Source organism: Paraglaciecola mesophila KMM 241 (assembly GCF_000315015.1).
Classification (GTDB): domain Bacteria; phylum Pseudomonadota; class Gammaproteobacteria; order Enterobacterales; family Alteromonadaceae; genus Paraglaciecola; species Paraglaciecola mesophila.
The window spans coordinates 1-57,671 of record NZ_BAEP01000041.1; the positions used below are offsets into that span (position 1 = coordinate 1).

The 57,671-nt window shown below is 44.9% G+C and carries 41 protein-coding genes and 1 other RNA gene (1 of these 42 running past the window's edge); 25 read left to right on the forward strand and 17 right to left on the reverse strand.

Annotated elements, in window-relative coordinates:
* The first annotated feature begins 501 nt into the window (after positions 1 to 501).
* Positions 502 to 921, forward strand: a complete 420-nt coding sequence (locus tag GMES_RS09330) for a hypothetical protein (protein WP_006992407.1) — start codon at positions 502 to 504, stop codon at positions 919 to 921.
* A gap of 87 nt (positions 922 to 1,008) precedes the next feature.
* On the opposite strand, the gene ssrA is transcribed toward GMES_RS09330, so the two are convergent.
* Positions 1,009 to 1,365: a transfer-messenger RNA gene (gene ssrA, locus GMES_RS22230) on the reverse strand.
* An 83-nt stretch (positions 1,366 to 1,448) separates the two neighbouring features.
* Positions 1,449 to 1,850: a MerR family transcriptional regulator gene (locus tag GMES_RS09335; RefSeq protein ID WP_006992408.1), complete on the reverse strand. Its 402-nt coding sequence runs from the start codon at positions 1,848 to 1,850 to the stop codon at positions 1,449 to 1,451.
* Positions 1,851 to 1,991: 141 nt separating this feature from the next.
* Between GMES_RS09335 and GMES_RS09340 the strand changes: the two genes are divergently transcribed.
* Positions 1,992 to 3,284 carry an NADH:flavin oxidoreductase/NADH oxidase family protein gene (locus tag GMES_RS09340; RefSeq protein ID WP_006992409.1) on the forward strand — a complete coding sequence of 431 codons (1,293 nt, stop codon included), beginning with the start codon at positions 1,992 to 1,994 and terminating at the stop codon, positions 3,282 to 3,284.
* A 56-nt stretch (positions 3,285 to 3,340) separates the two neighbouring features.
* Here GMES_RS09340 and smpB read toward each other — a convergent pair whose 3' ends face one another.
* Positions 3,341 to 3,817 (reverse strand): SsrA-binding protein SmpB, encoded by a 477-nt coding sequence (gene smpB / locus GMES_RS09345; RefSeq protein WP_006992410.1) that lies wholly within the window; start codon positions 3,815 to 3,817, stop codon positions 3,341 to 3,343.
* 125 nt (positions 3,818 to 3,942) lie between these two features.
* On the opposite strand from smpB, the gene GMES_RS09350 reads away from it, so the two are divergent.
* Entirely contained in the window at positions 3,943 to 4,374 is a 432-nt protein-coding gene (locus GMES_RS09350) for a type II toxin-antitoxin system RatA family toxin (RefSeq protein ID WP_006992411.1), read from the forward strand.
* Complete coding sequence (locus tag GMES_RS09355) at positions 4,371 to 4,697, forward strand: RnfH family protein (RefSeq protein ID WP_006992412.1); 327 nt, start codon at positions 4,371 to 4,373, stop codon at positions 4,695 to 4,697. The genes GMES_RS09350 and GMES_RS09355 overlap by 4 nt, the downstream gene beginning before the upstream one ends.
* Before the next feature lie 81 nt (positions 4,698 to 4,778).
* Here the strand turns inward: GMES_RS09355 and GMES_RS09360 are convergent, their stop codons facing one another.
* Positions 4,779 to 5,462: a DUF2461 domain-containing protein gene (locus GMES_RS09360; protein WP_006992413.1), complete on the reverse strand. Its 684-nt coding sequence runs from the start codon at positions 5,460 to 5,462 to the stop codon at positions 4,779 to 4,781.
* A gap of 177 nt (positions 5,463 to 5,639) precedes the next feature.
* Positions 5,640 to 6,452, reverse strand: coding sequence for a phosphoenolpyruvate synthetase regulatory kinase/phosphorylase PpsR (gene ppsR / locus GMES_RS09365; RefSeq protein ID WP_006992414.1), 813 nt, complete (start codon positions 6,450 to 6,452; stop codon positions 5,640 to 5,642).
* Between the two features lie 211 nt (positions 6,453 to 6,663).
* On the opposite strand from ppsR, the gene ppsA reads away from it, so the two are divergent.
* Positions 6,664 to 9,039, forward strand: a complete 2,376-nt coding sequence (gene ppsA, locus GMES_RS09370) for a phosphoenolpyruvate synthase (protein WP_006992415.1) — start codon at positions 6,664 to 6,666, stop codon at positions 9,037 to 9,039.
* Between the two features lie 170 nt (positions 9,040 to 9,209).
* On the opposite strand, the gene GMES_RS09375 is transcribed toward ppsA, so the two are convergent.
* Complete coding sequence (locus tag GMES_RS09375; protein WP_006992416.1) at positions 9,210 to 9,428, reverse strand: PGPGW domain-containing protein; 219 nt, start codon at positions 9,426 to 9,428, stop codon at positions 9,210 to 9,212.
* A gap of 263 nt (positions 9,429 to 9,691) precedes the next feature.
* Here GMES_RS09375 and ydiJ point away from each other — a divergent pair, with 263 nt between their 5' ends.
* The gene (gene ydiJ, locus GMES_RS09380) at positions 9,692 to 12,733 is read left to right on the forward strand and encodes a D-2-hydroxyglutarate dehydrogenase YdiJ (protein ID WP_006992417.1); all 3,042 of its coding nucleotides are present in this window, start codon (positions 9,692 to 9,694) and stop codon (positions 12,731 to 12,733) included.
* 235 nt (positions 12,734 to 12,968) lie between these two features.
* Here ydiJ and GMES_RS09385 read toward each other — a convergent pair whose 3' ends face one another.
* Positions 12,969 to 14,372, reverse strand: a complete 1,404-nt coding sequence (locus GMES_RS09385; RefSeq protein WP_006992418.1) for an MBL fold metallo-hydrolase RNA specificity domain-containing protein — start codon at positions 14,370 to 14,372, stop codon at positions 12,969 to 12,971.
* A 262-nt stretch (positions 14,373 to 14,634) separates the two neighbouring features.
* Here GMES_RS09385 and GMES_RS09390 point away from each other — a divergent pair, with 262 nt between their 5' ends.
* Together GMES_RS09390 and GMES_RS09395 are read left to right on the forward strand one after the other, a co-directional pair.
* Positions 14,635 to 16,473, forward strand: coding sequence for a GNAT family N-acetyltransferase (locus tag GMES_RS09390; RefSeq protein ID WP_006992419.1), 1,839 nt, complete (start codon positions 14,635 to 14,637; stop codon positions 16,471 to 16,473).
* Positions 16,473 to 17,390: a histone deacetylase family protein gene (locus GMES_RS09395; protein ID WP_006992420.1), complete on the forward strand. Its 918-nt coding sequence runs from the start codon at positions 16,473 to 16,475 to the stop codon at positions 17,388 to 17,390. Before GMES_RS09390 ends, GMES_RS09395 begins: the two co-directional genes overlap by 1 nt.
* 148 nt (positions 17,391 to 17,538) lie before the next feature.
* Here GMES_RS09395 and GMES_RS09400 read toward each other — a convergent pair whose 3' ends face one another.
* Complete coding sequence (locus GMES_RS09400; RefSeq protein ID WP_006992421.1) at positions 17,539 to 19,521, reverse strand: PAS domain-containing hybrid sensor histidine kinase/response regulator; 1,983 nt, start codon at positions 19,519 to 19,521, stop codon at positions 17,539 to 17,541.
* A 391-nt stretch (positions 19,522 to 19,912) separates the two neighbouring features.
* Here GMES_RS09400 and GMES_RS09405 point away from each other — a divergent pair, with 391 nt between their 5' ends.
* Positions 19,913 to 20,371, forward strand: a complete 459-nt coding sequence (locus GMES_RS09405) for a DUF6789 family protein (protein WP_226990279.1) — start codon at positions 19,913 to 19,915, stop codon at positions 20,369 to 20,371.
* Positions 20,372 to 20,661: 290 nt separating this feature from the next.
* Here GMES_RS09405 and GMES_RS22675 read toward each other — a convergent pair whose 3' ends face one another.
* Entirely contained in the window at positions 20,662 to 20,838 is a 177-nt protein-coding gene (locus tag GMES_RS22675) for a hypothetical protein (RefSeq protein ID WP_006992424.1), read from the reverse strand.
* Positions 20,839 to 21,071: 233 nt separating this feature from the next.
* Here GMES_RS22675 and GMES_RS09410 point away from each other — a divergent pair, with 233 nt between their 5' ends.
* From GMES_RS09410 to recD, 6 genes are all read left to right on the forward strand, one after another.
* Entirely contained in the window at positions 21,072 to 22,073 is a 1,002-nt protein-coding gene (locus GMES_RS09410) for a zinc-binding alcohol dehydrogenase family protein (RefSeq protein WP_006992425.1), read from the forward strand.
* Positions 22,074 to 22,235: 162 nt separating this feature from the next.
* Positions 22,236 to 23,396, forward strand: a complete 1,161-nt coding sequence (locus GMES_RS09415) for an L-dopachrome tautomerase-related protein (protein ID WP_006992426.1) — start codon at positions 22,236 to 22,238, stop codon at positions 23,394 to 23,396.
* 271 nt (positions 23,397 to 23,667) lie between these two features.
* Complete coding sequence (locus tag GMES_RS09420) at positions 23,668 to 24,324, forward strand: peroxiredoxin-like family protein (protein WP_006992427.1); 657 nt, start codon at positions 23,668 to 23,670, stop codon at positions 24,322 to 24,324.
* Positions 24,325 to 24,568: 244 nt separating this feature from the next.
* On the forward strand, positions 24,569 to 28,069 hold the full coding sequence (recC, locus tag GMES_RS09425; protein WP_039987063.1) for an exodeoxyribonuclease V subunit gamma: 3,501 nt from the start codon (positions 24,569 to 24,571) through the stop codon (positions 28,067 to 28,069).
* Positions 28,066 to 32,040, forward strand: a complete 3,975-nt coding sequence (locus GMES_RS09430) for a UvrD-helicase domain-containing protein (RefSeq protein WP_006992429.1) — start codon at positions 28,066 to 28,068, stop codon at positions 32,038 to 32,040. The genes recC and GMES_RS09430 overlap by 4 nt, the downstream gene beginning before the upstream one ends.
* Complete coding sequence (recD, locus tag GMES_RS09435; RefSeq protein WP_006992430.1) at positions 32,034 to 34,262, forward strand: exodeoxyribonuclease V subunit alpha; 2,229 nt, start codon at positions 32,034 to 32,036, stop codon at positions 34,260 to 34,262. Before GMES_RS09430 ends, recD begins: the two co-directional genes overlap by 7 nt.
* Here the strand turns inward: recD and GMES_RS09440 are convergent.
* Entirely contained in the window at positions 34,251 to 39,050 is a 4,800-nt protein-coding gene (locus tag GMES_RS09440; protein ID WP_006992431.1) for a cache domain-containing protein, read from the reverse strand. The genes recD and GMES_RS09440 overlap by 12 nt on opposite strands.
* Positions 39,051 to 39,214: 164 nt before the next feature.
* Here GMES_RS09440 and GMES_RS09445 point away from each other — a divergent pair, with 164 nt between their 5' ends.
* From GMES_RS09445 to GMES_RS09455, 3 genes are all read left to right on the forward strand, one after another.
* On the forward strand, positions 39,215 to 39,607 hold the full coding sequence (locus GMES_RS09445) for a DUF2750 domain-containing protein (RefSeq protein WP_006992432.1): 393 nt from the start codon (positions 39,215 to 39,217) through the stop codon (positions 39,605 to 39,607).
* A complete protein-coding gene (locus GMES_RS09450; protein WP_006992433.1) occupies positions 39,607 to 40,221 on the forward strand; it encodes a DUF6942 family protein in 615 nt (204 codons plus the stop codon). The genes GMES_RS09445 and GMES_RS09450 overlap by 1 nt, the downstream gene beginning before the upstream one ends.
* Positions 40,222 to 40,353: 132 nt before the next feature.
* On the forward strand, positions 40,354 to 42,057 hold the full coding sequence (locus GMES_RS09455) for a SufS family cysteine desulfurase (protein ID WP_039987068.1): 1,704 nt from the start codon (positions 40,354 to 40,356) through the stop codon (positions 42,055 to 42,057).
* A 68-nt stretch (positions 42,058 to 42,125) separates the two neighbouring features.
* Here the strand turns inward: GMES_RS09455 and GMES_RS09460 are convergent, their stop codons facing one another.
* Complete coding sequence (locus tag GMES_RS09460; protein ID WP_006992435.1) at positions 42,126 to 42,665, reverse strand: isochorismatase family protein; 540 nt, start codon at positions 42,663 to 42,665, stop codon at positions 42,126 to 42,128.
* Between the two features lie 250 nt (positions 42,666 to 42,915).
* Between GMES_RS09460 and GMES_RS09465 the strand changes: the two genes are divergently transcribed.
* A complete protein-coding gene (locus GMES_RS09465) occupies positions 42,916 to 43,950 on the forward strand; it encodes a purine-nucleoside phosphorylase (protein ID WP_006992437.1) in 1,035 nt (344 codons plus the stop codon).
* A gap of 67 nt (positions 43,951 to 44,017) precedes the next feature.
* On the opposite strand, the gene GMES_RS09470 is transcribed toward GMES_RS09465, so the two are convergent.
* A complete protein-coding gene (locus GMES_RS09470; protein WP_039987071.1) occupies positions 44,018 to 44,242 on the reverse strand; it encodes a DUF3565 domain-containing protein in 225 nt (74 codons plus the stop codon).
* 245 nt (positions 44,243 to 44,487) lie between these two features.
* On the opposite strand from GMES_RS09470, the gene GMES_RS09475 reads away from it, so the two are divergent.
* A complete protein-coding gene (locus tag GMES_RS09475; RefSeq protein ID WP_006992438.1) occupies positions 44,488 to 45,120 on the forward strand; it encodes a hypothetical protein in 633 nt (210 codons plus the stop codon).
* A complete protein-coding gene (locus tag GMES_RS09480) occupies positions 45,120 to 45,839 on the forward strand; it encodes a DUF3307 domain-containing protein (protein ID WP_006992439.1) in 720 nt (239 codons plus the stop codon). The genes GMES_RS09475 and GMES_RS09480 overlap by 1 nt, the downstream gene beginning before the upstream one ends.
* 42 nt (positions 45,840 to 45,881) lie before the next feature.
* Here GMES_RS09480 and GMES_RS09485 read toward each other — a convergent pair whose 3' ends face one another.
* The 4 genes from GMES_RS09485 to GMES_RS09500 form a co-directional block, all read right to left on the reverse strand.
* Positions 45,882 to 46,181, reverse strand: coding sequence for a hypothetical protein (locus GMES_RS09485; protein WP_006992440.1), 300 nt, complete (start codon positions 46,179 to 46,181; stop codon positions 45,882 to 45,884).
* 92 nt (positions 46,182 to 46,273) lie between these two features.
* The gene (locus tag GMES_RS09490) at positions 46,274 to 47,659 is read right to left on the reverse strand and encodes a GGDEF domain-containing protein (RefSeq protein ID WP_052013402.1); all 1,386 of its coding nucleotides are present in this window, start codon (positions 47,657 to 47,659) and stop codon (positions 46,274 to 46,276) included.
* A 173-nt stretch (positions 47,660 to 47,832) separates the two neighbouring features.
* The gene (locus tag GMES_RS09495; protein ID WP_033187617.1) at positions 47,833 to 49,092 is read right to left on the reverse strand and encodes a glycosyltransferase; all 1,260 of its coding nucleotides are present in this window, start codon (positions 49,090 to 49,092) and stop codon (positions 47,833 to 47,835) included.
* Between the two features lie 4 nt (positions 49,093 to 49,096).
* Positions 49,097 to 50,371, reverse strand: a complete 1,275-nt coding sequence (locus GMES_RS09500) for a GGDEF domain-containing protein (protein WP_033187545.1) — start codon at positions 50,369 to 50,371, stop codon at positions 49,097 to 49,099.
* A gap of 87 nt (positions 50,372 to 50,458) precedes the next feature.
* On the opposite strand from GMES_RS09500, the gene GMES_RS09505 reads away from it, so the two are divergent.
* Entirely contained in the window at positions 50,459 to 51,526 is a 1,068-nt protein-coding gene (locus GMES_RS09505; protein WP_006992444.1) for a 2-dehydropantoate 2-reductase, read from the forward strand.
* A gap of 18 nt (positions 51,527 to 51,544) precedes the next feature.
* Here GMES_RS09505 and cysZ read toward each other — a convergent pair whose 3' ends face one another.
* Positions 51,545 to 52,279: a sulfate transporter CysZ gene (cysZ, locus tag GMES_RS09510; protein WP_006992445.1), complete on the reverse strand. Its 735-nt coding sequence runs from the start codon at positions 52,277 to 52,279 to the stop codon at positions 51,545 to 51,547.
* Positions 52,280 to 52,528: 249 nt separating this feature from the next.
* Between cysZ and smc the strand changes: the two genes are divergently transcribed.
* The 3 genes in view from smc to ligA are tightly spaced (at most 50 nt apart) and all read left to right on the forward strand, a layout consistent with a single transcriptional unit that may run on beyond the window.
* On the forward strand, positions 52,529 to 56,023 hold the full coding sequence (smc, locus tag GMES_RS09515; RefSeq protein WP_006992446.1) for a chromosome segregation protein SMC: 3,495 nt from the start codon (positions 52,529 to 52,531) through the stop codon (positions 56,021 to 56,023).
* Positions 56,024 to 56,048: 25 nt separating this feature from the next.
* The gene (gene zipA / locus GMES_RS09520) at positions 56,049 to 57,365 is read left to right on the forward strand and encodes a cell division protein ZipA (RefSeq protein ID WP_006992447.1); all 1,317 of its coding nucleotides are present in this window, start codon (positions 56,049 to 56,051) and stop codon (positions 57,363 to 57,365) included.
* A gap of 50 nt (positions 57,366 to 57,415) precedes the next feature.
* Positions 57,416 to 57,671, forward strand: the beginning of a protein-coding gene (gene ligA / locus GMES_RS09525) for an NAD-dependent DNA ligase LigA (RefSeq protein WP_006992448.1). Its footprint extends 1,778 nt past the window's final position; the window shows 256 of its 2,034 coding nt (coding positions 1-256); it begins with the start codon at positions 57,416 to 57,418; its stop codon lies off the right edge, out of view.

Sequence of the window (57,671 nt, forward strand, 5' to 3'; positions counted from 1 at the left end):
ATAAGCAACTAGCTTCACGCTCAGCATAAACGAGACACTGAAGTCATTTCTATTTTAAGTCATCTAATCTTAAGCTCAATCCTAATCCTTAGGAAACTCAGTTTGACACTACGAATAAGAAACTTTGCTTGCAGGTGTTTATAAGCTGATAGTCGAAAAAAGGCTCTATGGCGCTCAGGCTAGCAGCTAATCTAATGTCGCTATTGTTTAGTAGCCCATGTTGGCTGATTGAGAGTTAGCGCATTGAATAAACCCAACAGGGGGGATCTTTTGACTAACCATGTAGCAGTGAATACGGTTTTCGTCTTGAATTCAGGGTAAAAAATTACGATGTAATGTCCTGCCGACTAGCTTGAAAAGAGGGAGTTATAATTGGCTATATCGCTTAAAGGCTCTTAAGCTGGGATACATCTTTGATTAATAAAATAATAATGATCATTATAGTTGGGTTAGGATTATGCTATTTGCGATAACACGGTGTAACCACTATTGAGGTGGAAAATGATTGAACACGGCAGCTTTGAACTTGAAATAACAGGAAATGTATTGATCCTGAGGGCGTTCGACTCTTGGAATTACCAAACTGCCAGTCGATGGGTTGAGGAAACCAAAGAGCTTGCTAGTCACCTAAAAAGTAATCCTTGGTTGTGTATCTGTGACCTTACACAATGGGAGCTAGCTACCCCTGATATTCACTATGCTGTTTTAGACTTGAATCTATGGTTAGATGAAAATAACTTGAGATATCTAGCCATCGTTCATAACAGCGCACTTCAAAAAGCGGTACTCCAAAAATCTCATGAAGTATTTAGGAATGTAGAAGTTGAATATTTTAGCAACCTAGATGAAGGTTATGCTTGGTTAGAGAGTGTTTCTAGTTCTTTAGATTCCAAAAATAGTAAGGCGAGTAATCACCTGTGAATCTACGATAAATTTATTTATGTGGACAAATAGTGGACATCAATAAATAGAAAAGCCCCTAACTTATTGAAAGTTAGGGGCTAAATGTGGTGGAGCTGGCGGGAGTTGAACCCGCGTCCAAAAAACGTTAACCGTCGGTACTACATGCTTATTCTGTCTTTTATTTAACTATTTTGAACTCCGGCAGACAGGATTTCTCATAGCGGGCCTAATACTGTTTCGCGGTTCACCCTTAGACAAGGTTCCCTCGCTATTCTGCTGGGATGACCTTCCGAACCTCTACTAGCAGAAAGAGTATGAGTGGAAGGGCTTAGCCGGTTATTAAGCGGCTAGAGCGTAGTTTTCGTCGTTTGCGACTATTTAAATGCGGCTTTTTAAGAGGCAAACCGCTCCTCTGCATGCACCTAAAGCCTCAAGAATCTTGTCGAATCCAAAATCAGCCCCAAATGTTGTTGGTTGCAAACTACCAACAGTGCGCAGTATACCACAGTCATGGGGGAAATCACTAATATGCGTAGTTAAAGCAGCTAATAATTCGCTTCATCTAATAGATTGGTTAAGGTTTGTGCAGGTAAGCATTGGCCTTCTGCCCAGTTTTCATTCAATAGAGTGATTAGGCTGTTTAGGCGGTCCGCTTTGCGTTGTATTTGCTCTAACAAAGCGGCTGCTTCTTGGCGTTTACCTTCGAGTCGCTCAAGGATTAAGTCGTGATCAAAACCATCTTCTGCTGTGGCGGCAGATGGCATTTCATCTAATGAAAAACCAAGACTTTGAGAGAACCTAATCAGCTGTATTTGCCGTAGGCTGTCGGAATTGTACTGACGATAACCATTGCTGCTTCTGGCACTTTTCAGTAGCCCTTTGCTTTCATAGAAGCGGATGGTGCTGGGCGCAACACCGCTGTGCTGGGCGAGTTCGCCTATTTTCATTAGGTTTCCTTCGAAGATATTAATCAAGAGGTGAGAGGTGAAAGAGAAATAGCCTGATAATGAAACTACCTATAATGCTATTGACCTTAAAGCTGACTTTAAGGTTATAGTGAATTCAATGTCAATTTAATCAGTCGTTTTATGTCAGCTAAATCCAATGCGTTAACCAATGCTCAACAAAGTAGCGCCAAAGCGCCCGCCAACTGCGTATTTTCTTCTTTTCGTTTCCCAAGTGGGTTGAAGGTAAAAAATCGCCTAGTCAAAGCAGCTATGGAAGAAAACCTAGCCACGATTGAACAGGTACCGTCCCAAACCTTACTCACCATGTATCGTAAATGGGCTGATGGGGGAGTGGGCCTCATTTTGACAGGCAATGTGATGGTAGATCATTTAGCCATGACTGGCCCAGGTGGATTGGCGCTAGAAAAAAGCAGCGACATAACCACGTTCACTCAGCTTGCCAACGAGTCGAAAATCAATGGTTGCAAAGTCGTGATGCAAATTAATCACCCAGGCAGGCAAGTGTTTAGCAAAATGGGCGGCAAGGTGTTATCCGCATCAGATGTGGCCCTTGATATGGGTAAGCATTCACATTTATTTGGTCAGCCAAAAGCCATGAATGAAGCGCAAATACAGGATGTGATTAAGCGGTTTGTACAAACGGCCCAACGTGCTGAAGAAGCAGGCTTTGATGGCGTGCAAATTCACGCAGCCCATGGTTATTTATTGGCCCAGTTTTTATCGCCTTTGACGAATAAACGCAATGATAACTGGGGTGGTAGCATCGAAAACCGCGCTCGACTGTTATTAACCATTACCCGTGAAATTAAGCAGGCGTGTGGCGCAGGCTTTTCTGTTTCTGTGAAGCTCAATTCTGCGGATTTTCAGCGTGGTGGTTTTGAGCCTGCAGATGCACAAGACGTGGTAGATATGCTCGGTGAGCTGAACATTGATTTTGTGGAATTGTCTGGTGGCAGTTATGAAGCCCCGGCCATGCAAGGCAACACAGCAGATACGCGAACGCTAGCCCGAGAAGCGTATTTTTTAGAATTTGCCCAAGCGATTAGTGCGCATTCATCCGTGCCAATCATGACCACGGGGGGCATCACGCGCTTGCCCGTGGCACAAAAGGTTGTTGACTCAGGCGTCGCCTTGGTCGGTATGGCCACTGCATTGGCATTTACCCCTGATTTACCCAACCAGTGGCAAAATCATCATGGTGTTACGAGCGCTTTACCCAAGGTGACATGGAAAGACAAAACCCTGTCAGGCTTGGCAACCATGGCATTAGTTAAAAGACAAATTCGCAGAGTAGGCGAGGGGAAAAGCCCACAAGGGAAGTTGTCACCCATTATCAGTTTAATTTTGGATCAGGTGCGCACTGCCAAGCTAACTAAACGGTATCGTAAACGTTTTAGTGATGAGCTGAGTTAAAAAAGGCGCTGTTGCGCCTTTTTTAACAATGAAGCATATGGTTTTCTGCATTAAGCCTAGACTTTATGCTTCATCATGCGTTCTTTGTCTCGTGCCCAATCACGGTCCTTGACGGCATCACGTTTATCATGCTCGTGCTTACCTTTACCTAAGTAAATTTCGACTTTTACCCAGTTCTTCTTCCAGTACATGGCAGTGGCAAGAATTGAGTAACCTTGGCGCTCGACTGAGCCAATCAGTTTGTCGAGCTCACGTTTGTTGAGTAAGAGTTTGCGCTGACGCAAAGGCTCACATACTACGTGGCTAGATGCTTGGTTAAGAGGTTGAATAGTACTACCCACTAAAAAGGCTTCGCCTTTGTGTAAGGTAACGTAGCTGTCAGACAAATTGACTTTGCCTGAACGAATGCTTTTAACTTCCCATCCTTGTAATTCAATGCCAGCTTCGATTTTATCTTGCAAGATATAGTCGTGCCGCGCCTTTTTATTCAATGCGATGGTGTTGTTAGTTGATTTTGACTTCTTTGATTTCATGGCGCCGTATTATAATGGTTGTCTAACGGGGTACAACAAAAATCACTGATATTGAAATAGATATCTGATTTTATGCTAGTATTTTGCGCCTATAAAAACCGACTGACCCATTTCAAGGGGAATTGATGCCTAATGTGACCCGCAGCGCTCTGGTAGCGTTTAGTGCTGAATCAATGTTTGATTTGATAAATGACGTGCAACGCTATCCCGAATTTTTACCTGGTTGTGCTCAGACAAAAGTAACCCATGCAGATGAACACAGCATGGAAGCGTCTTTGCTGATTTCAAAAGCTGGGATCAAACAATGGTTTAGTACACGTAATGAGTTATCTCGCGGTGAGTACATTAGGATGAATTTGGTTGACGGGCCGTTCTCTGAACTGCGCGGAGGATGGACTTTTAAGGCGCTTTCTGACAGCGCCTGTAAAATTGAATTAAATTTAGATTTTGCCTTTTCGAGTCGCCTAGTGGAAATGGCCTTTGGTCGGGTTTTTAATGCGATTGCAGCTAATATGGTGGTCGCTTTTACAGAGCGAGCTAAAGAGGTATATGCATGACTGACAAACAAATCAACCTAGAAGTAGCCTATGCACTGCCTGAACGCCAAGCCTTGTTAGAAGTGGTGGTTGAAACGGGCCATACCGTTGAGGAAGCAATTCAAGCATCTGGTATTTTGCAGCGCTTTGATGATATCGATTTAACCAAAAGTAAAGTCGGTATTTGGAATCGTACCTGCAAATTAACTGATGTTCCCCAAGATGGCGATCGTATTGAGATTTATCGCCCGTTAATTGCCGATCCTAAAGAAGCACGGCGTCGCCGAGCAGAAAAAGCCAAAGAGGAAGGGCGTGCCAATAAAGTCACTGGTGGGCGCGCGTAAGGTTATTCAAAGGCCAAGCTTAGGCCTCAATGGTTAAGCGCTAAGGCTTCAAAGGCCGGATCTTAGCGTAAAAATGCAGCCCTAAAACCTCAACCCTAGTGCATCACACAAGAATTTCTGTAAAGGCTGCGCTCGGCCATAACGTGTAGCGGCCAACTCACACACGTTACCTTCCAATAACTGCTTTTTATCCAGCGGGCAAATAGCAATAAAATCTTTGCGCTTAATTTCTTCAATCATTGGGGATTCGGAGTCGTAGCCTTTTGGGGGGCGAACAAGTGAATCGCCTGCCATATGGTAGTACTCAGTAAAGGGGGAGTGCTCGATAGCATCTTGATAGACCGAAGGTTTACGCTGAATATGCTCTCGTATAGCGCGCAATGCATCAGGTTGCGGGTGCCATGTGCCCACAGCAAGGAAACACTCTTCACTGGCAATATGCATATAAAACCCTGGCGAGTGCACGTCTTTGCCTATTTCGTGGCGAAATTGAATACCTACATTGGTTTTATATGGAGATTTGTCTTTCGAGAAGCGCACATCTCGATACACCCGCATCAACGAGCCACCCATTTTTTTGGGTGTGGCTTCATAATGCGGCGAAATCATCGGGATCCACTTTTGCATTTCACTGATAAAATCAAGAGCAGGGCCGCGCACTAAATCTTCGTAACGCTGTTTATTCGCATTGAACCACTCCCTGTCGTTGTTCTTTTCTAGTTGCTGTAAAAAAGTAAATAGGGATGGGTCGAAATGGGTAAACATAAGCTAGCCTCTTGAAATAATAGTGGCCAGCTTACTCATTGGTTACGGCAAATCAATAACAGGGGTTGTGACAATTGTTACAGATTCTTTTGCACGGTAAAAAATGTCAGCAACACACTTCAGTTGGTTTTCTTGAGTAACTCTTGGGAGCCAAATTTGTATCTCATGTGTTGTTTACTAGTACTTCTTACGCTTGAGACCTGTGGTGGCCAAGATTTTCGCCGAAATTTCTTCTATGGAATAACGAGTACTATTTAGAAAAGGGATTTTCTCCTTGCGGTATAGGTTTTCTACTTCGCGTAATTCCATGCGGCATTGCTGCAACGACGCATAGCGGCTGTTGGCACGGCGTTCAGAACGTATTTGATGCAGGCGCTGAGCTTCTATGGTTAAGCCAAACATTTTGTCTTTGTGACGTTTGAGGGCAGGGGGCATTTTTAAAATATCTCCCATGTCTTCTTCAGTGAAGGGGTAGTTTGCCGCCTTGATACCGTATTGCAGGGCTAAATATAAGCTGGTGGGTGTTTTACCAGAGCGTGATACGCCAACCAAAATAATATCGGCTTCGTCATACTCCTGTAAATTTGAACCATCATCGTTTGCTAAGGCGTAATTTACTGCTTCTATTCTGATGTCATAGGTTTTTTCATGAATACTGTGAGTTCGATGTTTTTCTGGTTTTGAAGGCACGCCCAAAACGATTTCCAGTGGGGCAACAAATTGGTCGAGAAAATTGTAGTTAATGCCCACTGATTTAGAGATTATTTTGCGCACTTCGGTATTCACTATCGTATAAAACACCAAAGGGCGTTGACCATCATCTTGAAAACTTTCAGATATTCTTTTAACAACTTGTTTCGCTTGTTCTTCAGTTTCAACAAACGGAACCGTGATATGTTCGAACTCGATCGTGAATAATGACAGCAATGCATGGCCAAATACCTCCGAAGTTATCGCTGTTCCGTCTGAAATATAGTAAGCCGTTCGCATAACATTTCCTTAACAATGTAGTAATATAATTACATAAATAAATTAAATTTTACTTTCTTCTGAACTGCATTCTAAAATCCCTCACGTAAAAAGCTAGGCACTTGAGAAATATAATTTTTTTCGACGTTTAGCGAGCGTCATTTTGACTAACTATCTGGGGTTGTCATCGTTGGCAGCTTTTACAATTGAGTTCATCTTGGAGACGAATTAAATGCAAGAAAATGTGCTTTGGTATCAGCAATTGGGAATGGACGACGTGGGCGTCGTCGGTGGTAAGAATGCATCCCTTGGCGAAATGATTTCGAATCTTTCAAATGCTGGTGTACAGGTACCCGGTGGTTTTGCTACGACTGCGTCAGCGTTTAATCTTTTCTTAGAACAAAGTGGCCTTGAGGCACGCATTCACGATTTGCTTGATACGTTGGACGTGAATGACATTCCTGCCTTGGGCGAAGCGGGTAAAACAATACGTCAGTGGATCATCGACACCCCGTTTTTACCTGAGCTAGAAGCAGACATCACTTCTGCATTTAAAACCTTGCAAGGTGATGCAGGAGACGAAGCGTCATTTGCTGTGCGTTCATCTGCAACGGCTGAAGACATGCCTGATGCTTCATTCGCTGGACAACAAGAAACATTTCTAAACGTAAAGGGCATTGATGCCGTGATGGTTGCCATCAAGCATGTTTATGCGTCTTTATTTAACGACCGTGCCATTTCTTATCGCGTACACCAAGGTTATGACCACAAAGGCGTGGCATTATCTGCAGGTATTCAACGCATGGTACGCAGTGACTGCGCAGCATCAGGCGTAATGTTCACCATTGACACTGAATCAGGTTTTGAAGATGTGGTATTTATCACCTCATCATATGGTTTGGGTGAAATGGTGGTGCAAGGTGCCGTTAACCCAGATGAATTTTATGTACACAAGCCAACGCTAGACAAAGGCTTGCCTGCAGTGGTACGTCGTAATCTAGGCAGTAAATTAACCAAGATGATTTACTCAGATGATTTGAGCCATGGCAAGCAGGTGGAAATTGTTGATATCGATAAAGCCGACAGCGTTGTTTTCTCGCTAACGGATGACGAAGTTCAAGAGTTAGCCAAACAAGCGCAAATCATCGAGAAACACTACAAACGTGCGATGGATATTGAATGGGCTAAAGACGGCATCGACGGTAAACTTTATATCGTGCAAGCGCGTCCAGAAACAGTGCGCAGCCGCGAAGACATTCAAGTGATAGAGCGCTTCCGCCTAAACGGTAAAGCGAGTGTTGTATGTGAAGGTCGCTCTATCGGTCATAAGATTGGTGCTGGTGTGGCAAAAGTGCTTGACTCTATAGAAGAGATGGACAAAATCCAAGCCGGTGACGTGTTGGTAACTGACATGACAGACCCTGATTGGGAGCCCATCATGAAAAAAGCCTCAGCGATTGTTACCAATCGTGGTGGGCGTACATGTCACGCAGCTATTATCGCTCGTGAATTGGGTATTCCGGCTGTTGTTGGTTGTGGCAACGCCACTGACTTGATTAACAACGGTGACAAGATTACCGTTTCTTGCGCCGAAGGCGACACAGGCTTTATCTATGGTGATGTGCTCGATTTTGACGTAGTGACGTCTCGCATCGATTCTATGCCTGAAATCCCCCTTAAAGTAATGATGAACGTTGGTAACCCTGACAGAGCATTCGATTTTGCTCGCTTGCCGAATGAAGGCGTCGGCCTTGCACGTTTAGAGTTCATCATCAACCGTATGATTGGTGTGCATCCAAAAGCCTTACTTAACTTTGATGCCCAGCCTTCAGAGCTTAAAGAAGAAATCAGCGAAATGATCGCCGGTTACGCATCGCCAGTTGAGTTTTATATCGAGAAATTGGTTGAAGGGATCGCGACAATCGGCGCTGCTTTCTCACCTAAGAAAGTCATTGTGCGTATGTCTGATTTTAAATCCAACGAGTACTATAACTTGGTGGGTGGGTATCAATACGAGCCCGATGAAGAAAACCCTATGTTGGGCTTCCGTGGTGCGAGCCGTTATATTTCTGAAAGCTTCCGTGATTGTTTCGCACTTGAATGTGAAGCCATTAAGCGAGTACGGAACAAAATGGGCTTGACGAATGTTGAGATCATGATCCCATTCGTGCGTACGCTTGAAGAAGGCCGCAGTGTTATCGAATTGCTAAAAGAGCAAGGTTTAGTGCAAGGTGAAAATGGCTTGCGCGTTATTATGATGTGCGAATTACCGTCAAATGCATTATTAGCTGACCAGTTCTTGGATATCTTCGATGGCTTCTCAATTGGTTCAAACGATATGACCCAATTAGCCCTTGGTCTTGACCGCGATTCAGGCGTGATTGCTCACTTGTTTGACGAGCGTGACCCTGCGGTTAAAGCATTGCTTGCTATGGCTATTCAAGCAGCGAAGAAACGCGGTAAGTATGTGGGAATTTGTGGCCAAGGCCCATCTGATCACGAAGACTTGGCCGCATGGTTAGTTGAGCAAGGTATCGACAGCGTATCGTTAAATCCTGATACAGTCGTCGAAACCTGGTTGTACTTAGGGGAAAAGCACAAGAAGTAACAGGCGCTAAAATACACCGCTGACTAACAATAATAATAAAATCAGTGCCCTACAGGTAAAAAGGCTGTCATATGACAGCCTTTTTTTTGGTTTTTTATTGATAAACACTGTGCTAATGGAGGGAGGAAGGCTTAAGAAAGATAACCGAGTCGAACAAAGCGCTAATAAAATTAATCTCGTAATTTTCGATTCAGTAATACGCGGTCAATCTTAGCGGATGAGCGAGCCATACTCGTTTGGCAGCGTTTTAGCCAAGTTCTGGCAACAGGTACGTCAACACTTAGCAACAATAAACCTGCTATTACCAGCAACATTGAGCCTGGGATGATAAACAGCACAATGCCTGCAACAACCAATAGTGCGCCTAACCCAATACGTAGATTTTTCATTTTGCATATATTCCTTTTTTCATGATTCACTTTTACGACAGGAACAGGAAAGTTGCAACTGCATACTTGTTACCGAGTATGACGTAAGCAAGCCGCGTGTATAAAAAGAGTATGGATGAGAGCTCAAAATGTGCAAAAAATTGTGCTAGACAGAATAATTAACCTAGATAAAAACTAAATAATTCCTTTCGCGTATTAGATGTTAGAGGCGCTTAGGTTGTACAATAGCGCGCAATTGTTAAACCGTGAGAAAAAAGAACATTATGCCCCAGCATGAATTACCTGCTTTAGACATTGAATCCGGCCCGCAATCCAATTATCACGCTTTTTTCTCGGCTTTGAGGCGCAGTGAATTTAGTGGCGACATCGAATTTAGCTATGCCAGTCGTCTCGCCGTGGCTACCGATAACTCTATCTATCAAGCGTTGCCTCAAGGTGTGGTGCTACCCAAATCAGTGGCTGATTTACAAGTAATTGGTGAGCTTGCTAGTCAATATAATGATGTTTCTTTTAGTGCCAGAGGCGGCGGTACGGGTACTAACGGGCAGTCTTTGACGTCAGGCATTATTGTTGACGTGTCACGGCATATGAATAACATCCTTGAAATTAACCCTCAAGAGCGCTGGGTAAAAGTACAAGCAGGTGTCGTGAAGGATCAGTTAAACGACGCGCTTCGCCCTTATGGTTTGTTTTTCGCGCCAGATTTATCGACCAGCAACCGCGCGACCATCGGCGGTATGATTAGCACCGACGCTTCGGGGCAGGGCTCATTGGTGTACGGTAAAACCAGCGATCACGTTTTAGGCTTAACCTCAGTATTGGCTGACGGCACATTGCTAGAAACCGCCCCAATGGACATGGAGCAGGCCAAGCAAGTTGCACAGCAACAGAACATTACGGGGAGGTTAGTTAAACAAATTTTGGCAACCTGTGTGGATAAGCGCGAACAGATCTTAGCTAAATTCCCCCGTATGAACCGCTTCTTGACCGGTTACGATTTAGAGCATGCGTTAAATGACGATTTAACCAAGGTCGATATTAGCCGTGTTATCACAGGCTCTGAAGGGTCCTTGGTGTTTGTGGCAGAAGCCAAACTGAACGTCACTCCTATTTCTAAACACAAAGCCTTGGTGAATATTAAGTACGATTCTTTTGAGTCAGCGCTGCGCCATGCCCCGCATATGGTGGCGGCAAACGCGACATCTGTAGAAACAGTTGATAGCAACGTATTAAACCTAGCGAAGCAGGATATTATTTGGCACCAAGTTAAAGAGCTCATTACTGAGGTTGAAAACAAGGAAGTGCTTGGCCTAAACATGGTTGAGTACAATGGCGATTCAGAAGAAGCGTTGCGAGAAAAAATCACTTTACTGAGCGCAAAATTGGATGCGGCGCTTGAGGGTAATGAAGGCGGCGTAATTGGTTATCAAATTACTTATGACAACGCCGATATTGGCAAAATTTATGCGATGCGTAAAAAATCGGTGGGCTTATTGGGTAAAACCAAGGGTCGTAAAAAGCCCTTAGCGTTCGTCGAAGATACAGGCGTGCCGCCAGAGAATTTGGCCGACTTTATTATGGAGTTTCGGGCGTTACTTGATGCTCGTAACTTACATTACGGTATGTTTGGTCACGTTGATGCTGGGGTGCTACATGTGCGCCCAGCGCTTGATATGTGCGACCCTGAGCAAGAAGCGACTATCCCAGATATATCTAATGAGGTTTCGGCCTTGGTTGCTAAATATGGCGGCTTATTATGGGGCGAGCACGGTAAAGGTTATCGCAGTGAATATGCGCCGGCATTTTTCGGTGAAGAGTTATATGAAGAGCTACGAAAAATAAAAGCGGCGTTTGACCCTCACAATAAAATGAACCCAGGCAAAATCTGCACACCGATTGAAAGTAGTGCGCCTTTAGTCAGCGTAGGTGGCGTAAAACGCGGTGAGTTTGACCGTCAAATACCTATTACGGTGCGTGATGCATTTGGGCCAGCGATGAACTGTAACGGCAATGGTTTGTGCTTCAATTATGACACCACATCGACCATGTGCCCATCGAGTAAAATTACCTCTGACCGACGTCACAGCCCCAAAGGACGAGCAGGGGCGATGCGTGAATGGTTGCGTTTACTGGCCAATAATCAAGTGGATGTGAATGCCCTTGAGCTGCAAGGGAAGAACCAGAATTTGCTGAAACGCCTAAACAACTCCATGGGCAAAGCACAATCTAACGACTTCTCACATGAAGTGCTAGAGGTGATGGATGGCTGCTTAGCGTGTAAGGCATGCTCTACCCAATGCCCGGTAAGCGTGGATGTGCCCACTTTTAGGGCGCGCTTCTTGTCACTTTATTACCAGCGTTATATGCGCCCCGCCAAAGACTATTTAGTGGGTAATATTGAAGCTATGGCACCGCTGATGGCTAAAGCGCCAAAGCTGGTAAATGCCTTTTTAAAACAAGCGTGGATGAACAAGCTTATCAAGAAAACGGTGGGTTATGTAGACACACCGTTACTGTCATCCCCGTCACTGAAAAAGCAACTAGCAGGGCATGAAGCCACTCATTTTAATTTAGGGACGTTGCAAGCCTTGAGCGCGAGTGAGCGGGCCAAAAAAGTATTGATTGTACAGGATCCCTTCACAAGCTTTTATGAGGCAGGTTTACTGCATGATTTGGTTAAACTGATTGAATGCCTAGGATACGAGCCTATTCTGTTGCCCTTTATGCCCAATGGTAAACCCCAACATGTGAAAGGTTTCTTGAAAGAATTTGCCGCGACGGCAAAAGACAGCGCAGACTTTTTAAACAAGCTAGCGCCGCTGGGTATACCTATGGTGGGTGTCGACCCATCATTAGTGCTGTGCTATCGAGATGAATACAAAAAAGTGTTAGGTGATACCAGAGGCAGCTTTGAAGTGACGTTAGTTCACGAGTGGTTAGCGACAATTACTTTGCCAGAGCGCGGCAACACACCTGATACCGAGTATGCATTCTTCGGTCATTGTACAGAGAAAACAGCTCTGCCTGAAAGTGAGAAACATTGGCAGCAATTGTTCCAGCGCATGGGCATGTCACTCACGCCGATTTCAGTGGGGTGCTGCGGCATGGCTGGCACCTTTGGCCATGAAGCAAGTCATTTAGAGCAATCAAAAGGCATTTATGCCTTAAGCTGGGAAAAGGCAGTGGCGAAATTTAAAACTTCTCAAATCTTAGCCACTGGATATTCATGTCGCAGTCAAGTTGCTCGTATTGAGGGTGAAAAACCTAAGCATCCATTACAAGCGATGCTCGCGCACCTTTCTTAACATGCCTGTTTTGATGCGCACGCCTTGAAACAGGCGCGCTAGAATGGATGTCTTAAAACGGTTGTCCTAAATTAGGTTGTATTAAAGCGACTTAGTAACAACAGAGCGTTAGCAATATGACGTAAAAAGCAGTGAATACTCAGTGTTCACTGCTTTTTTTGTTGGCGAATTCCTTTCATAGAGTGCATACAAGCACGAAGCCCGCATGGCCGCATTAAGTGCTAAAAACGAGACTTTAAAACACCAAGCTTTGGCCCAGACTTGGTATCACGGCTCTGATGTTTTTATCTTCCCATAACTTTTGTGCTAATGCTTCTTGGGCTTTGGGCTCACCGTGTACTAACACGACTTTTGGGTTGTTTTCAAAATGGCTCACCCATTCTACGAGTTCATTTTGGCCTGCATGAGCTGAAAAGCCGCCCAGAGTTTCTATTTGTGCTTTGACCACGTAATCATCACCAAACAATTTTAAATGCTGTAGGCCGTCAACTAGCAACCTACCGAGCGTGCCATTAGCTTGGTATCCACAAAAAATGATGGCGTTGCGTGAATCCCAAATTCGCTGCTTGAAGTGGTGACGTATCCGTCCTCCGGTACACATGCCGCTGCCGGCAATAATTAACGCACCTTTTTTGATTTTGTTGATCATCATGGACTCATCCGGTGCCACGGACAAAAACAAACGCGGAATGAAGTCTTTGAGTATGGAGTGTGCGTTAGGGCTGGCTTCTTCAATTTCGTCACTATCAAGTGCACTAAACCACTTGTCATAAACGCGGGTCACTTCAATGGCCATCGGGCTGTCGAGAATTACCTGCCAATTGTCTAATAAACCTTGCTGGTGCAGTTGGCCTAGGTAGAAAAGGATTTCTTGGGTACGTCCTACTGCGAACGCAGGGATCATGATATTACCGCCTCGGTTTTCAGTATCCATTAAAATGGTTTTAAGCTCAGATACCGTATTATCGATAGATTTATGATTGCGATCGCCATAGGTGCTTTCCATTAATACAATATCAGCTTTGGTCAGTATGCTCGGGTCGTTCATTAATACGGCGCTTTTGTTGCCCAAATCACCGGAGAAAACCAATTTTTTCTGCTCGCCTCTTTCTTCGAAGCTAAGTTCGATTATCGCTGAGCCAAGAATATGCCCTGCATCGTAAAAGCAAGCTGTCGTTTGCTCTGCAAGCTTAAGCGCCTTGTTGTAGCTTTGTGACTCACACTGAGCGATGACTTGCATCACATCCTCTTCCGAGTATTCAGGCTCAAGTAGAGGTTTACCTTTGCGAGCGAGACGGCGGTTTTCACGGGCTAAGTCACTCATGTAAATGCTGACTGAGTCTTGCAACATTACCACCAGTAAATCTGCCGTTTCTGAGGTGCAGTATATAGGGCCAGTAAACCCCTCATGGACCAGTTTGGGTAACATGCCGCTATGGTCGAGATGGGCATGGGATAACAGCACTGCGTCTATGGATGCAGGATTAAAAGGGAAGCCTTCGTCACCGATGCGATCAATGGAGTTCCCCCCTTGATGCATACCGCAATCAAGCAGGATTTTACCGAAGCTTGCAGATTCAATTAGGTGACATGAGCCGGTCACTTCCTGCGCTGCGCCCCAAAAATAGATAATAGCCATAACAATCCTTTTTCAAGTCAACACGTTGGGACGTATTGAAAATAAAATGTAATTAAAACGTAATTTTAATGTAGCGCATTTTAAAGGGCTGACTTTGTCTTGCATCAAGTTTGCTTTGCTTAACTGCGTGACTTACCTTGATGCTCTATCGAATAATACGTCATCCACATTTATGGCCTAGTAACTAACAACAGACCAACGTCTTAATGCCGACACCAATACTCTGTGGCATAGTCGACGTGAGCATATCTAAGGAGTGATTATGAAAACCGCCTTACCTAATCGGCCTGACTGGCAAGCGTTGCTTAAGTCTGGCAATCGTATCTTTATTGGCTCGAATGCTGCCGTTCCTAACGCACTCATTGATGATTTAATCGCCAATAGTGGCGACTTAAAAGATATAGAGCTGGTGCAATTTAATGCTTTGTCGGACAGTCGTTGGGTGGAGCCGCAGTTCAGTGATTTATTCAAAGTGAATGCCTTGTTTATTGGAGGAGAAAAAGTCCGTCAAGCGGTGGCTGAGGGGCGGGTCGATTACACGCCGTGTTTTTTATCAGAGGTCCCTTCACTGTTTGAGGAGGATATCTTGCCCTTAGATGCAGCCTTTATCATGGTCAGCCCGCCTGACAAATACGGTTACTGTTCGTTAGGTGTGGCCGTTGATGTGAATTTGGCGGCAGTTAAAAAGGCCAAGTACGTGGTTGCTCAAATTAACACGTCGATGCCACGTACCAGCGGCCATACATTTATCCGCATTGACGACATAGCGGCATGCATAGAAGTGGAGCAAGCGCTCCCGGAGCTGCCTACTTACGAACCAGATAAAATCACTGAGCGAATTGGTCAATATGTTGCCATGCTGGTGGATGATGGCGCCACGCTGCAACTGGGGGTGGGGAAAATACCCAATGCAGTGCTGTATTACTTGCAAAACCACAAAGATTTAGGCGTACATAGCGAACTAATTACTGACGGTATTATTGATTTGATTGCTAAAGGCGTGATCAACAACCGCAAAAAAACCTTTCACCCTGGCAAAACAGTGGCGAGTTTTTGTTTAGGTAGCAAAAAGCTATATGACTTTGTGGATAATAATCCCCACGTGGAGTTTTACCCCAGTGATTATCTGAACTCACCAGCGAATATTGCGCGTAATCATAAAATGGTGGCGATAAATAGCGCATTGGAAGTGGACTTAACGGGTCAGGTGGTCGCTGACTCCATTGGTTATCAGTTTTATAGCGGCATTGGCGGGCAGGTGGATTTTATTCGTGGCGCTGCTATGTCCCCTGGAGGTAAACCTATTATTGCTATGCCCTCTACTGCAAAGGGAGGCTCTATCTCGCGTATTGTTCCCTTTATCACCGAAGGAAGCGGGGTGGTGACGAGCCGCGGCCATGTACATTATGTAGTGACTGAATTTGGTGTCGCATCACTTAAGGGGCGCAGCATTCGAGAGCGAGCGCTGGAGCTAATTCGCGTAGCGCACCCAAAATTTCGTGAACAATTACTGGCCAAGGTGCGTGAGCATTATTGGGTGCCGAATTATCAAAAGAATTATCCTCGAGATGTACCTGAACTCGGTCCATTAGGGTTTAAAACCATGAAGATTGATAATCAGTCGTTTGATCTACGGCCACTCAACCCAGCAGATGAGCGTCGTCTGCAAGAGTTCTTCTATTCCCATACCAAAGAAACCCTGTTTTACCGGTATAACCATTACCCCACGCAGATGACCCGTGAGAAGTCGTGTAATTTAGTCAGTGTTGATCAGAGCCACGACTTAGCCTTGTGCATTGTTAGGCAGCAAGGTTCGGCCTCGGAAATTCAAGCCGTAGGGCGTTACTATTTGTGCGCTGACAATAAAAGCTGTGAAGCGGCATTTGTGACCCGAGAATCGTTTCACGGAAAGGGCATGGCTAAACAACTATTGGCAGAAATGATCCTCATTGCAAAGCAAAGGGGATTAACAAGAATGTTAGCGGTGGTCAGAGCAGATAACCGAAATATGCTTAGAGTTTTCGAAAGTGCGCATTTTGAGCGCCAACCTTCTCAAGAGATGGGCGAAGTCAATTTAACCTTGAATTTGGACAAGTATTAATGAGTTTTGTTTTTATAAGTCACCCTTGTTGCGGGTTGCATGAGGCGGGTACCGATCACCCAGATAGCCCAGATCGGTTGCATGCGATTAACGATCAGATTATTGCGTCAAGACTCGATTTTATTATTGATAAACAACAGGCAATTCAGGCCACAAAAGAGCAGTTATATTTAGCGCACGACAAAGCTTATGTGGATCATGTCTTCGCCAGTGTCCCCAAAGAAGGCGTTATAGAGTTGGCACCCGACACTCAGTTAGGTCAGCACAGTTTGAACGCGGCATTATATGCAGCTGGGGCGAATGTGATGGCTGTGGATTTGGTGATGCAAAACAAAGCTGAACAGGCATTTTGCGCGGTGCGCCCACCGGGTCACCACGCCGAACATGCTAGGGCCATGGGTTTTTGTTTTTTCAATAATGTTGCAGTAGCTGCGGCTTACGCTATGGCGCAATATGGCCTAGAGCGTGTTGCCATTATTGATTTTGACGTACACCACGGTAACGGTACTGAAGACATTTTTTTTAACGATGAGCGCGTGCTGTTTTGCTCATCGTTTGAATCGCCTTTTTTCCCTTATAACATGGGGCCAGGGAATGAGCATATTTTGAACTTGCCTTTACCAGCGGGCACCTATGGTGATGAATTTATGCAGGCCATTAGCGAGCAGTGGCTGCCTAAAATAGATGCCTTTGCTCCGCAGCTTATCTTAATCTCTGCGGGTTTTGACAGTCATTATGAAGATGATATGGGGCACTTTAATTTAGTCGAAACAGACTTTTACTGGTTGACCGCAGAGCTTAAAAAACTGGCCGTTAAACATTGCAACGCTAGGATGGTGTCTACGCTAGAAGGCGGTTATGTGTTGAATGCGCTGGGGCGCAGCGTAGCGGCGCATATCAAAGGGATGATGGATTGACTAAACGCTAGATTGTCAGAGATACATCAGGCACGGCGTTTATATGCGCATTGCGTCACATGAGTGTTTTTGTTTTGTGGTTAATCTCTATTAACTGCTATCAACGCCCCGTTGCGGTGTTCTCTGGCTTAACTTGCGCCTATGCTGGTTATTTTTGCGCGAAAATTTGATTCAGCTCACTGAAATTAACCGGTTTAGTGAAGTGATAATCAAACCCTACTTCCTTGGCTTTACGCACATCCTCGGCTTGACCATACCCTGTAAGAGCAACCAATAGCGGCGTTAACTTTCTGGCGAGGATCTGCTGGGCAACTTCATAGCCATTCATATCTGGTAAACCTATATCGAGTAGGACAACATCAGGTTCGATTTTTTCAATATCACTGAGTGCATCATGGGCGTTGTAAACGGTAGTCACTATATGCCCTTGCATCGCTAACAACTCTGACATGGTATCCGCAGAATCTTTGTTGTCATCGACTATCAAAATTCGTTTCTCTGCTTTTAGCGCAAAAGCGGCCTCGGCAGCAGTATTTTCGGGGGCGGTTATTCTAGGTAAGGTGATGGTAAAGCATGAGCCATGACCTAGACCTTGGCTACTAACAGAGATAGACCCGCCATGCATTTGTACTAAACGCTGAACGATATTTAGACCGATACCCAAGCCACCTTGGGAGCGATCTAACGTTTGCTGTACTTGGGTAAAAAGTTCAAACACCTTACCTTGCATCGACGGACTAATTCCGTAGCCATTGTCACTAATTATCACCTGCACAGTGTCAGCATCTGCTACACATTCTAGTGTTATGTGGCCGCCCTCAGGCGTGTACTTAATGGCATTGTTTAACACGTTACTTATGGATTGAACCAAGCGCGTGCTGTCGCCATTCACAAATAACGCTTGCGAAGTACCAACTATCTCAAGGGTGTGGTGTTTGGCATCTAGGGCACTTTGCAGAGATTCTATGGTAAAACTGACGATATCAGAGAAGTCGGTTGGTTCAAGCTGCAAATTGATTAGGTTTTGGCTAATACGAGACACATCCAGTAAGTCATCCATAAGGTGAGTCATGTGATGTACTTGGCGGGCTAGAATATCACCGATATTTTTTAGCTTGGGGTCGCGTTGCTCCATGTTGAGCAATATTTCGCTCACATTGCGAATAGGGGCTAATGGATTACGCAGCTCGTGGGCTAGCATGGCGAGAAATTCGTCTTTAAGCTTATCTTGTTCTTGCAGTGAGCGATTTGCCATAACGCGCTCGGTGACATTATTGCCTTCTACTAATATTCCGCTAACCTGACCGTTCGCGTTCATTATTGGCTGATAAATAAAGTCGATATAGATGGGGGCGCCATTGCCCACAATGAGCGGCATTTCAATACCGTGGTGGCTTTCACCACTTTCAAAAACCTTGTCTAATAGCGCAATAAACCCTTGGGCATCAACCTCAGGAACAACATCAATCACTTTTTGACCTATAAAGCCTTGCTTGCCTAGGAGTTTGAAGTAATTGAGGTTGGCGTATTCGAAGCGATGTTCAGGCCCTTGCACAATGCACATAAAACTCGGAGCTTGGTCGAACAATGAACGCCAACGCGCTTCTGCGGTTTTCATGGCTTGCTCTGCTAGCACTTGCTCAGTTGTTTCATTACACACCACTAATATACCGCCGATGCCGTTTGGGGCAGTCGGATCGTCAATTGGGCTGTAACTATAGGTCCAATACATTTCTTCACGAACACCATTACGGGTGATGAATAAACGTTGGTTCTCGTGCCAGGTGTGGCCTTTTCCCGTTAAAATTTGTTCTATTTGCGGGGCGATTTCAGGCCAAATTTCCGCCCAACAGTCTCGGCCTTGCTGGCCTAGGGCACTGGGGTGACGCTCTGGACCAAGGGTTTTTAAGTAGGGGTCATTGTAAAATTGGATCAGATCCGGTCCCCACCACAGAAACATGGGGTGACCGCTTGAGAGCAACAAACGCAAACTGGTTTTTAATGGTTGAGGCCAGCTTTCAGGCACTCCGATAGGTGAAGATTGCCAATCGTAAGCGCGTATTCTAGCGCCCATTTCTCCGCCGCCGGCGATAAAATTTAAAGCGGATTTGGATTGAGGCGTATAAGTCATTTACGTTATTTCCTGCTTACAGTTATTGACGTTGTTATCCCCTTTCAACGCTTAACATACATTGTATTCATTACGTAATACACTCAGATGCTACCCACTCAACAGAGGTTTTTAATTTTGTGTAATAGCATATTATATAACTACCAAAAATAACCACCAAAATGTCGCTACAAACAAATAATCATCACGCTTTGGTTCGATGTCTCAAGCTGTCTTAAGGATGTTTTGCGTAATGAGTGAGCTCGGTTCGTGCTTTTAAGCGAATGATTTATTTGTAAGATAGTTAGCAACTTCACGTTCTTATCTAGAAGAAGGTTATAAACATCAACCTAAGGCTTGGTCGTTAATGCTATTGTCACTACATACATTACAAATTAAAGAGGTTAAGTACATGTCGTTTAATATATCAGTCTTTGTTAAAGGGATTATTGCAGGTTTCGTCGGTACATTGGTGCTAACGGGATTGATGATGGTGAAAAAGAACATGGGCGTGATGCCAGAGTTAGATCCGATTCACATGATGTCAACCATGGCAGCTGAGAAAATGGGCACACAGATTAGTCTTACTACTGGGTGGATAATGCATTTTGTGCTCGGCTCGGTTGCTTGGGGCGGGGCATTTGCTGTTTTTAACGGTATCCTTCCCGGAGGCTCTCAAGTAGCTAGAGGGATGACATTTGGTATCTTGGCATGGTTATTAATGATGATAGGTCCTATGCCTATGAGTGGTGCAGGTCTATTCGGGTTGAGCATGGGTATAATGGCGCCTGTCATGACCCTTATTTTGCACCTTGTGTTTGGCGCGGCAATGGGATTTACATTCGCTAAATTACTCGGAACCTCTGATTAATCTTACTGTAGGAAAAAGTAAACTGGCTTAATCGAAGAGGGAGAATCGGTTCAGTTCATTAATTAATATAAAAAGCCGGAGGGAGTAGATCCTTCCGGCTGACGTTATCGGAAAGTTTACTTGGCTTTCTTAAGTTGTTTTTTCAACTTCTTCACTTTGCTTTCTTGCTTTTCAATTTTAGCCTTGCGGTTTTTAATTTCTTTCTTAAGCGCTTTAGTATTTGATTTAGCCATTGGAATGTTCCTTTTTATGTAAGAGAAAGGTGTCATATAAGCAGTCGCTTCTTGATGTTATGTGTCTATCGAAGTGCGGTTTTGCTCATTGATGAACTGACGGATAAACCTGCGTACTTCACGGGCCGCACTGGTATCAAGCTCTTCACATAAGTTTACAAACTCAGCGCGCTCTTGATCATTAATGCGGACAATTAACTGACTATTTTTCTTCTTCGCCTTTTTAATGCTCAAAGGGTTGTCATCCGAATCGTGATTTATCAGACTTTAATGTATATCAAATGTATATACATTCATAGTTTTTTTGTAGAAGTAAATTTACCTACTGATAAGTCAAGAACACTCATATCGCACTTTCAATATTTTTTTGAAAATGTTTCATGCAAGATGCGCTTTTTATCCAATGAAAGTGATTTACAATGCCATGCAAATATAGCTAAAAACTTAGTGAATGATTGGAGAGTATGATGAAAGCCATCGGTTATAAAAATCCGAGTGAAACCGCGACTGCTGGGTCGTTGCAAGAATATACCCTAGACATGCCCGTCGCATCAGCGAGAGACTTGTTAATTGAAGTCAAAGCCGTGTCTGTTAACCCAGTGGATACAAAATTGCGCGGTAGAATTAACCCGTCGCCAGATATAAAAGTATTAGGTTATGACGGTGTCGGTATTGTCAAAGCCGTGGGTGAACAGGTGACATTGTTTAATGTGGGGGACAGGGTTTTTTATGCTGGTGACATGTCACGTCAAGGCAGTAATGCTGAATTTCAACTTGTTGACGAGCGTATTGTTGGCTTAGCACCCACCTCAATCTCAGATGCACAAGCTGCAGCCTTACCACTGACGGCGGTAACTGCTTGGGAATTGCTATTTGATCGTTTGCAACTCAACCGAGACAGCAATCAAAGCGTGTTGATCATTGGAGCAGCGGGCGGTGTCGGCTCTATTATGCTACAGCTAGCGAAACAGCTAACTAACGTGACTATCATTGCCACCGCATCTCGTGAAAAGAGCGCGGACTGGGTACGTAAATTGGGTGCCGATCATGTGATAAACCACCATCAACCCTTGGCGGAACAGCTCACGGCGCTAGGTTTTGACAGTGTCGATAACATCGTTAGCTTAACCAATACCGACCAGCATTTTGAACAAATAGTGGAGTGTATTACCCCGCAAGGTAAGTTTGCTTTAATAGATGACCCAGCATCATTAAATGTGGTGGCATTAAAACGCAAAAGTGTGTCTTTACATTGGGAGTTTATGTTTACTCGATCGTTGTTTGAAACAACCGATATGCAAACCCAGCACGACATACTGAGTCAAATCGCTCAGCTGATTGATAATGGTACTTTGGTCACCACATTGGGTGAGGAATTAGGCAAAATCAACGTTGAAAATCTAGTGAAAGCCCATCAATTGCTAGAGTCTCAAACGGCGGTGGGCAAATTGGTTTTGGCTGGGTTCTAGCCTAGGCTAACCCTTCGTTATTTTGTCCAAAAAACGATAGAGTGGCTATTTCGTGCAGAGGTAATAAGTAATAGGAAGGGCACACAAGTATCGTGTGTAAATACAGCACACAAATACAGTATTCGAACACACCCATTAATCACTCACAATTTGAGAGCGTATATGACATTTTCTGTTCCTTCATTTGCTAAATTAAGCGCTAAACTGACCGCGCTTGCATTATTTAGCGCAGCGGCGCTAACAACTAACGTCACCTTGGCACAGAGTCAAGTAGCCAACGATGGCCATGCTCAACAAGAGATCAGCCACGAGCTGGAAACATATGCATCGTTTGATGAAACGACTCCCCCTGGAAATATTGCTATTGGTCCAGATGGGCGCAAATTTTTAAGTGTGCACGGTTTTTATGGTCAGCCGGTGAAAATAGTCGAACTGTTTAATGATGGTTCGGTGAAGCCCTACCCAAGCGAAGCGTGGGCATCTAAACCGGATGAGAACCAAATTGGTTTGTACGATGTGCTGGGTTTGAATGTGGATCAAAACGGCGTGTTGTGGATGCTGGATACATCATCAGATGACCACGCAGGTCGCCTAGTGGGTTGGAACACACGCTTAGAAACCCTTGAGAAAATCATTTATATTGCCAAGCCCATGATCACGCCGGGCTCATTTTTAAATGATTTAGCGATCGACAGCAAACACGGCAAAATTTACCTGGCTGATACCGCGTCTAATAACCACGCCGCCATTGTGGTAGTCGACATCAAAACGGGGCAAGCCAGACGTGTTCTAGAAGGCAGTGAGTATACCCAAGCCGAAGACGTGGACATGACCATTGAAGGCAGAGTGATCACATTAGGTGGCCAGCCTGCAAGGCTAGGCGTCAACCCGATCACCATTGATGTTGATTCTAACTGGCTGTATTTCGGTGCTATGTCAGGTACGGCTATTTATCGCGTGAAAACCGATGACTTAGTGGATTTAAGCCTCGATATGGCCGCACTAGAAGACAAAATACAGCGCTACGGAGATAAATCATTGTCTGACGGTATTACCATTGATGGCGGCGGCAATGTGTATGTTACCTCTGTGACCCAAGGTGCCATTGAAGTCACGGATAGTTCAGGTAACAGCCGCACCTTGTATAAAGATCAGCGCATCGTGTGGCCCGATGGCTTTGCTTATGGACCTGATGATTATATCTACTTTACGGTTAATGAACTGCATCGCTCTGCTGTGCTAAACGGCGGTGAAAATGCCAGCAAAGGAGAGTTCAAGGTCATGCGCTTTCCTGCATTAGTGAAAGGAAAAACAGGCCGTTAGGATTATTATTTAATTTGAATGTTAGCCAGTGCGGAACAAATAGCGCCATGCTCACTCTGACAGTGTGAATATGGCGCTTTTTTATTTCTCGCGCTTTTTTTTATGAGTCAAATACACCTTAGCGATTTATTTATGTGGCGTGGGAATGTAGGTGTATCGCATATCGCATATCAGATATCGATCACCACATATTAAATTGGGCTAGTCATTTACCGAATACCGCAACGCCCTGCGCGACAGCACGATAACCACAGCAAATTATGGAGAAACAATGTCCACTCTAAAAGAACAAACTGAGGCGCAAGTCGCGAAATCTCGACAAGCCAAACCTGAATTTATGCAGGCTATGGATGAGTTAATGGCCAAAGCTCATAAGTTTGAGCAAGGCAGCGAGGCTATCGATATCGGCCAGCAAGCGCCAACATTCACATTGCCAAATGCCCAAGGGCAAGATGTGGCGTTATCCCATTTGCGTAGGAAAGGCCCAGTGGTGGTTACGTTTTATCGCGGCGACTGGTGCCCTTATTGTAATTTACAGCTAAGAGCCCTTCAGTCGATATTGGGTGATATTCACGAATTAGGCGCTGAATTAGTTGCTATCAGCCCGCAAGTACCTGACGACAGCTTAAGTAAAAGTGAGATAAGTGAGTTAGGCTTTCAGGTGTTATCAGACCAAGATGCCCGCGCAGCCGCGTCCTACGGTGTGGCGTGGGAAGTACCCGAGCTAATATTGCAGCACATGCGTAACGATCGCGGTTTAGACTTAGCCAGCATCAATAATGGTAATGGCAGCATGTTACCTATTCCTGCCACATTCGTATTAAATGCCGATGGTAAAGTGATTTGGCGTTTCGTCGATGTGGATTACCGGACCCGTGCAGAGCCAGCAGATATCATTGCTGCGTTAAAGGCGAATCAAATTAACTAAGCCGATAATTTCCTTAAATGACCCGTTGTTAACACGCCAAGAGCTAGCACTCTATGCACTAACAGTAGGTCATGGCTTTTTCTCCGCTCTTGAGCTTTCAGACGAGACAGAAAAAGCTTGTTCAACCTATTGACCTCGTTCGTTTTTATTACCGAATAACGAACGTTAATTCATTAATCAATAGTGGTTTTATAAACAGTATTTTTGCTACACTTGGGCATCAATTTCCCGAGTGTAGTTAGCTATGTTGCATCTGGTTCAGTCTAATAAAATGGAAAGTTTAGCCGCTTATCTCATCGGGTGGTTAGGCGAGAGTAAAAGCAGCCTAGACAATATCTTTTCCCCTGACGTGGTGTTAGTACAAAGCCCCGGCATGGCCCAGTGGTTAAAAATAGAAATTGCCCAAGCTCTGGGTATTTCTGCCAATATCGATTTTCCGTTACCCTCAAGCTATATCTGGCAATTATACAAAGGCCACGTGAACGATTTACCTGAGCAGTCTGCCTTCACTAAAGACAACATGACGTGGAAGCTCATGAGCATATTGCCTGGAATGAGTGATAAAACTGAATTTGCCAGCATTGCCCAGTATTTACATGATCCACAGCCACTTAAGCTTTATCAGTTATGCCAAAAAATAGCCGATATTTATGATCAATATTTGGTCTATCGTCCAGAGTGGATTATGGCTTGGGAACAAGGCGAAAATAACTTAGACGATACCGACGTGTCGGTCCAACCTTGGCAGCCTATTTTATGGCGAGCTTTGGTTAAATATGCCAAAGAACTGGATGAGTCTCCTTATCATAGAGCGAATTTGCATACACGCTTAGTGAGCGAGCTTGGGCACATTAGTTGCGAGCAAGATGAGCTGAAACCCTTGTTTGTATTTGGTCTTTCAGCGATGCCTGTACAGCAATTGGAAATATTCTCAGCGTTAGCGAAAAGTCGCGACGTGATCATATTTTGGTTTAATCCCAGCGCCCATTATTGGGGCGACATAGTAGACAACAAACAAGTACTGCAAGCCAAATTGCAAAGCTTACTCGCCCAAGCAAATGAAGATGCCCAAAGTGGCTTAAGCGGTATGGATGATTACCTATTGGTTGGCAACCCATTGCTCGCCTCTTGGGGCAAGCAGGGGCGAGACTACCAAGACATGATCTTGGGCTTAGACGTTGAATTGCATGATGCATTTATCGAGCAAGAGCCTGAAAGCTTGCTTGAACATATGCAACACGAAGTGTTGGCTTTAACGCATCGCGGGTCGATAGAGCCACTGCCAGCACAAGAGCTGCTATCAAACGGTGAGGAATACCCTAAAATACCGCTTGCTAAAGACGACATGACCTTGCAGGTACATGCGTGTCATTCTGCTGTACGCGAGCTCGAAGTCTTACACGACCAGTTATTGCACCTTTTTGCTGACCACCCTGAGCTACACCCAGGGGATGTGATTGTGATGATGCCAGACGTGGCGAGCTATGCACCGATTATTGATGGTGTATTTGGCGGCACAGACAAAGCGCTGAACATTCCCTATGCTATTTCTGATCGCAACGCCCAGCAAGAGTCGCCTCTACTTAATAGCTTTATTCAACTGATGTCGCTACATCAAAGCCGTATCGGTTTATCTGATGTACTGGCCTTGTGTGAAGTGCCAGCAGTACAGCGAAAATTTGATATCACCCCTGAAGAATTTGATTTATTAAGTGTATGGCTTGCTGATGCAGGTGTGCGCTGGGGTTGGGATGGCCAAGATAAAACACGCTGGGCACTGCCTAACGAGCCGCAAAATACTTGGTTGTTTGGTTTACAACGTTTATTGGCTGGTTATGCCATGGGTGGTGAAAGCATGTTTGATGAAGCTCGTGAGCCAATTGCACCTTATGAACACATCGAAGGCCAGCACGTTGTGGCTTTAGGTAAGTTCTATTTGTTCAGCCGCGAGCTTGGCAATGCGTTAGCCTTTTGCCAAAGTGCTGCCAGCCTGCATGCGAAAATTAAAGGTGCCTTGTCAATCATTGAACAGCTGTATTTGCCTGACGATGATGACCAAACCTATGTGCTGCAACTGCGCCAATCACTGGAGCAAATGACAGCACACGAGCATCAATTCAGTGGTGAAATTGTGCATAATGTTTTCCTCGCTGAGCTGGAGCAAAGTTTATCCAGTAAAGGCGTAGGACAACGCTTTTTAGCTGGTTATGTGAATTTTTGTACATTAATGCCCATGCGCAGTGTGCCGTTTAAAGTGGTGTGCTTGCTTGGTCTAAATGATGGCGATTACCCAAGGCAAGTGGTGCCGGTCGGTTTCGATTTAATGCGCATAGGCAAAGGGCGAAGAGGAGACCGCTCCCGTAGGCTAGATGACAGATATCTGTTTTTAGAGGCAATTTTATCTGCGCGTAAGCGACTGTATTTAAGTTTTCAAGGCTTTAGCGTTAAAGATAACTCACCGCGTAGTCCGTCAATTTTGCTTAGCGAGTTACTTGAGTACACACAACAAACCTTCTGTTTGGCAGGTGATGAGAGCTTAGAAGCCAAAATATGCGCCGATAATTTAGCCAGGCATATTTATCATGAGCATGCACTGCAGCCATTTAATCCTGTGTATTTTGCCAGTAACCGCGATGCCCACGAAGAGGAACCGCTACCAAGCGTCACGGCTAGTTTTCAAACCCATTGGCTGGCATTAGCGCAGCAACTGACGGCTGGCAGCTTACACAGTGATAAAGAAGTGGATTTTTGTCCTGCGCCATTATTTGCATTGCCTGAGCTTGCCCAAGTGTCAGAAGTCGAATTAGAAGAATTACTGATGTTCTTTAGCAATCCCGCGAAGGCGTTTTTTACCCAGCGCTGGCAAACCCGTTTGACCCGTATTTATGACGTTCAAACTGACGACGAGCCGTTTGAGCTTGATGCATTGTCGCGCTATATGTTGAACGAGCGTTTTGTCACCACTCAGCAAAAGGATTGGACAACGCGTTTACGGGCAGAAGGTAAATTGCCCACAGGAAATATTGCCGATATAAGTTTGCAGCCCATTCGTAAACAATCCCAAGCGTTAATCGATGCTTTAGTGGAAGTGATTGGCGGGCCGCTGGATGAAGTGCCGCCTAAACGAGCAGAAGTTAACTTTGAGCTAAGTTACTTGTTGGATATTTCATCCGCGCCGGCAAGTGAACTAGATGCCAACACGCATTCATCAACACAAAATCCGCTGACAGCAACAACTACTCAAAGTATTCAGATAACCGGTTGGGTAGACAATCTATACGGTGGCAATTTGGTGTTATGGCGACCGGGCAAAGTCAAAGGCAACAACGTATTGCAACTATGGTTAACCTGGTTAGCCCTGTGTGCCAACGGCAACGTGGCAAAACACCAACGCGCCTATTACATTGGCGTAGATGACAAAGAGCCCTTTAGCATTGGCGCTGTCGACAAAGATGAAGCGAAAACCCAGTTGGCGATATTTATCCGTTATTGGCGATTAGGTCAGCAACAGGTTTTGCACTTTTATCCCAAAACCGCTTACGAGTGGCTGAGTGTCGGTGATGAAGCAAAAGCACTGATGAAGGCTAAAAACGCCTTTTACGGCAGCTATTTCGCCAAGGGAGAGGGGGAAGAACCACATATTCGCCGGGTTTGCCCAGATCTAAATCAGCACTTCTCTGCTTTCAGTGAGGTCAGCCATGCATTATTTGACCCGCTGTTTGACGCATTGGGAGAGGCCTCATGATCCCATTAGACACCAAAACCTTTCCGCTCACTGGGGCATCATTGATTGAGGCCAGTGCAGGCACAGGTAAAACCTATACCATAGTGAACTTGTATTTACGCCTGTTGTTAGGGGACGAGTGCACGCCTTTAAGTGTTGATAAAATTCTAGTCGTAACCTTTACCAACGCCGCGACGGCGGAACTAAAACAGCGCATTCGCCAGCGATTACAACGTGCTTATTTAGATTTTTACGCTGGGCTCAGCAGTGATGACTTCACGCAATATCTCATTGAACGAAGTGACAATATTGAGCTCGATTGTCACCGACTGTTATTAGCCATTAAGCAGATGGATGATGCAGCTGTATACACCATACACGGCTTCTGTCAGCGTATGCTGAGTTTGCATGCGTTTGAAAGCGGCGCAATGTATGAGCAAAGTCTCGTACTGGATGAGTCACAGTGGTTAAAACTGGCGGTTGAGGATTACTGGCGCGGGCATATTGTGCATTTGCCGAGTCAGGTACTGAATGAGTTGCTGGATATATGGCACAGCCCCCAAGCATTGCAATCGGCCTTGCGTTCGTTGCTGTATCGCCACGTGACTCCTTTGCAGACGGTCGATGTTAAGACGAGTCACGACACTGTTGATAAATACATTAATACATTGCAAGACACCAAACGCTGGTGGCAAGACAACGAGGTGGCTCAGCAGATTATCGATGCTGACCTCAAAGCGAATACTAAGCTAGGCAAAGCAGATTTTATTGCCAAAATGCAGGCTTTTTGCCTTAGCGATGACAGTCGTGCTGATTTTGATAAAGACTTATGGGCCACCTTTAGCCCAGCAAAAGTACTCAGCGCCATGAAGAAAACGTCTAAGAGCTTAGCGCACTTAGACTTCTCTCGTTTTGAAACACTTGCTCATTTGCAACAGCAGTGCCGGGATCAGCTCTTGTTGGCGTACAGTTTAGACGCGCTTAAGCATATCAGTACTAACCTAGCCATCAATAAGCAGCGCCTACAGTTGCTCTCGCCTGATGACTTACTGCGTAACTTGCACCGTGCTTTACTGGGCCAAGTCGAGACGAACAGCGGGCAAATCATCGAGCCAGGCAGCGGGCTAAGTCACAGTGAAAAGCTCGACACCGCTCACCAGTCACTGGCTCAAGCAATACAACTTAGTTATCCAGCTGCATTGATTGATGAATTTCAAGATACGGACCCAGTGCAGTTTGATATTTTCCGCATTATTTACACCCAGCAATTTGGCGAAATTACCCCATGCTGGGTGGCGATTGGCGATCCAAAACAAGCGATTTACGCTTTTCGCGGAGCCGATATTCATACCTACATTGCTGCGAAAGATCTGGTGGAGACATCAAGACAATTTACGCTAGGCACCAATTGGCGCTCACAGCCGAGCTTAGTGGAAGGGGTGAATACGCTATTTATCCAAAGCGAAGCAGGGTTCTTATTTAAAGACAGTATTCCGTTTCAAGCGGTTGCAAGCGTTGAGCAGCAAAGCGGTTTACAGGTTATTGGTCAAGCCCATAACAGCTTAGCGTTTCATCACTTAACCAGTGATGATGGGCTCCCGATTGGTTGGGGGGAGGCGCAAAGCGCCCTTGCTAATCAGTGCGCGTTAAGCATTGCTCAGTTTATTCACCAAGGCGCCTCAGGTGAAGCCAAAATTATGCAACGCCCAGTGGCGCCCGGCGATTGTTGCGTTTTAGTACGAGACAGAAACGAAGCGGACACCGTCAAACAAGCTCTTGCTGAGCTGGGTGTCGATAGCATGTTTTTAGCCCGTAAAAGCGTGTTTGCGAGTCAAACCGCAGTGGATTTATTTGCGATTGTTCAAGCGTTGGCAAATCCCAGTAATGACCGATATTTACGAGGTGCAATCGCCAGTGAGTTATTTTGCTACGACGCCACCACGTTAGATGCGCTATTCAGCGATGAATGGCAGTGGCAAAAGTTGGTAGAGCAATTCGCTTATTGGCATCAGTTATGGCAGCGACAAGGGTTAATGATGGCGCTGAATATTTTAATGCGCCATTTTAAAATCGCTGAGCGTCTGGTCGGCCAATATCATGATGGCCAGCGCCGTTTGACTGACCTGCGTCACTTAGTGGAGCTTTTGCAAGTACAAAGTCAGTTGATGTCAGGTGAAAGTCAGATTTTACATTGGTTTCAAGAGCATTTGGCTGAGCCAGATAATGACAACGAAGGCCAACAAATTCGCTTGGAAACCGAACAGAATTTGGTGCAAATTATCACCCAGCATACCAGTAAAGGTTTGGAGTACCCCTTGGTATTTATTCCTTTTGCCAGCCGCTGCCGAGAGATGAAAGAAGCGATTTATCACAATGAAAAAGACGGTTTAGTGATCGACTTTTTAGGCGCAGATGAAAATCTTGCTTTGGCAGATCACGAACGTCTCGCTGAAGATATACGTTTGTTGTATGTAGCGCTTACCCGCGCGGTACATTATTGCTTTATCGGCTTGTGGAACAACAGCCACCCACAGCGTAAGAAAGAGTCTCAGTTGATGCAAACTGCACTGGGCCGAGTACTGTTTAATCAAGGCACACAGGTGAGTGATGCTGTGATTACCCAGCGATTAGTCGACTTAAGCCAGACAATTGATTTGGGCTATCACGGATTTACCGCTCAAGACGCCGAGCGAAAAGCGACCGAGTTTAAACAGCTTCTGCTGTCGCAAAATACCAATGAAAGTCTTCAAACTAGCAGTAAAGTCATGCTGCGCGCTGCGGTATTGCCTAAGCCTGTTACTCGGCGCTGGCGTTTAACCAGTTATTCAGCCATCAGTAGCCAGCAACATCACGAATTCGTTGCCCCAGGTCAAGATGAGGGTACAGATAAGCTCGATGTGATCAGTGCCTACGCTAGTGCTAACAGTAACGCCAATACACAGACGAAAACTGAACCGCGGGCAGGTGAATATATTGCGCCGCAAACGGCGGCGGGAGAAACAACAGACAACTCGGGCGTTGAAGCAAATAACGACAGCGAGCAGATGCTATCAGACGACGAGACTGTATTGCCACAAGCAAGTGAGCCTAATAGTGTTCTCGATGATATTAATGGCATTAGCGATATGGATGAAACGAACGTAGAGCAAGAGGTGCTGGATCAGTTTACGTTTGTGAAGGGCGCGCAAGCGGGCTCATTTCTGCATGGCGTGCTGGAGTCTATCGATTTCACCAACCCGGTTAATTTAATGGACGTGATCATCGAAAAAGGCACTTGGTATGGCATCGATGAGAAATGGTTTAGTGTGGTTGATAATTGGCTGCGCGATGTGCTGCAGGCCAAATTGACCATCGAGTCTTCGAGTATCCAGCAAAGCGAAGAACATTTAAGTTTATCAGTGCTTCCTAAAAAGCAGTTACTGGTTGAAATGGAATTTTACCTGCCGCTTTTAGAGGTAAAAGCGCAGACGTTTAATCACATCCTTAATCAGCATATTCCACAGCGTCGGCACCATTATCAATTTGAGCAACTCAACGGCATGTTAAAAGGCTTTATTGATTTAACGCTTCAGTATCAGGGCAAATTTTACGTGCTGGATTACAAGTCTAACTATTTGGGTGCAGAATTTGCTGATTATCACGGTGAAGCCATGGCGAATGCCATGGAAGAGCATGACTACTATTTGCAAGCCATTCTCTATACATTAGCACTGCATCGCTGGCTTAAAAGTAAAAAATCAGATTATGCTTACGCCAATGACATAGGCGGCGCCTATTACACCTTCTTGCGTGGGATGCACAGTGAAAAACCCGGAAATGGGGTATTTTATTTGATGCCAGCGCAAGCCTTGATAGAAGATTTAGATGCACTGTTTAATGGCGAGTATCAGTTTAACAGTGAGCCTCAACCTGCATCTATAAAAGCGGCTAAAAACAGTAAGAATAGGGGCGATGAAGCGCCTGCTGCGCAAGGACAGTTAGACTTATGGTAAGCAAACTGATGATAAAAAATGATGTACCAAAACCACAGCGCCAGCAAACACAGGCTCAGGCAACACCGGAGACAGCCACGACTGCCAGTATTCTACAAAGCTTGTTGAGTGTAGGCCGTATTCGCCCATTGGATGTAGCGTTTGCTGAGTTTATTATGCTCCATGAGCGTGATAAATCGGCGGTAAACACCGCCGGCATTCATGTGCTTGGGTTACTGGCTGCTTATCTAAGCAGTCGATTAGGCGAGCAAGATAGTTGTCTTAATCTCGATGGCTTTTATCAGCCGTTTTTACCCTTTTATCGTTTCGATTCTGCGCCTGTGCTTATGTCTATTTTAGCGGCATCCAGCTGCGTTTCGGTAGTTGAAGAGCAACGCTCTAATCAAAAATATGATGCGGTTGTCGGTTCAGATACCCGTTCTGATACAGGTAAAAATGCTGCATCGCAAAATCGTTATTCAGCGGCCCAGCAGTCACTGGCTCAGCAGTCATTGGCCCAGCAGTCATTGGCCCAGCAGTTACACACTCATCAGGCGCAGGAACGTCAGTCTCAAAGCAAGCCATTGATTCTACAGGGGCATGAGCTATACATGCAGCGCTATTGGCAGTACGAAGTGCAACTGGCAGAAAAAATAAACAGCATGACGGGGCGTACGAGCACCTTAGATATTGAAACGGGCAGAGCACTACTAGGGCAATTGTTTGTTTTTGCACCTGATGATGTAGGTGATGGAAGAGGCCTTGGTGATGTAAACCGTCAAACTGGTAATGGCCATGCCCAACAAGAACCTGAGATAGATTGGCAAAAAGTGGCTGTGTGTCTTGCCGCGAGCCAAAGTGTTAGTGTGATCACCGGTGGACCAGGGACAGGGAAAACAACCACTGTGATCCGTTTGATGGCTCTTTTACAGGGCTTGGCGCGACATAAAGGCAAAAAGCTGCAAATTAAACTGGCTGCGCCAACAGGAAAAGCCGCTGCGCGTTTGAGCCAGTCTATCAGTGCCGCCATGGACAAACTGCCAGATGCCTTAAAGCCAGATTTACCTAGTCAGTGCAGCACTATTCATAGGTTATTGGGCAGCATCCCAAATAGCCCTTATTTTCGGTTTAACCAACAACACCCTTTGCACGTTGATGTGCTGATAGTGGATGAAGCGTCCATGGTTGATTTACCCCTAATGAGTAAGTTATTTGCGGCTTTGCCTAGCCATGCAAAAATTGTTTTGTTGGGTGATAAAGATCAACTCGCTTCGGTAGAGGCGGGCAGTGTGCTGTCTGATATCTGTTCTGCGGCATTGGATTTTTCGCCTACTGTGTATAATCAACCCCCGCCATACAGTGATGAAGCACTTAATGTGGTAAAAGACCTGTGCCAGATTGAGTTAAACATCAATACGCCAAATAAGGCGCCGATCAGCAATAGCCTTGCCTTGTTGCACAAGAGTTATCGTTTCAGTGAAAACAGTGGTATTGGCAGGTTAGCGCGGGCTATTAACCTGGGGAGGTTAGCGAATGCCAAAGCATTATTTTCAGATGATGTTCACCCAGATGTAATATGGCAAACCAGTGATGATCCAAAAGCGTTAGTGAATAGACTGCTGCCGGATTATCAAGGATATTTTGAGCACGTAAAGCAGGTATGCGCCCAAGGTACGCTTAGCACGCAGGGTATTGAGGTCTTCGCGTTATTACAGCAACAACAAGTCTTGTGCGCGCAAAAAGAGGCGAGTTGGGGCGTGAAACAAATGAATGCCTTGATTGAGTCTGAGCTGAATAAACAAGGGGCCATTGAACTAGGTCGAGATTTCTATATTGGCCGGCCCGTTATGCTTAAGCAAAACGACCATAGTTTAGGGTTGTTCAATGGTGATATTGGTATTGCCATGCCGGACGAGGAAAACGAAGGTCTGATGAAAGTGTGGTTCGTTACTGAGCAAAATACCTTACGCGGGGTGTTGCCCAGTCGGTTACCTCCCCATGATACGGTTTACGCCATGACGATACATAAAAGCCAAGGGTCTGAGTTTGACCATGTTTATTTGTGCTTGCCGCGCATTGAAACGCGCTCTCAGGCGAGATTGCTCAGCCGAGAGCTGCTGTACACTGGTCTTACGCGGGCGAAAAAGTCGTTCAACTTGTATAGCGACGAGCAAGCCTTGTCGATCAGTGTCGCAAGGCGTTGTCAGCGAGGGAGTGGGTTAGCTAGACGGTTACTCCCGTAAATGCCCCCTAAGCATATTGGCGCTGGTGGTCAAACTGGCAATGGTGCCAATCACCCCCGCTAATGACGCGGCGATGATGTACAGCGACTGACCAGAGGTAAGAGCGACGGCACCTATGACCAAGACCAACAGTAATCCTAAGGGGACTCTGTAGCTTTTCCATGTGCCTGCTTCCCCGTCATTTACTAACTGACTCATGGACTCTGGGCTTTCGGCATGCAACACAAAATGCGCAAAGCTTTGATTGATAATAGCCACATGTCGGCGTTCAACTTTTATCAAGCCCGCTAACGCCAGGTGCTCTATCATTTCGCTATTTTTAGGGTTGATATATTGCCCCTTCGCAAGATTGTACAAAGCGAGTTTTTCAGCGTTGGAGCATAACTCCCATTTGTAGCGATACAATGCTCCTGCTTTTAACAATATATAATTAATAGTGGCCCAGTATCGGGTGCTGTAGAGCTTGCTAGGCGGTTGTTTTACGTTGTCGTACACGCGATGAATGTTCTCTTTAGCGAACCAGTTGAGCGCTCTTGAAAAAGAGCTAAAACTGGGGCCTTTAAGAGGAAGTACCAGTTCATCAGTAGGCACAGTGCGCGGCTCGTTTATAGCGAACAAGCAGGCTAAATCCCTGAACATGTCTATTTCATCGTGCAATACATCTTGGTCGATTTGCTGGGTGATTTTCGCCGGTAAGATGACATTGAAATCCAGCAAACAGTCAGCCCAAGATAAGTAATCGGCGTGGGCTAATTTGGCAGTATCGTTTACCTGACCTAGGGGATCTTTCATTTTGACTCGTTGCAAACTATAGAAACCCGCGTACAGGGTTAAGCTTTCAATTTTACCGAGCAAAACTAATGATTTAAGCTCCATGAGTAAACCCAGTAGTTCATTTCTTAGTTTGGGGACTTCTAAACACACCTCAATGTCCCACATTTCAATAGCGAACCCCGTCATTTCAGGGCCGATATGCAGCACCATTTTTACATTGGGTAAATCGACTTTTTCTTGCTTAAAATGTTGCAAACATGGGCTGTTTTGCAGCAATAACGCAAAGCAGGCTAAAGACTGTGCTCCTATTGTCTCTTTGCTTTGGTTTTTTTGTTCCATCTTCTGTGGTGTTTCTTGAGGTGTAATATGCGGCTTAGGCACTGCGCCTTCTTCTGTTAGCGGTGTTAAGTGAAGCAACGTGGTTAGATCAATACCGTTAGGCTTGGCTGAGTCTACCTTGAGCGTTAAATGCGGTGAAATTTGTTCGCAGTCCTCACTGTGCATGGGCAAATTTAGGCCACGGATGTGTCGCAAGAAAAACGACGAGTAATACAATCTTTGCCATAACGTCACTCGATTAAAGTGCAGCCAAGCGATCAGCATCAGCGTGATCGCAATGACCCCTAACATCATTGCCCAAACGGGCATAGTGAGCTCATAATTCGCTAAACGGTCGTAAGCGCTTTTAACTGCTTTGCCACTCGTTGTAGAAACATCGCCTCCCATATACTGTGTTTCGTTGTATTTACCTTCATCAATCTGCTCGTTAGTATCAGGTGTGTGCGAAAAAGCAATAAAGGAATCTAACCAAGGCCAATCTTGGGTGGCGCTTATCAGATCCAGCGCATTAGGAAAGTCGTCTGGGGTCACAGCACTGGAGTAGTGTTCACACTGTTCCTTTAACTTGCGCATGTTTATTTGCTGGGTCATTGGCTTGTTGACCTCGCCACTACCTTTCAACAGAGCAGCGGCTTTCATACGATGCTTGGTAATAGAATTTGGAAAACGCGTGAGACCTAAAGCGGCAATTTCTGCTCGCTCTCGATTCAGCTTGTTGCAATCTTGATATTGATAATAATGCGCTAAATTTTTCAAGGGGATCGTCATGACGGACTTAAGGTATAGGGCTTGTACAAGAGCGAGTGCGCCTAACCCTAACGCCAAAAAGACAGCCCCTTTTGTTCCCTTGCCATGAATAGAGAAACTCTCTCCTGCGGATTCGAAAAGTAACTTGTACCCTCGGTAACCAAAATAAAATATGACCAGTAGGGTACCAATTGCGATAAACGTCACCCAATATCCAGCACTCTCTTGTGGATAAATAGCGAGGTGAGTAAACGTGAAAAGGCAGTACATGATGCCAATGAGCGTGGAGCTTATATGTAGCATTTCTTTGGTATCAAAGGTGGCGGGCAAATTTACCACTTGCTTGAGTTTATCAGTATCAAATAACCGGCCGAGCAACCAACTCGTGCACGCTAGGAACGTCACAAACACGGCAAAACTAATGCACAGAAACATAAACTGACTCGTCATCAGCGCATCTAGGCTGTCGTTGGGATAAAAGACCACCACGGCCCACTTATCAATCACACTGGGTCGTACAAAAAATCGGCCTGCTTGGCCGTGATAAAACCCGTCAATTGCTTGGTTAACCGTTGAATTTTCTGCATCAGTATTGTCCAGTGCCGCGCGGATCCGTTGGCTCAGTACAGGGCTGTGATTACCGGAATAATAAAGGTTTTCAACTAAGGAGCGACTAGCGTCACTGTGAAATAATACTTCACCATTATCTCTGTCGACGACCATGAAGGTCATGTCCATGGGGGCGGGTTTGGCTAGGCTAATACTGGGCAGTAATACATCGGCGGCAATAACATCGGCATAGCGTTTATTGCCGTGCTCGATTTCGCCGACGTTCCTACTGGCGTGATCGTGAATGCCTGCATTACTGCCGTCGTGTAGCGGCATCGAGATGGTGGTGCCACGGGTCGCATTATTGACGTTGAGCAGACGCTGAATGAAGACTTGGTTGTATCCATTAGATTGCAAAGAATCGTCATTTTTAGGGGGTAATCGCCAGCCTTTTTGATCGCGAATTTTTTTGAAATAGTCCCGGTTTGATAACTCAAACCCGGCAGGTAATACATTGTTTTCAACAAAGTAAAAGGACGGTGTCAAAATAAAGCCATCTTTGTTGAGCAGAAAAATATTGAGTATTTTTAGCGGCGGGTTCGCTTGTGGTGATGAGGCAACGTATGTGTCTAGGCTTTCATTGGGTGAGTGTTCCAGTGCTAAATTTTGCGCGAAAAAGTCGATGATTTGCGCGTCATCTGGCAAGGTGTCATCGTCATTTAAATAGTCGATCAAATTAGCCTTATGAAGATCGCTTTCAATTGTAAGCTGTGTACCTTTGCAGGCGTATCGAATAAAGAATTGATTTTTAGCGTTGACGGCAGCGTTGGGTAAATTGCTGAAGTTTGGCGATTCGTTATTGTTTGCACCATGTTCGGCCTGAGCGCGTTTAACCTCATCTCGTGCACGTTTGTGATCTGCAACGTTGAGGCAGGGGGTATCAGCAATACTCAGCAACCCCTTGTGAAAATTGTCTAATATGTCGATTTGAGTTAGTTGCTTATCTCGTACTCGCGTTTGACCATCATTCTTGTATGTATCTGTGCTCTTTTGCAGGGTTTGGTAAAAAGTGCGGTACTGGGCGAGTTTGTTAAATACTTCGTAGACGTCATGTTCCATTTCCTGGGCAATTGTTGAGCCATAGTCCATGGCACGCAGGTCTTTATCGTAGCGTACAATGTACTTTTGCAAATAAGCCAAAAGCAAAGACAAAACCACGATAAAGAAAGCGTAACTGATCAGGTGCGTAAGATTGCGCGTGGCAGGAGTAATTGAATGGGTAACCGGCAACAGAAACAAACGCACTAGAGCCAACATAAATAGCAGACTCACAACGCTGACGACCAATAATGACGCATTCCAACTGGTTGTGCTTTGTTGGATTAGCTTGGCTCTAGGCATTAGACCAATGAGATACAAATGATTTAACGTGCTAGTTTTACCTTCGTGCTCATACTGCAAAGGAATGTCTAGTGCGAAAGGGAAAGCAAATACGCGATATTTCCCATAAGACAGGGTAATGTCGATATGGCTACTGTAACTTGGCAAAGGCACTTCGCCTTTAATCTCGGCCTCTTCAGCCATAGACAACAAAGAGCGCGATTCTTGGCGTAAAAAGGCTCGGTTAATGCTAGTTAAATCGACAATGGATATGGTTTTTTCATGTCCCACTGAGGCCAGTACTTCCCCTTCTTTACTAGCAAATAGATATTGGCTAAAACCTGCTTGCGGGGTAGGCAGAATGTCCTCTACATCTAAGGTTGCGCTAAACTTTTTTTGTGATTTTGGATCAGTTTCTGAACGTTGTTCGCTATCAGTGCCGGTTTCAGACATCGCGTCGTCACTCACGTTTGCGTCATTGTCTAGGGCGTTTGGGGCTGTGATTTTCCCTTGAGCTTGTATCCCTGATTCGGTTTCACTAGCTGGAATGGCGTCGCTAGCATCAAGCTCACTACTGCTCGAAGGTGTGGTTTCTTCGGGGGCTGTCGTTTCATTTTTTTCTGACGTGCTTGTGCTTTTACTCACATCTTTAATATGAATTTGCTGCGCCGATAATTGATAAAGCAGCGTTGTTGCCGTTTCTCTGGTTAAGTTGTCGGATGTGCGCTGATAGCTAGGCATAAGCGAGCGTATCGAGGTTTCACTCTCGCTGTAATCATGAGCGCGTTTAATTTTATCTAGATTTTCATTCAGCGTATTGGATGCTTCGTACAGTATCCTATACAGATTGTTGTTACTTGAGCCTTCTTCAATGTTGCTGTAGTACAAATAGGTGTATAACCCCGCCGCACAAAGCAGGATAATAAACAATAAAAATAGGCGTCTTTTTGGCGTTTTAGACGGGGATAGGGTATTCTGCGCCACCGATTTTTCCGACATTGACTTGCACCTCTTCCTTGTGTTGTTAAACAACAGGTCAAAACTAAGGAAAAATCAAGTTTTAAGCTTAAAATTTGCGCAAGTCTGCTGCGTGCGCCACACTAAAATGGTGCGTACAGTTGCGTAGTAACTCATTACTTTCATTCAAAATTCAGGAACTCAACATGACGGAAATTTCAGCGGAAGAATTTATTGCCCTTAGTAAATTATTACCAGAAGAGCGTTTTGATTACGCTATTACTCGTATGATTGAGCGTCAACATTTGTGGGGATTATTCGGCGACAATGGCTGGCTAATGCTCAAAGCTGAAGATGATGCTTGTATACCCGTATGGCCTTATGCAGAATTTGCGCAAGCGTGGGTCAAAAATGACTTTCCTGATTGTGAGCCTAAGCAAATTGACTTTGCCCAGTGGCATCAGGTGTGGTTACCCGGTATGCAACAAAATGGCACCTTGGTGTTGGTGTTCCCGTTGAGTGAAGATGAAGAAGGGATCATGCTTGAAGCCCAAGAAATGCTCGAATGTATTGATGAGGAACTGCAAACAGAATCCTAGTGACGTCTTCTCTTTATGCTGGGGCTAGTGATGATGCGGGCTTAGGGGGTAACTATGCCCGCATCAACGTCTATATCGCCAATCGGCCAAACTACCAAGATTTATCCCTACTAAATACAATGCACTCCCTTAACACGGGGGATATTGAAGCAATCAATCGACAGTGTGGTAATGGCTGGCGTAAGGTCTTTAATGTTTATGCAAAATTAGTGTTTGCTTGGCGAAGTGTGGATCCCGCATTACACGCATGTTTGCCCGGTGCGCACAGTGCAAGCTGGCAAGCCTATAGGGATACAGTTTTGCTGCAACAAGACAGTCAAACCGCTTTGCTTTTTAGCCCTCCCTCACCGCAGCAAGACTTGCCCTATAATGGCAACGGCTGGGCTGATGGCGCTTCAACGAGCAAAATTCATAATGCGTATCACATTATAATGGGCCGTACTTACGCAAAATCCCTAGTGGAGACTACAGGTTTGAACTTAACATGGCACGGTGAAGAGTTCGCTATTGATCAGAGCGCCCGCACAGTGGTTTGCCCTTACTTTGATTATCGCCAGTTATCCAATATTAAAATTATCCGCTTAGTTGAATTGTTAAAGTTGCTTAATCAATAGCCATTTGATTTCTACTTTTAAAAAAGTGCGCGGTTATCTTTCATTAATGGGCGTAAATAGCCAAATTGACTTGATAAAGCCGCTGATATTAACAACAATTCGCAACCTTTATTGATTATGTTTGAGCGTGTTATGTCTGAGTTGTTTTTACGTCAGCAATTTCCCATTTTTTACCAACAAAACGACGGATCGCCTTGGCTATATTTCGATAATGGTGCCACCACACAAAAGCCGCAGTCAGTTATTGATACGATAAGTTGCTTTTACTTACAGCAAAATGCGAATGTACACCGTGCTAGCCACCGAGTATCGGCTGACACTACAAACGCCTTTGAACAGGTGCGTAAAGAAGTCGCTGCATTGATTAATGCCAGCAGTGAAAAAGAAATCATTTGGACCAAGGGTACAACAGAGAGCATTAACTTATTGGCTAGCGTATTGGCCAAGGGGCACGTGGAGTCTGGTGATGAAATTGTGTTGTCAGCGCTAGAGCACCACGCGAATATTGTACCTTGGCAGCAGATCGCTAATGAACTGGGACTGCGCATAAAAGTGATCCCAGTGAATAAAGATGGTGTGTTGCAAGTAGCAAACATTAAAAGTTTAATCACCAATAAAACTGCTCTGGTAGCGGTCAGTCATGTCTCCAATGCGCTGGGAAATATAAATCCAATTTCGCATATTATCGCCCACGCCAAAAAACATGGTGCATTAACGCTAATTGACGGAGCTCAGGCTATTGCTCATTTACCCGTTGACGTGCAGGCGCTTGATTGTGATTTTTATGTTTTCAGTGGGCATAAGATGTTCGGCCCAACGGGAATAGGCGTGCTGTATGGCCGCCAAGTATTACTTGATGGTTTACCGCCGTACCAATCCGGTGGTGAAATGATTGAAAAGGTGAGTTTTTCAGGCACAACCTTTCAAGGATTACCGTTTAAATTTGAGGCCGGCACACCTAATATTGCTGGCGTTTTGGGTTTGGGTGCGGCAGTGTCTTTTTTAAAGGCGCATCAATCGTCAATCCATGAACAAGAGCAAGCCCTGTATACCGCATTAGTTACCGGCTTGCGAAGCATTTCAGGCATACGTTTATGGGGGGATCTTGAAAACAGTGTTTGTGTGCAATCATTCACTGTCGATGGGATTAACAACCAAGATCTTGGGCTATTACTTAACGAGCATAATATTGCGGTTAGGGTAGGTCATCATTGTGCTATGCCGTTGATGGAGGCGCTCTCAATTGTTGGCACTGTGCGGGTTTCGTTGAGTGGCTACAACACGTTGCCAGAAATACATCATTTCATTGACGTTCTACAAGGTATTGTAAGCTCGCTGCGACCTGAAACAATAAACGCCAGCCAAGATTTGGCCTCAGCAGCGGTGGTGAAAAGCATCGCACCGCAAAACGAAGCATTGAATGACAAGGCGTTTGATTTTGACACTATGCCATTGGCGCTGAGCATACGACAGGCCAAGGGCTGGGATGAAACCTACCGGCAAATCATGCTCGCCGGTAAACAATTGCATAAATTGCTTCCTGAGGATCACATTGGTCAATACGAAGTGATGGGCTGCGAAAGCCAAGTGTGGCTGAAATGCGTTGTACGGGATAATCGCCTTATTTTAGCTGCCCATTCCCCGAGTAAAATCGTGCGCGGGCTATTGGCCATCATTTTTGAGCCATTAGCGCGTTTAACGGTTCGTCAAATAAAGCAATTTAGTCTGCATGATTATCTAGATGCGCTGGGTCTAGGTAAGCATGTGAGTCAATCAAGGGGCAATGGTTTGCAAGCCGTGATTGAACAAATTCAACAGCAGGTTCACTCACATTAGTTGGTATGAATAAAAATGAGCTGATGTGGTTATTAGCGTGGAAAACAAATGCGAATGTGGAGCGTGGACTATTTTATCAAGGGCAGAATAGTCTTAAAGACAGGTGAACGGCAGTCTTGAATTAGCTCAAATATAGCCATTTCTACGCCCGTGATGCTTGCGCCGCGGGCGCTTAGTTTCTCCACCGCTAACGCTTTATTTTCTTGGGCTCTCGATGAGACAGCGTCGCTGACCACCTCGACGTGATAGCCTAAGTCCAGCATGCCAAGCACCGTTTGATACACACATACATGTGCTTCTATGCCGCAGACTAGCCAATTTTCTTTTTGGCTATCGTGTAATGTGTCTACAAACGTCTGTGTGTCACACGCGTTAAAGGTGTGCTTGGTGATAAGGGGGCAAGGGGAGAGCTCGTCAGCTAATGATCTAACCGTATTGCCTAATTTAAGCGGTGCTTGCTCTAGGCATATTATGGGGATAGCTAATATTTGGGCTGCTTTGATGAGCGTAAGTGTATTGTGAAGCAGTGCTTCGCTTTGAAACACCTGATGGGCTAAGTTGCCTTGTATATCGATAACAATAAGGCCGGTATTGTCTGTTTTTAGCATGAGTTAGCCTGTTACTAAAGGTGAATAAGTACGGTAACCAAGGATGGGTGTGATCTCAATGGTTTTGCATCACTTTGGTAGCATACTCGCTCTTCATTGGTGCGACGGTCGTTAAATTTACCCGTTCATTTCTGCTTAATATGCTGATTTATAAGCGGTTATTTTTTTACATATCAGGTGCGGTTATTGCTATGTCGCAGCCAGTATTTTATTTTGCCTTTGTTATTTATGCATTAGTGATTTTTCATTAATGGCTTGTTCATTTGTTATTCGTTCATACTGGAGTGATTCGTTGAAGTATTTAGTCTGTGCCTTGTGCCTATTAGTGAGTGTGTCAGCAATTGGGGCAGAGAAAAAGCCGATTGCCGTAAAAGTGTTTATAGCCGGCATGTTTGAAATCGGTGCAAACCAAGGGGATAAAGCGGGAGAATTTCAACATTGGTATGAGCGCTATTTTGCTGACACTCAACCAATCATGATACCCGGGGCGCTGACGCCGGTATTTTGTAATAAAAATGGCGTGTGTGGATCGGTGTTAGGTATGGGCAAAGTGGCCTCGTCATCCTCAATGCTCGCCATCGTTTTAAATAGCCAATTTGATTTCTCTCACAGTTATTTCATGATCAGTGGCGTGGGCGGAATTCCTCCTTCGCAGGGTACCATCGCGGATGTTAATTGGGGCAGTTGGTTAATCGATTACGATTTAGGTCACCGCTGGATGCCTGAAGAAGGCGAGGCAGGAGCGCCTGTATTTATGCCTAGACAAGGCTACGAAGATATTCGTCGCTATCAGCTTAACCCTGCGTTAGTCAATTTCGCGGTTTCTTTATCGAAAAATGCTCCGCTAAAAGACTCTCCTTCGGCTCAGGCGTATCGTATACGTTACCCAGAGCCGCAAGCACGACGTAAACCAGCAGTGACTGTAGGCACGCATATCGCCGGCGATACTTTCTTTCATGGCCCAGGTTTGTCAGCTGAAGCACAATACATGAGTGAGTTATATGGCGCAGATGACTACATGATCGCAGAAATGGAAGGAGTGGCGATTGCGCAAGTACTTGCGCGCACAGTGGGCACTGACAGAATGCTCAGTTTACGGGGTGCGGTCAATTTTGACCAAGGCAATCCTAATGAATCTACATTAGCGCATCTTGACCCTGCGCCGGGTGAGACCGCCGGAGGATTTGCCGAAACCGTGGAAAATATTGTCATAGTCGGTGGTAGCGTGGTTGATCACATCGTCTCGCATTGGTCTGATTTTAAAGACGGTTATACAGCGAAATAGTCTTATTTTTTGCACTTCAGTCCAAGTGTTATGTGAGTGTTGATAGTTGTCGACACTCTCCTAATCATTAATCAATGGGATCTGATAGGTTAAAATCTCGAGGAGCCTGTTGGTCACATTTTTTACATTCAAGCTCCATGTTCAGATGTTGATCACGGCCTTGTTTTGTTATCACCCAAGGTCTGTTTGTCCACGGAGGATCGTGCCGTACATGCTGATGATGACCACAGCCGAGTCTCGCTACCCAATGATCTTCTTCATCTTTTACATAACCAATAATTGGCTGCTTCATGGTTGATACTTCCTCTATATGTTACTTATGGCGCCCATTTAGCTTACCTCTTATGTTTACCTGAAATGAATAGTTGATCGTGTTCATGGTGACAACAGTCAATTTAGGTTGTAACAACGTTTAACAATCACTTTTGGTTGTTATTCATCTTAACAATCTATTTTGGTTGTTTTAATTGCATGATCTGGCAGATTTATCGTAAACTGATTACCTAATCGATAAAGGCTACGACTTGAGGTGCGAGTATGATCGCTGTTTTAACCGGAGACCTAGTAGACTCGACGGCTATGCCTGCGAAAGATTACCAGTGTGCGGTCAATATCATGAATGATTATCTCGCCAAATGCCAAACACGATTTGCTGCAAAAGGCGAAATCTATCGTGGCGATAGCATACAGCTTATTTTCAAACAGCCACAACATGCTATGCGCGCAGCAATTGAGCTTAGAAGCCTACTTTTTAGTACTGATGCAACCCAAGCACCTTTAGGTATTACTCTGTCTGTAGGCTTGGGTGAGCAGCTTATTGACGGCAACAAACCCAGTGTCTCACAAGGTAGCGCATTTACCTTATCAGGTAGAGGATTGGACAGTACACCTAGTGGGCACATTAGCTTACACCATGAGGGTCGAGCATTTTATGATGCACTCGTGTTAGCAACGCAATTTTTAGATAACGTGTTGTATTCACACACGCAAAAACAAGCTAGGGTGCTTTTTCATTATTTAAGCATGAATTTCCCCACTCACACCCAGTTAGCCAATGCATTGTCAACCAGTCAACAAAACGTGACTAAGCATTTAGCGCGTATTGGCGCGGATTTGATTAAAGCCTATGTTGTTTTTTTTGAGGAAAAATTAAACAAGGAAAGTGACTAATGGCGTTATTTTTATTGATGATAGCAGCTCATATACTGGGTGATTTTTATATTCAGAAAGATAACTGGGTAACCTGTCGAAATAATCATCATTTTGCCTCATGGGGGCTGGGTAAACATGTGCTGTCACATGTTGTACTGTTAATTATTGCCATATGGTTGGCCGGTTTCTTAACTGCACAAGGCTGGATAGCCATTGTCGTGATAGGCTTTTCACATCTGCTTATCGATGTATGGAAGTCTTATCAACCAAACAAACTAAGCTACTTCTTACTAGACCAACTCTTTCATATCGTGATCATCGCTTTGGCCGCGCTGGCGCTTAGTGGTATTGGCTTGGCAGAGATAAAAACACAGTTATATTTGCTACTGAAAGTGAAATATTTAGCCATAACGTGTGCCTATGTTATTGCGTGTCGGCCGGTATCGATAGCCATAACAATCGCTTTAGATAATTACACTGCACAATTAGCGGACAAACAAACAGGTCTTGCATCTGCAGGGCGCTGGATCGGCTACATTGAAAGGTGCTTAATTATCTCGTTCGTGTTGATTGGCCAGTTTGCAGGTGTAGGCTTTTTGCTAGCAGCCAAAACGATTTTTCGATTTGGCGACTTAACAAAAGAAAAAGACATGAAGCTAACTGAGTACATGATGCTAGGCACCTTGCTGAGCTTTTCATGTGCGTTATTACTGGGCTGGTGGGTCAATAAACTCTGATACTTAGGTTACTACCCGGTCAGCGTGTTGTTACAACCATTATTAAATAGTCACAGCGAAGCTGAGAAGTTTACGTTCACCTTGTTCAATACGAGTAACGCTGTGCTCGTATTTATCCGGTCTGAAGAGATAAACCCGGCCGAATAAATTGATAATGCACTTTTGACAATGAAACACACCACCCACTTTGGGCTGTTTTAACACGATATTGAATTTGTAATATTTACCCTTGGCGATTGGGTCAATGTGGGTCATGACCTTATGTTGATTAGGGTAGGTGACTAAATAGGCTGAAAGGCGTTTAGAGCTAAACAATACCTTGTTGCGAACACGAGCGAGCACAATATCTCCGAGTTGACTTAACAAAAATTGATTATAACATAGGGTGGTAATCGTTTTTTAATATCATTAATGCTTAGCTAGATCTATTGTGACTAATTCATTTTATGAACACGCACGCAATTTTTACCAGCGTGCTTAGCTTCATACAATGCGTCATCCGCGACTTTTACCATTCTCTCCAGGGAGCGAGCTTTCACGGCATAGGTAACACCAAAGCTGGCTGAAATCGCCAAATCAGCTTCATCCTGCAGTGTAATCTGATGAGCAGCAATTAGAGTGCAGGTGCGCTGGGCAATCGCTTGAGCCGTCTCAAGTTTTGTCGCGGGCAATAAAATAACAAACTCTTCGCCGCCCCAGCGGGCTATCGCATCATGCTCACGTAACTCACTTTGCAGTAAAACCGCGAATTCAACCAACACTTTATCGCCTACGTTATGCCCACGGGAATCATTAATACGTTTAAAATTGTCCACATCGACCATAATCAAACTGGCTTCTTGATTGGCTCTGACTGTTTTGTCAAAACGCCATTGCACATATTCACGATTATGTAATTGAGTAAGGGGATCAAGCTGATGTTTTTTAGCCGATTCGCGCTCAAAAAAACGAATAATGACGTGAGCTGTCACAAAAACCACAAAAATAATCAACAATACAAACGAGGTATGGCTGGTGTATGCATCGGTGCTGGCGCTCTTACGCGATGATAGGGGCGTAAGAAGGTAGAGCTTCCAGTGCAAGGCTTTAAGGTCTATTTGGGCGATGAGATTAATATAATCAGGGGTCTTAACGATGATATTATTCAAGCTTGGCAGTAATTTTTGTTCTGCAGTCAATGCTTGAAACCAAGATAGCTGCTCGACTGACAGAATACGTTTTCCGTCGGCTAGTAGGTTAGGGTCTGATGCCAGTACAACATCTTGATTGTTATCCACAAACACGAAATCGTAACCGAAAGCATCTTTGTAGCTATCAAATGCGTCCAGGAACGTTTTTAAGCGTTTACCCACCCCAATAAACCCAAGAAATGCACCCTGATCATTGAATACTTTCACATCAAAATAAATGTGAATATCTTGTCTGTTACCTAATGCTGCCGCCACATTGTGAGTCTGCTCCTTAATGCGAAAATACCATTCAACTTCGCCTTCTTTTAGGTCTAATGTGCTGCCATTGGCGTTGTATTGTTTGCGGCTGTTTTCACTGGCAACGAAAAAGTCCATGTTGTAGTCCATGGACATACGCTTAACTAAATCGAGTAACGCCTTGTCATCGATGGTCTGAGCATTCATTAATCGGCGCAACGTTTGGGTATTGGCAAGTATTTGTGCAGTGTGCAGCGGCTTAACCAACTCCTGCGTCACTAAATCAAAAGCAGGGGACATGGATTGTTGCTGTAGTCGGCTTTGTTCTTCTACCGAGTCAGATAACGTTAAGTAACCGCTAATCGCTACAGCAATCGCCATAACAAATAACATAATGGGCACTTTGAACCCGATACTGAGTAAATTACTACGCTGGGGGGTGCTCAACACTAAATTCCGATATGTTCAAAAACGATTAATCTTACTTAGTTTAGTGAATGAAATATATACCATTTTAGTGTTAATTTCTGTATGAAAAGCAATCGATAGTGCCACGCGAAATTGCTTTATTTATGATCCTTTGAATTATCAATTGAACGATTTTTTGCTTCAATCCATTGGGCCATATATTGGGTACTTTTATGGTGATGATGCTGCAACATGCTCCCTGTGAAGTTCTTTAACCTGTGGGCTGATAATGTGCGCTTGGTTTCAATGATATGTGAAATTAAAGCCGGGCCGATGGTTCGTTTATCGAACCCAAGTAGTGCTTGTTGAATGTGTTGTTGGCCCCTTTGCCATAGCCCTTCGTCTTGATACAAAGCCACCGCTTTTTGCGCGAACTCTTTCGCGTTGTTCGCAATCGCACCAGGCCACAGCGCTTCATCACACATGCCTTCAGCACCGATGGTTGTGGTTACGCTAGGCGTATTACACAGCATAGCTTCTGCCAATTTACCCTTGATGCCGGCACCAAACCTTAAGGGAGCTAAGCACACCTTGGCATTAGCCATGACCGCTTTAGCATCTTGTGCCCAACCTTTAATATGAAACCCCTGTTTAGGGTTATGCAATTGGGTTGCTTTAGGGGGCGGGTAAGCCCCGTAAATATGCAGCTCAGCTGTGGGTAGCGCTTGTCGTATCAAGGGCCAAATTTCGGATTTTAGCCACAGTACGGCGTTCCAATTTGGTTCATGGCGAAAATTACCAATGCTGACAAAGTGCTGGCGCTGTGAAAAAGACAGGCTGGGGTATCCTTGTTTTATGTCTTCAACATCAAGCATAAACGGACAGTGATATAGCAGGTATGGTGGCACATCAAAGGTTTTTTGCAGCAAAGTATGCTCAACACTTGATATAATTAAACTGAGATCGCAGCGGTATATAGAAGCGACTTCACGTAAAGCCAAATCGCCTTTAAGGTCACTTTCAGTCATGTCTTTGTTTTGCTTAAATGCGCGGTGACGTGCGTCGCGTAAACTATGCATATCTTCGGTATCAAGCAGGCGAAGTGCATTTGGGCAATGCTTAGCAACACGCCAACCGAACTGTTCTTCTAACATAAAACGGTCAAACACCACCACATCTGGTGCTTGGCTCAAAATAAAATCATCAAAACTGCTGCAGTTAAGAGCAATACTGTGTTCGCTTATACCAAGTTCAGTGAGATTGACTTTATGCTCACCTTGAACTGCCGGGCTTGCAAAACTAACAGACCAACCTTGCTGCATAAAAAGTGTCAGCAGGCTCATCATATGTTGACCTGCGGCTGAAGAATTAGGCTCCGGCCAAACATAGCCTATAACTAAAACACGTTGAATTAACATAAAATTACTCAGGTTGTTTTGCCAATTGAACGCAATTACGTCCTGCTTTTTTAGCGGCATAGAGGGCAACATCCGCTTGTTTCATGATATCGCTAAATTGGCTGAACTGACTGCTTCGCTTGGCGACACCAAAACTGGCAGTGATTTTAACGGTTTTTCCTTGGCTAATTTTTGCAGCAGAGCCTTTCGCTGAAACGGGTTTCGGGCGTTTCTTTGGTCGAGGCTTATTCCGCAAGGCGATAGGGTAATCAGCGATCATTTGGCGTATTTGTTCCACAAAGGGCAGCGCTTGTTGGGGTGTTTTACGGGGGAAAATTAAGACGAACTCTTCGCCGCCAAAGCGAAACGCTTTGCCACCACCGCCCACTTTGTTTAAGCGACTGGCGACTAATCTAAGGACTTCGTCACCGACATCATGGCCATAGGTATCGTTAAATTTTTTGAAGTGGTCGATATCAGCCATCACCACCACATATTTTCGCCCCAGCGTATTGACGTATTGCATTAATGCTCGTCGTGAGGGGATAGCCGTAAGCTCATCCTTGAAAGCCATATTAAAGCTGTCTTTTAGCATGGCGTATAAAAAGCTGGTGGCTAAGACCAACGCCAATACGTTGTGTAATTCAAACGCTGCATAAGCGGGCATCATTGCGACAAGCACCACCGCGAGAAGTAATGCGCCATGATTATTATCTGAGATCATAATAAAACGCACAAAGCATAATATCAGGGTAAATATCACTATTAACCACTCAAATGGCGAGTACAAGGCGTTTAAACGTGGGTCAATGTGATTGGCGAACGAATAGATCGGGCTTAGGCTATTTTGGGTAACCGCAGGAATGTACTCCAGCACCAAATAGCTGCCGATGGCGACGACACAAATCTTCGCCAAGGTGATAACCAAGTTGTGAGCAGAAAACCCACTGTCTTTAGCGCAACTCAAATAACCGAGTATGACCAAGAATATTAGCGGTAGATAGCGGTTAAACGCCGATGAAAGGGCTATTTCTCCATGGGTAAAAAACAGTAATATAGCCAGTAAAATGCAGACCCAAAATAATCTGCTGCGACCAAATTGAAGCGCGATCACCGCTGAAATTGAAAGAGACAAATATCCAATCCAGGGCAGAGGAACAAACCAGTCCAGTAACAAGGCACGTTGTGCCTCAACAAAATAAACAACGAGTACTAGTAGCGCTGCATATACGAATAGGTGTTTAAAAATGTTGTACAAATAGGTCAAAGTGTCCGGCCCGAACTTGGCATAAAGGGGCATTGTATGAAATTTTTGTTTGTTCTATAAGTGTATGTGTTAATTTGCAGCAAATTAAATGAATATTATCAATCTGTTAAAAGGAGCCGTATGTCGTCTCACGTAGTTTTTGGAGCCGGATTAATAGGCAGTTACCTAGGTGCAAGTATGCATAACTTAGGGCTTAATGTTGCACTTGTCTGCCGTGCAGCCGTGAAGAACAATTTAGCTAAGGGTGTTGTTCTAACAGATTATCAAGAGCATTACGCACAAGTAGAAAATCTCAACTTTCTCGATAGTGAAATTCTTGCAAAGCTCAAACCTGAGCAAATATCCTGTGATTTTTTATGGTTAACCGTCAAATGCCATAGCGTTGAACGGGCTTTGCTCGAAATTGCGCCGTTAGTCAATAAAAATACGGTCATTTTGTGCTGCCAAAATGGCCTAGGTTCAGACAGACCAGTCAAAAATGCTTATCCACACAACACAGTACTTCGAGTGATGGTGCCGTTTAACGTCGTTGAGCTTGAAAAAGGCCACTTGCACCGCGGCTCAGAGGGACACCTAACGATAGAGCAAGCGAATAGACCTGATATTAGTGAGAATTTGCAAGCCATGTTGAACAGTGAACTTCTGCCTGTCAGTATCACCAACGACATGCAGTCCTTACTATGGGCCAAGTTACAGTTAAATTTAGGTAATAGCATCAATGCTTTGGCAGATATCCCAGTGAAAAGTATGTTAGAGCAACGAGGCTATCGGCTTGTCATTGCTACTATGATGCAAGAGCTATTGGCTGTCTCGAAAGAACTAGGACTTGAGTTACCAAAAGTCACTGCGCTGCCTGCTAACCTAGTACCCCATGTCCTTAAATTGCCTAACTTTTTATTTAAGTTGGTAGCGAATAAAATGCTTGCCGTTGACCCTAACGTGCGCACCTCTATGTGGTGGGACATGTCTCAAAATAAGCCAACGGAGATCCAGTATTTAAATGGGGCTGTGGTAGGCGAGGGTGCAAGAGTGGGTGTTCCCACCCCTGCAAACACACGTATTGTGGCGTTAGTCGAAGCGTTATCTGCGCCTAGCAGTAAACATGAGCAAGGGGCTAAGCGAGTAAAAACGGCACTTACTCGCCCAGTAAGCGCTTCTCAATTACAACGGCTAATTCGTCAGCACTAACGCGTCAAAGCTGATGAGTTAGTGCTGATTATTATTGAGTAATTTGGGCTTTAGGTTGTCTACCCACATGGCGGTTGCACCGCATATGGCTACGGGCATAACCAAAAAGTTGACGATGGGGATCATCGAAAAAACGCTGACCCCAATGCCAAAGCTAAAACAGTTTCCACGGCTTTGATTGAGGGTACGTCGCATATCTTTAAACGATACTTTGTGATTATCAAATGGGTAATCACAGTATTGGATTGCCATCATCCAAGCGGTGAACAAAAACCACAGCACTTGGCCGAAGACCGGCAAGATAAAAAACAACAACAAGAAACCTAATGCGCGCGGTATATAATAAGCGAGTTTTGAAAATTCACGGCCTAATGTGCGGGGAATATCTTTTACAACATCTAATACGCCAGTGTCGCCTAAGTCTTGCCCGGTCAGGTGTTTCTCGACCTTTTCGGCTAATAAACCGTTAAAGGGGGCCGCAATCCAGTTGGCAAGCGTACCAAAGATAAGGGCGAAAACCAGCAATATAGTGATAACGGCAAGAGGCCAGATAACGTAACTCAACGCAGATTTGAGCCAACCTAGCCAGTCGGGTATTAAATCAACGAGCCAAATAATCGCACCGTCTATTTGCCCAAAAAGAGCGTACAGGGCCACTGAAAATAAGATCAGGTTCACTGCCAGAGGAATAAAAACGAAACGTTTTAAGCCTTTGGTTTGAATAAGGGAAAAGCCCTGTAAGAAGTAATTCAATGTGTTGCCTCTTTTTTATACTGTTTATGGTTTGTTTGTAAGTTCGCTTAAAGGTTAATTGTACGTTTATTGCTGGTTTGCCGATAAATGTCTAATACCTTGAATTAATTAGCAAATATTGTTGCTATCTTGGGGTATTATACCGACGAACGTGGTCGCGACAAATCGTCAATTGTTACATGGGGTGAGTTTTGCTACATTTCTACTGTTTCCCATAATAACGATAAAACCGGAATCCCCTTTTTATTCATGCGTTTAAAGAAAATAAAGCTCGCAGGGTTTAAGTCTTTTGTAGATCCTACCAGCATCCCCTTTGTTGATGATATGACCGCCATAGTCGGCCCTAACGGCTGCGGAAAATCCAATGTGATCGATGCTGTGCGCTGGGTCTTAGGTGAAAGCTCTGCGAAAAACTTACGTGGCGATGCCATGATAGACGTTATTTTCAATGGCTCCACGGCAAGAAAACCGGTATCTCAATGCACCGTTGAGCTCGTATTTGATAACACCTCAGGGCGTATTCAAGGGGAATTTGATAGTTACAATGAGATCTCCGTTAAGCGCTTAGTCACCAAAGACGGCCAGTCGAGTTATTTTTTAAACAACAGTAAATGTCGTCGCAGAGATGTCACCGATCTGTTCCTCGGTACAGGGCTTGGCCCGCGTAGTTACGCGATTATTGAACAGGGCACTATTTCAAGGCTTATTGAATCAAAACCCCAAGAGCTGCGAGTCTTTATTGAAGAAGCCGCGGGGATTTCCAAGTACAAAGAGCGTCGTAGAGAAACCGAAAACCGCATTCGCCATACCAAAGAAAACTTAGAGCGCTTAGAAGACGTCCGCGGTGAGTTAGGCGCACAATTACAAAAATTGGAAAAACAAGCATCAGCCGCGAAGAAGTATAAAGAGCTAAAACAGCAAGAGCGACAATACCGGAATGAATTGGCGGCCATTCGTTGGTCTAACTTCAACGCCAAAATAGTCAGCCTAGAGCAACAATCGCAGCAGCAAGAGGCAGACCTAGAAGCCTTTATTGCCCGCCAACGAGGGGATGAAAAAGAACTAACGGTGTATCGTACACGTCAGCAAGAGCTCAAACAGCAACTGCAAGATACACAACAAGCGTATTTTCGCCTTGGCACTGACATTACTCGCTTAGAACAAAATCAATTGCACAGCAAACAGCGCATTGGCCAAATTAAGCAAGAATTGAGCACTCTAAATGAGGCAATAAAAGACAGTGAGGTTGAGCAGCAGGCAAGTGTCACTCGGTTGGCTGAGCTAACCGATGCGATTGAGCAACATGGGCCAGAACATGAATTGGCACAGCAAGCGCTAGAAGATGCTATTTGGCAATTGCAAAATACAGAAGAGCGTACCTCGGCAGAGCAAAATCAATGGCGAGAGCAAGAACAAACCTTTCAAAAATATAAGCAACAAGCGCAAAGTTACCATAGCAAAATCCAATCGATCTTAGCGATGCAAATGCGCAGTGAAGAGCGTATTAGTGAAATAACCAGTGAGATCAATAGCCTACAAACGGACCAGTTCGCAAAGCAAATTGCTGAAGCCAAAGCTGCGCAACAACTCATCCAAGAGCAATATGATGAGGCGCAGTTACAATACCAGCATCGAAACGACGCTTTGCACCAAGCTCAACTAGATTGGCGAAAATTCAGCGACGCACAAACAAAGGTACAAGGTGAGTTACAAGCCATAGAGGCGCAAATAAAAGCCTTGCAAGGCGTACAAGATTTAGCAAAAGGTCATGAATATTACCAACAATATTTGTTGGAAAAGGGCATAGATAGCCAACCATGGCAGGCTGCGTTAAGCGTAAGCTCCGGATGGGAAAAGGCTGTCGAAGTGGTTACGGCTCAGTGGAAGAACGCACTTATTGTTAATAACGTAGACGATATTAGCGTGTTTGAACAAGCTCAAGGTCAGGGCCTTGGCTTGGTCTTCGATAACAGCAATACGCAAAGCGGCGAGTTGGCGCTTAAAGAGGAGACATTGGCAACTGTGCTCGGTGACAGTGCCTTTCCTGCGTGGATGGCGGATATTCGTATCGCCCTTACCCGACAAGAGGCCTTAGCTGTGCGAAAGGCATTAACCAACGGGCAAAGTATTGTCAGTGCAGATGGGTTATGGCTTGGAAAAGATTGGGCGCTTGATGGTTGCAGTGAAGATGCCGGAGGCACTATACAGCGTGCTAACGCTATTGCCACTCTTGAATCTGCACTGCCGGCTATGCAACAACAATGCGAAGAAGCACAGCGCACTAACGATCAAGCGCAAGAAAGCGTAGAGCATTTAAGTGCGCTTAAAGAGCAAGCACAAAGCAGTTTATCTCGTTGCAGTGAAGCACTAAGTGAGCATAAAAATTACCATCAATGGTTGGTTAAGCAACAGCAAACGAATGCTCAGCGCGTGACAAAACTGCAATCAGAACTCAAACGTCAACAAGACATCTTACTTAAAGAGCAAGTTGAACTGACAGAAACGACTGCCCAGACCGAAGAATTGGCTGAAACACTGATAGGGCTAGAAGAGCAGCAAAGCGATATTGAGCGACAGCGTGAAGCGTTTAACAGTCAACTTCGAGAGCAGCGGCATCAGGTTGATAATTTAAAGAATCAACAACATCAACACGCCTTAACCCTAAAAGGGCGACAAGCGGAAGTACAAAACGTACAGGCCATTCAAGCCCGCGAGCGTGCTCAACTACAAAATATGTTGTATAAAAAAGAGCAGTTGAACAACGAGTTATCGCTATTGTCTACTCCACTCGATGAGCAAGCTGGTGCCCTGCAGGCCATGTTGTTAGAGCATAAGCAACTGGATAATAAGCAACAAACGCTAAACACAGCCTTGGGTGAAATTGAGCATCAGCTCACTGTGATTGAAAAAGGTCAGCAAGGCATTAATACGCAAATTCAACAGATGCAGCAAAACGTACAAACTAGCCAATTAGAGTGTGAAGGTTACCGTGTTCGTGCCAAAAGCGTTATTGAACAGCTCAGCGAAGCTAAAGTACAGTTACAGCCTTTACTTGAGAAAGTAGGCGAAAATAGCAACGAAAAGCGCTGGCAAGAACATCTAGAGCGCACAGTTGCAGCAGTCGCTAGGCTTGGCGCAGTTAACTTAGCCGCTGTTGAGGAATATGATATTCAAGCGCAACGCAAACAACATTTAGATGAGCAAAATCAAGATCTGGAGTCTGCGCTAGACACGTTAGAGCAAGCAATACGTAAAATTGATAAAGAAACCAGAAGTCGCTTTAAAACCACTTTTGATCAAGTCAATAATGGCTTACAAACTTTGTTTCCTAAGGTCTTTGGGGGCGGCTCTGCCTACTTAGCTTTAACGGATGACGATTTACTGGAAACCGGGGTGAGTATTATGGCGCGACCACCGGGCAAGAAAAATAGCACAATTCATCTGCTTTCTGGTGGAGAAAAAGCGCTGACCGCTTTATCATTGGTTTTCGCAATTTTTCAACTGAATCCAGCGCCTTTTTGTTTGTTGGATGAAGTAGATGCACCATTGGATGATGCCAATGTGGGACGCTTTTGTAAGCTGGTAAGTGAAATGTCTACCAGTGTACAATTTATTTATATCACCCATAACAAAATTGCGATGGAAATGGCTACACACTTAACGGGGGTCACCATGGCTGAGCCGGGTGTATCACGTATGGTCGCTGTTGATGTGGAACAAGCTTTGGCTATCGCGCAAGCATAATAAAAAAAGGGTATGAGTTAATTCGATGGAAGATGTATTACGCTGGACGTTATTTATAGTAGGTACCGTGGCAATTGCTGGGGTATTAATTCATGGCTTATGGGTATCTCGCAAGTCGTCGGGCAAGACAAAATCGAAGGCGAAGTTTGAAGCCGGACATCGTCGCGGAGTCAAAGGTGATGAGGGGGCTGAGCCTCAGTTTTCACTAGATGATGACAGCGCCGATGCTGAGAATAACGCATTAGGAGCAGGTGATTTTCAAAGTGACTTTGACGATCTCGGTGTGGGTCCTGTGCGTGTGGTCAGTAGTAGCGCTAAGGTCCCTGTTGAACAGAGCAACACACATCACGCTAAGGATGATCTAGGCGAAATCGCCGACGATACGCTGGCTAGTTATGCCGATGATGATTTGGCGTTCGATAGTGAAGTTCAGCAAGAAAAAGTAGACGATAATGGGTCTACAAACGATGAAACCGACGTTGAAAACCCAGACTTAGCCGATAAAAACGAGGCGCCAAAGCCACCGGTTACTCCTGGCAAAGTGTATGCTTCAGTAGTAACGCAACCAAAGCCTGAATACACTCCTCAGAATAATCACTACACCAGTGCTAGTGCAAAGCAAGCGAGTGATATCCCTGAACCACCTACTTTTCTGCTTAAGGCCAATGATGCTGCTCAAGCTTCTACTGATTCGCCCGCCGTGAGCAGAGAAAATCAGCAACCGCAGCTTGATTCACAAGTAACACAAAAAGTCATGCACACGCGAAAAAACGAAGTTGCGAGTCGTAAGCGTAAAGAGCCCAAGTTCGCTGAAGATCAGTTGAACATTGATTTTGACGAGCAGCAACAAAGCAACGGCCATCATGTTGACGAGCCTCAGAAAAGTGACACTGGGGAAAAAACGCAAGAGCAGCCACAAGAAGTGTTGGTATTAAATGTAAAAACAGCAGAAGACGCGCCCATTCAAGGTGCAACCTTGTTGCCTATGTTGCTGACATTGGGCTTTAAATTTGGCGATCAGGATATTTTTCATCGCCATGTCAATGCCAACGGTAAAGGGCCAGTATTGTTTAGCTTGGCTAATATGTTCAAGCCCGGGGTGTTTGACATCGATAATTTAGAGAACTTTACCACTCAGGGCATCACGCTGTTTATGATTTTGCCCATTGAGGGCGACCCCCATCAAGTTTTCAATATGATGCACAATGCCACGCGCAAAATTGCCGATGAATTTAACGGCCAAATACTGGATGGCCGCCGCAGTATGTTAACCAAGCAAGGGTTACAGCAATACGTCGAACGCATCCGTGAATTCGAACGTAAGAGAATGATACACCGTTAATTTTGGGGAGCGCCTGCTCCCTGTTTTCTTTGAATATCTTGGAACATCATATGTCTAATGCTTTGTCGCCTGCTCAAAGGCTGACGCAAATTATCAACACCATCAATGAGTACAATTACCAGTACTACGTGCAGGACAACCCCTCAGTGCCCGATGCCGAATATGACCGCTTAATGCGTGAATTGCTGGATATTGAAAATGACCACCCAGATCTCCGCAGCCCGGATTCTCCCTCGCAAAAAGTGGGCGGTGCTGCCCTTAGCGCGTTCGAGCAGGTCGAGCACGAAGTACCCATGTTGTCTCTTG

What these genes read in the sequence shown, in the direction of transcription:
- GMES_RS09330 (WP_006992407.1), top strand. Translation starts at nt 502, where the DNA reads ATGATTGAACACGGCAGCTTTGAACTTGAAATAACAGGAAATGTATTG.
- GMES_RS09335 (WP_006992408.1), bottom strand. Translation starts at nt 1,850, where the DNA reads ATGAAAATAGGCGAACTCGCCCAGCACAGCGGTGTTGCGCCCAGCACC.
- GMES_RS09340 (WP_006992409.1), top strand. Translation starts at nt 1,992, where the DNA reads ATGTCAGCTAAATCCAATGCGTTAACCAATGCTCAACAAAGTAGCGCC.
- smpB (WP_006992410.1), bottom strand. Translation starts at nt 3,817, where the DNA reads ATGAAATCAAAGAAGTCAAAATCAACTAACAACACCATCGCATTGAAT.
- GMES_RS09350 (WP_006992411.1), top strand. Translation starts at nt 3,943, where the DNA reads ATGCCTAATGTGACCCGCAGCGCTCTGGTAGCGTTTAGTGCTGAATCA.
- GMES_RS09355 (WP_006992412.1), top strand. Translation starts at nt 4,371, where the DNA reads ATGACTGACAAACAAATCAACCTAGAAGTAGCCTATGCACTGCCTGAA.
- GMES_RS09360 (WP_006992413.1), bottom strand. Translation starts at nt 5,462, where the DNA reads ATGTTTACCCATTTCGACCCATCCCTATTTACTTTTTTACAGCAACTA.
- ppsR (WP_006992414.1), bottom strand. Translation starts at nt 6,452, where the DNA reads ATGCGAACGGCTTACTATATTTCAGACGGAACAGCGATAACTTCGGAG.
- ppsA (WP_006992415.1), top strand. Translation starts at nt 6,664, where the DNA reads ATGCAAGAAAATGTGCTTTGGTATCAGCAATTGGGAATGGACGACGTG.
- GMES_RS09375 (WP_006992416.1), bottom strand. Translation starts at nt 9,428, where the DNA reads ATGAAAAATCTACGTATTGGGTTAGGCGCACTATTGGTTGTTGCAGGC.
- ydiJ (WP_006992417.1), top strand. Translation starts at nt 9,692, where the DNA reads ATGCCCCAGCATGAATTACCTGCTTTAGACATTGAATCCGGCCCGCAA.
- GMES_RS09385 (WP_006992418.1), bottom strand. Translation starts at nt 14,372, where the DNA reads ATGGCTATTATCTATTTTTGGGGCGCAGCGCAGGAAGTGACCGGCTCA.
- GMES_RS09390 (WP_006992419.1), top strand. Translation starts at nt 14,635, where the DNA reads ATGAAAACCGCCTTACCTAATCGGCCTGACTGGCAAGCGTTGCTTAAG.
- GMES_RS09395 (WP_006992420.1), top strand. Translation starts at nt 16,473, where the DNA reads ATGAGTTTTGTTTTTATAAGTCACCCTTGTTGCGGGTTGCATGAGGCG.
- GMES_RS09400 (WP_006992421.1), bottom strand. Translation starts at nt 19,521, where the DNA reads ATGACTTATACGCCTCAATCCAAATCCGCTTTAAATTTTATCGCCGGC.
- GMES_RS09405 (WP_226990279.1), top strand. Translation starts at nt 19,913, where the DNA reads ATGTCGTTTAATATATCAGTCTTTGTTAAAGGGATTATTGCAGGTTTC.
- GMES_RS09410 (WP_006992425.1), top strand. Translation starts at nt 21,072, where the DNA reads ATGAAAGCCATCGGTTATAAAAATCCGAGTGAAACCGCGACTGCTGGG.
- GMES_RS09415 (WP_006992426.1), top strand. Translation starts at nt 22,236, where the DNA reads ATGACATTTTCTGTTCCTTCATTTGCTAAATTAAGCGCTAAACTGACC.
- GMES_RS09420 (WP_006992427.1), top strand. Translation starts at nt 23,668, where the DNA reads ATGTCCACTCTAAAAGAACAAACTGAGGCGCAAGTCGCGAAATCTCGA.
- recC (WP_039987063.1), top strand. Translation starts at nt 24,569, where the DNA reads ATGTTGCATCTGGTTCAGTCTAATAAAATGGAAAGTTTAGCCGCTTAT.
- GMES_RS09430 (WP_006992429.1), top strand. Translation starts at nt 28,066, where the DNA reads ATGATCCCATTAGACACCAAAACCTTTCCGCTCACTGGGGCATCATTG.
- recD (WP_006992430.1), top strand. Translation starts at nt 32,034, where the DNA reads ATGGTAAGCAAACTGATGATAAAAAATGATGTACCAAAACCACAGCGC.
- GMES_RS09440 (WP_006992431.1), bottom strand. Translation starts at nt 39,050, where the DNA reads ATGTCGGAAAAATCGGTGGCGCAGAATACCCTATCCCCGTCTAAAACG.
- GMES_RS09445 (WP_006992432.1), top strand. Translation starts at nt 39,215, where the DNA reads ATGACGGAAATTTCAGCGGAAGAATTTATTGCCCTTAGTAAATTATTA.
- GMES_RS09455 (WP_039987068.1), top strand. Translation starts at nt 40,354, where the DNA reads ATGTCTGAGTTGTTTTTACGTCAGCAATTTCCCATTTTTTACCAACAA.
- GMES_RS09460 (WP_006992435.1), bottom strand. Translation starts at nt 42,665, where the DNA reads ATGCTAAAAACAGACAATACCGGCCTTATTGTTATCGATATACAAGGC.
- GMES_RS09465 (WP_006992437.1), top strand. Translation starts at nt 42,916, where the DNA reads ATGGCTTGTTCATTTGTTATTCGTTCATACTGGAGTGATTCGTTGAAG.
- GMES_RS09470 (WP_039987071.1), bottom strand. Translation starts at nt 44,242, where the DNA reads ATGAAGCAGCCAATTATTGGTTATGTAAAAGATGAAGAAGATCATTGG.
- GMES_RS09475 (WP_006992438.1), top strand. Translation starts at nt 44,488, where the DNA reads ATGATCGCTGTTTTAACCGGAGACCTAGTAGACTCGACGGCTATGCCT.
- GMES_RS09480 (WP_006992439.1), top strand. Translation starts at nt 45,120, where the DNA reads ATGGCGTTATTTTTATTGATGATAGCAGCTCATATACTGGGTGATTTT.
- GMES_RS09490 (WP_052013402.1), bottom strand. Translation starts at nt 47,659, where the DNA reads ATGTTATTTGTTATGGCGATTGCTGTAGCGATTAGCGGTTACTTAACG.
- GMES_RS09495 (WP_033187617.1), bottom strand. Translation starts at nt 49,092, where the DNA reads ATGTTAATTCAACGTGTTTTAGTTATAGGCTATGTTTGGCCGGAGCCT.
- GMES_RS09500 (WP_033187545.1), bottom strand. Translation starts at nt 50,371, where the DNA reads ATGCCCCTTTATGCCAAGTTCGGGCCGGACACTTTGACCTATTTGTAC.
- GMES_RS09505 (WP_006992444.1), top strand. Translation starts at nt 50,459, where the DNA reads ATGTCGTCTCACGTAGTTTTTGGAGCCGGATTAATAGGCAGTTACCTA.
- smc (WP_006992446.1), top strand. Translation starts at nt 52,529, where the DNA reads ATGCGTTTAAAGAAAATAAAGCTCGCAGGGTTTAAGTCTTTTGTAGAT.
- zipA (WP_006992447.1), top strand. Translation starts at nt 56,049, where the DNA reads ATGGAAGATGTATTACGCTGGACGTTATTTATAGTAGGTACCGTGGCA.